The sequence below is a fragment of the Rhodopseudomonas rhenobacensis genome, assembly GCF_014203125.1.
GTDB classification, from domain to species: domain Bacteria; phylum Pseudomonadota; class Alphaproteobacteria; order Rhizobiales; family Xanthobacteraceae; genus Rhodopseudomonas_A; species Rhodopseudomonas_A rhenobacensis.
This window is the reverse complement of the sequence record NZ_JACHIH010000014.1, coordinates 57,672-112,048: the sequence shown is the minus strand read 5'-3', so window position 1 is coordinate 112,048 and position 54,377 is coordinate 57,672. Positions and strand designations below refer to the sequence as shown.

At 66.9% G+C, this 54,377-nt stretch carries 60 protein-coding genes (1 of these 60 only partly in view); 31 read left to right on the top strand and 29 right to left on the bottom strand.

Annotated features, from left to right (window positions below; translation table 11 throughout):
* The 3 genes from HNR60_RS12780 to HNR60_RS12770 all read left to right on the top strand — a co-directional run.
* Positions 1–83: the 3' portion of a S1 family peptidase gene (locus HNR60_RS12780; RefSeq protein ID WP_184258021.1), read on the top strand. The gene continues 676 nt to the left of window position 1, outside the view; the window shows 83 of its 759 coding nt (coding positions 677–759); its start codon lies off the left edge, out of view; it ends in the stop codon at positions 81–83.
* A gap of 179 nt (positions 84–262) precedes the next feature.
* Positions 263–868, top strand: a complete 606-nt coding sequence (locus tag HNR60_RS12775; protein WP_184258019.1) for a hypothetical protein — start codon at positions 263–265, stop codon at positions 866–868.
* 306 nt (positions 869–1,174) lie between these two features.
* A complete protein-coding gene (locus HNR60_RS12770) occupies positions 1,175–1,531 on the top strand; it encodes a hypothetical protein (protein WP_184258017.1) in 357 nt (118 codons plus the stop codon).
* 165 nt (positions 1,532–1,696) lie between these two features.
* On the opposite strand, the gene HNR60_RS12765 is transcribed toward HNR60_RS12770, so the two are convergent.
* The 14 genes from HNR60_RS12765 to HNR60_RS12700 all read right to left on the bottom strand — a co-directional run bounded on the left by HNR60_RS12765 (position 1,697) and on the right by HNR60_RS12700 (position 14,207).
* Entirely contained in the window at positions 1,697–2,005 is a 309-nt protein-coding gene (locus HNR60_RS12765) for a DUF3551 domain-containing protein (RefSeq protein WP_184258015.1), read from the bottom strand.
* A 221-nt stretch (positions 2,006–2,226) separates the two neighbouring features.
* Positions 2,227–3,480 carry a phage major capsid protein gene (locus HNR60_RS12760; protein WP_184258013.1) on the bottom strand — a complete coding sequence of 418 codons (1,254 nt, stop codon included), beginning with the start codon at positions 3,478–3,480 and terminating at the stop codon, positions 2,227–2,229.
* Positions 3,481–3,635: 155 nt separating this feature from the next.
* Entirely contained in the window at positions 3,636–4,277 is a 642-nt protein-coding gene (locus tag HNR60_RS12755) for an HK97 family phage prohead protease (RefSeq protein WP_184258011.1), read from the bottom strand.
* Between the two features lie 271 nt (positions 4,278–4,548).
* Complete coding sequence (locus HNR60_RS12750; RefSeq protein WP_184258009.1) at positions 4,549–4,722, bottom strand: hypothetical protein; 174 nt, start codon at positions 4,720–4,722, stop codon at positions 4,549–4,551.
* A gap of 35 nt (positions 4,723–4,757) precedes the next feature.
* Positions 4,758–4,976: a hypothetical protein gene (locus HNR60_RS12745; RefSeq protein ID WP_184258007.1), complete on the bottom strand. Its 219-nt coding sequence runs from the start codon at positions 4,974–4,976 to the stop codon at positions 4,758–4,760.
* 30 nt (positions 4,977–5,006) lie between these two features.
* Positions 5,007–6,182 carry a phage portal protein gene (locus HNR60_RS12740; protein ID WP_184258044.1) on the bottom strand — a complete coding sequence of 392 codons (1,176 nt, stop codon included), beginning with the start codon at positions 6,180–6,182 and terminating at the stop codon, positions 5,007–5,009.
* Between the two features lie 56 nt (positions 6,183–6,238).
* Complete coding sequence (locus HNR60_RS12735; protein WP_184258042.1) at positions 6,239–7,510, bottom strand: DNA-packaging protein; 1,272 nt, start codon at positions 7,508–7,510, stop codon at positions 6,239–6,241.
* Positions 7,503–8,195, bottom strand: a complete 693-nt coding sequence (locus HNR60_RS12730) for a hypothetical protein (protein WP_184258006.1) — start codon at positions 8,193–8,195, stop codon at positions 7,503–7,505. Before HNR60_RS12730 ends, HNR60_RS12735 begins: the two co-directional genes overlap by 8 nt.
* A 77-nt stretch (positions 8,196–8,272) precedes the next feature.
* Positions 8,273–8,425, bottom strand: a complete 153-nt coding sequence (locus tag HNR60_RS12725; RefSeq protein ID WP_184258004.1) for a hypothetical protein — start codon at positions 8,423–8,425, stop codon at positions 8,273–8,275.
* A gap of 279 nt (positions 8,426–8,704) precedes the next feature.
* Positions 8,705–8,851, bottom strand: a complete 147-nt coding sequence (locus tag HNR60_RS12720; RefSeq protein WP_184258002.1) for a hypothetical protein — start codon at positions 8,849–8,851, stop codon at positions 8,705–8,707.
* A 177-nt stretch (positions 8,852–9,028) separates the two neighbouring features.
* Positions 9,029–9,193 carry a Flp family type IVb pilin gene (locus tag HNR60_RS24150; RefSeq protein ID WP_184258000.1) on the bottom strand — a complete coding sequence of 55 codons (165 nt, stop codon included), beginning with the start codon at positions 9,191–9,193 and terminating at the stop codon, positions 9,029–9,031.
* 232 nt (positions 9,194–9,425) lie between these two features.
* Entirely contained in the window at positions 9,426–11,111 is a 1,686-nt protein-coding gene (locus HNR60_RS12710; RefSeq protein WP_184257998.1) for a methyl-accepting chemotaxis protein, read from the bottom strand.
* 388 nt (positions 11,112–11,499) lie between these two features.
* The gene (locus tag HNR60_RS12705) at positions 11,500–13,071 is read right to left on the bottom strand and encodes an MDR family MFS transporter (RefSeq protein WP_184257996.1); all 1,572 of its coding nucleotides are present in this window, start codon (positions 13,069–13,071) and stop codon (positions 11,500–11,502) included.
* Between the two features lie 623 nt (positions 13,072–13,694).
* The gene (locus HNR60_RS12700) at positions 13,695–14,207 is read right to left on the bottom strand and encodes a YcgN family cysteine cluster protein (protein WP_184257993.1); all 513 of its coding nucleotides are present in this window, start codon (positions 14,205–14,207) and stop codon (positions 13,695–13,697) included.
* A 279-nt stretch (positions 14,208–14,486) separates the two neighbouring features.
* On the opposite strand from HNR60_RS12700, the gene HNR60_RS12695 reads away from it, so the two are divergent.
* From HNR60_RS12695 to HNR60_RS12685, 3 genes are read left to right on the top strand one after another with little or no spacing between them, the layout of a single operon-like run.
* On the top strand, positions 14,487–16,760 hold the full coding sequence (locus HNR60_RS12695; RefSeq protein WP_184257991.1) for a PBP1A family penicillin-binding protein: 2,274 nt from the start codon (positions 14,487–14,489) through the stop codon (positions 16,758–16,760).
* 34 nt (positions 16,761–16,794) lie between these two features.
* A complete protein-coding gene (locus HNR60_RS12690; RefSeq protein WP_184257989.1) occupies positions 16,795–17,373 on the top strand; it encodes a DUF1214 domain-containing protein in 579 nt (192 codons plus the stop codon).
* Positions 17,370–17,948, top strand: a complete 579-nt coding sequence (locus tag HNR60_RS12685; RefSeq protein ID WP_184257987.1) for a DUF1254 domain-containing protein — start codon at positions 17,370–17,372, stop codon at positions 17,946–17,948. Before HNR60_RS12690 ends, HNR60_RS12685 begins: the two co-directional genes overlap by 4 nt.
* Positions 17,949–18,237: 289 nt before the next feature.
* On the opposite strand, the gene HNR60_RS12680 is transcribed toward HNR60_RS12685, so the two are convergent.
* Positions 18,238–19,014: a hypothetical protein gene (locus HNR60_RS12680; RefSeq protein WP_184257985.1), complete on the bottom strand. Its 777-nt coding sequence runs from the start codon at positions 19,012–19,014 to the stop codon at positions 18,238–18,240.
* A gap of 14 nt (positions 19,015–19,028) precedes the next feature.
* Positions 19,029–19,232 carry a hypothetical protein gene (locus HNR60_RS12675; RefSeq protein ID WP_184257983.1) on the bottom strand — a complete coding sequence of 68 codons (204 nt, stop codon included), beginning with the start codon at positions 19,230–19,232 and terminating at the stop codon, positions 19,029–19,031.
* A gap of 214 nt (positions 19,233–19,446) precedes the next feature.
* Here HNR60_RS12675 and HNR60_RS12670 point away from each other — a divergent pair, with 214 nt between their 5' ends.
* Both HNR60_RS12670 and HNR60_RS12665 read left to right on the top strand, forming a co-directional pair.
* The gene (locus HNR60_RS12670) at positions 19,447–19,710 is read left to right on the top strand and encodes a PepSY domain-containing protein (protein WP_184257981.1); all 264 of its coding nucleotides are present in this window, start codon (positions 19,447–19,449) and stop codon (positions 19,708–19,710) included.
* 174 nt (positions 19,711–19,884) lie between these two features.
* Positions 19,885–20,829: a DUF2336 domain-containing protein gene (locus HNR60_RS12665; protein ID WP_184257979.1), complete on the top strand. Its 945-nt coding sequence runs from the start codon at positions 19,885–19,887 to the stop codon at positions 20,827–20,829.
* 277 nt (positions 20,830–21,106) lie between these two features.
* Here the strand turns inward: HNR60_RS12665 and HNR60_RS12660 are convergent, their stop codons facing one another.
* The 3 genes from HNR60_RS12660 to HNR60_RS12650 are packed head-to-tail and all read right to left on the bottom strand — an operon-like array spanning position 21,107 to position 24,040.
* Entirely contained in the window at positions 21,107–21,451 is a 345-nt protein-coding gene (locus HNR60_RS12660) for a DUF1491 family protein (RefSeq protein ID WP_184257977.1), read from the bottom strand.
* Between the two features lie 38 nt (positions 21,452–21,489).
* Positions 21,490–22,209 (bottom strand): peptidoglycan-binding protein, encoded by a 720-nt coding sequence (locus HNR60_RS12655; RefSeq protein WP_184257975.1) that lies wholly within the window; start codon positions 22,207–22,209, stop codon positions 21,490–21,492.
* The gene (locus HNR60_RS12650; RefSeq protein WP_184257973.1) at positions 22,202–24,040 is read right to left on the bottom strand and encodes an ATP-binding protein; all 1,839 of its coding nucleotides are present in this window, start codon (positions 24,038–24,040) and stop codon (positions 22,202–22,204) included. The genes HNR60_RS12655 and HNR60_RS12650 overlap by 8 nt, the downstream gene beginning before the upstream one ends.
* 409 nt (positions 24,041–24,449) lie before the next feature.
* Between HNR60_RS12650 and HNR60_RS12645 the strand changes: the two genes are divergently transcribed.
* Entirely contained in the window at positions 24,450–24,860 is a 411-nt protein-coding gene (locus HNR60_RS12645) for a DUF5330 domain-containing protein (protein WP_184257971.1), read from the top strand.
* A gap of 230 nt (positions 24,861–25,090) precedes the next feature.
* Positions 25,091–25,519, top strand: coding sequence for a SufE family protein (locus HNR60_RS12640; protein ID WP_184257968.1), 429 nt, complete (start codon positions 25,091–25,093; stop codon positions 25,517–25,519).
* A 104-nt stretch (positions 25,520–25,623) separates the two neighbouring features.
* Here HNR60_RS12640 and HNR60_RS12635 read toward each other — a convergent pair whose 3' ends face one another.
* From HNR60_RS12635 to HNR60_RS12620, 4 genes are all read right to left on the bottom strand, one after another.
* The gene (locus HNR60_RS12635) at positions 25,624–26,253 is read right to left on the bottom strand and encodes a DUF6456 domain-containing protein (protein ID WP_210313490.1); all 630 of its coding nucleotides are present in this window, start codon (positions 26,251–26,253) and stop codon (positions 25,624–25,626) included.
* Positions 26,250–26,564 (bottom strand): helix-turn-helix domain-containing protein, encoded by a 315-nt coding sequence (locus tag HNR60_RS12630; protein WP_347339342.1) that lies wholly within the window; start codon positions 26,562–26,564, stop codon positions 26,250–26,252. The genes HNR60_RS12635 and HNR60_RS12630 overlap by 4 nt, the downstream gene beginning before the upstream one ends.
* Before the next feature lie 204 nt (positions 26,565–26,768).
* A complete protein-coding gene (locus HNR60_RS12625; RefSeq protein WP_184257964.1) occupies positions 26,769–27,188 on the bottom strand; it encodes a Ros/MucR family transcriptional regulator in 420 nt (139 codons plus the stop codon).
* A gap of 242 nt (positions 27,189–27,430) precedes the next feature.
* Positions 27,431–28,417, bottom strand: coding sequence for a hypothetical protein (locus HNR60_RS12620; protein WP_184257962.1), 987 nt, complete (start codon positions 28,415–28,417; stop codon positions 27,431–27,433).
* Between the two features lie 314 nt (positions 28,418–28,731).
* On the opposite strand from HNR60_RS12620, the gene HNR60_RS12615 reads away from it, so the two are divergent.
* Both HNR60_RS12615 and bla read left to right on the top strand, forming a co-directional pair.
* Positions 28,732–30,381, top strand: a complete 1,650-nt coding sequence (locus HNR60_RS12615; protein ID WP_184257960.1) for a glycosyltransferase family 39 protein — start codon at positions 28,732–28,734, stop codon at positions 30,379–30,381.
* 43 nt (positions 30,382–30,424) lie between these two features.
* Positions 30,425–31,279, top strand: coding sequence for a class A beta-lactamase (gene bla / locus HNR60_RS12610; protein ID WP_184257958.1), 855 nt, complete (start codon positions 30,425–30,427; stop codon positions 31,277–31,279).
* A gap of 385 nt (positions 31,280–31,664) precedes the next feature.
* Here the strand turns inward: bla and HNR60_RS12605 are convergent, their stop codons facing one another.
* Positions 31,665–33,071 (bottom strand): M20/M25/M40 family metallo-hydrolase, encoded by a 1,407-nt coding sequence (locus tag HNR60_RS12605; RefSeq protein WP_184257956.1) that lies wholly within the window; start codon positions 33,069–33,071, stop codon positions 31,665–31,667.
* A 29-nt stretch (positions 33,072–33,100) separates the two neighbouring features.
* On the bottom strand, positions 33,101–34,669 hold the full coding sequence (locus HNR60_RS12600; protein WP_184257954.1) for a helicase HerA-like domain-containing protein: 1,569 nt from the start codon (positions 34,667–34,669) through the stop codon (positions 33,101–33,103).
* Between the two features lie 342 nt (positions 34,670–35,011).
* On the opposite strand from HNR60_RS12600, the gene HNR60_RS12595 reads away from it, so the two are divergent.
* The 17 genes from HNR60_RS12595 to HNR60_RS12510 all read left to right on the top strand — a co-directional run bounded on the left by HNR60_RS12595 (position 35,012) and on the right by HNR60_RS12510 (position 48,695).
* Positions 35,012–35,377, top strand: coding sequence for a DUF2267 domain-containing protein (locus tag HNR60_RS12595; RefSeq protein ID WP_184257952.1), 366 nt, complete (start codon positions 35,012–35,014; stop codon positions 35,375–35,377).
* 21 nt (positions 35,378–35,398) lie between these two features.
* Positions 35,399–35,806: a DUF4332 domain-containing protein gene (locus HNR60_RS12590; protein ID WP_184257950.1), complete on the top strand. Its 408-nt coding sequence runs from the start codon at positions 35,399–35,401 to the stop codon at positions 35,804–35,806.
* 306 nt (positions 35,807–36,112) lie between these two features.
* Positions 36,113–36,970, top strand: coding sequence for a dihydropteroate synthase (gene folP, locus HNR60_RS12585; RefSeq protein WP_184258038.1), 858 nt, complete (start codon positions 36,113–36,115; stop codon positions 36,968–36,970).
* Positions 36,967–37,347, top strand: coding sequence for a dihydroneopterin aldolase (folB, locus tag HNR60_RS12580; protein WP_184257948.1), 381 nt, complete (start codon positions 36,967–36,969; stop codon positions 37,345–37,347). Before folP ends, folB begins: the two co-directional genes overlap by 4 nt.
* Entirely contained in the window at positions 37,340–37,831 is a 492-nt protein-coding gene (folK, locus tag HNR60_RS12575) for a 2-amino-4-hydroxy-6-hydroxymethyldihydropteridine diphosphokinase (protein WP_184257947.1), read from the top strand. The genes folB and folK overlap by 8 nt, the downstream gene beginning before the upstream one ends.
* A 130-nt stretch (positions 37,832–37,961) precedes the next feature.
* The gene (locus HNR60_RS12570) at positions 37,962–39,983 is read left to right on the top strand and encodes a methylmalonyl-CoA mutase subunit beta (RefSeq protein WP_246432922.1); all 2,022 of its coding nucleotides are present in this window, start codon (positions 37,962–37,964) and stop codon (positions 39,981–39,983) included.
* A 2-nt stretch (positions 39,984–39,985) separates the two neighbouring features.
* Positions 39,986–40,450: a GFA family protein gene (locus tag HNR60_RS12560; protein WP_184257945.1), complete on the top strand. Its 465-nt coding sequence runs from the start codon at positions 39,986–39,988 to the stop codon at positions 40,448–40,450.
* A 60-nt stretch (positions 40,451–40,510) separates the two neighbouring features.
* Positions 40,511–42,667 (top strand): methylmalonyl-CoA mutase, encoded by a 2,157-nt coding sequence (gene scpA / locus HNR60_RS12555; RefSeq protein ID WP_184257943.1) that lies wholly within the window; start codon positions 40,511–40,513, stop codon positions 42,665–42,667.
* A 5-nt stretch (positions 42,668–42,672) separates the two neighbouring features.
* A complete protein-coding gene (locus tag HNR60_RS12550; protein ID WP_184257941.1) occupies positions 42,673–42,945 on the top strand; it encodes a type II toxin-antitoxin system Phd/YefM family antitoxin in 273 nt (90 codons plus the stop codon).
* Positions 42,942–43,358: a type II toxin-antitoxin system VapC family toxin gene (locus HNR60_RS12545; RefSeq protein WP_184257939.1), complete on the top strand. Its 417-nt coding sequence runs from the start codon at positions 42,942–42,944 to the stop codon at positions 43,356–43,358. Before HNR60_RS12550 ends, HNR60_RS12545 begins: the two co-directional genes overlap by 4 nt.
* Before the next feature lie 67 nt (positions 43,359–43,425).
* Complete coding sequence (locus HNR60_RS12540) at positions 43,426–43,740, top strand: nucleotidyltransferase family protein (protein WP_184257937.1); 315 nt, start codon at positions 43,426–43,428, stop codon at positions 43,738–43,740.
* Positions 43,740–44,084, top strand: coding sequence for a HepT-like ribonuclease domain-containing protein (locus HNR60_RS12535; RefSeq protein WP_184257935.1), 345 nt, complete (start codon positions 43,740–43,742; stop codon positions 44,082–44,084). The genes HNR60_RS12540 and HNR60_RS12535 overlap by 1 nt, the downstream gene beginning before the upstream one ends.
* A gap of 46 nt (positions 44,085–44,130) precedes the next feature.
* The gene (locus HNR60_RS12530; RefSeq protein ID WP_184257933.1) at positions 44,131–44,904 is read left to right on the top strand and encodes a polysaccharide deacetylase family protein; all 774 of its coding nucleotides are present in this window, start codon (positions 44,131–44,133) and stop codon (positions 44,902–44,904) included.
* Positions 44,905–44,983: 79 nt separating this feature from the next.
* Positions 44,984–45,979 (top strand): methylmalonyl Co-A mutase-associated GTPase MeaB, encoded by a 996-nt coding sequence (meaB, locus tag HNR60_RS12525; RefSeq protein WP_184257931.1) that lies wholly within the window; start codon positions 44,984–44,986, stop codon positions 45,977–45,979.
* A 274-nt stretch (positions 45,980–46,253) separates the two neighbouring features.
* On the top strand, positions 46,254–46,913 hold the full coding sequence (locus HNR60_RS12520; RefSeq protein ID WP_184257929.1) for a pyroglutamyl-peptidase I: 660 nt from the start codon (positions 46,254–46,256) through the stop codon (positions 46,911–46,913).
* Positions 46,914–46,973: 60 nt separating this feature from the next.
* On the top strand, positions 46,974–47,228 hold the full coding sequence (locus tag HNR60_RS12515) for a hypothetical protein (RefSeq protein ID WP_184257927.1): 255 nt from the start codon (positions 46,974–46,976) through the stop codon (positions 47,226–47,228).
* A gap of 105 nt (positions 47,229–47,333) precedes the next feature.
* Positions 47,334–48,695 carry a TIGR03808 family TAT-translocated repetitive protein gene (locus tag HNR60_RS12510; RefSeq protein WP_184257925.1) on the top strand — a complete coding sequence of 454 codons (1,362 nt, stop codon included), beginning with the start codon at positions 47,334–47,336 and terminating at the stop codon, positions 48,693–48,695.
* Here HNR60_RS12510 and HNR60_RS12505 read toward each other — a convergent pair whose 3' ends face one another.
* Both HNR60_RS12505 and HNR60_RS12500 read right to left on the bottom strand, forming a co-directional pair.
* Entirely contained in the window at positions 48,696–49,178 is a 483-nt protein-coding gene (locus tag HNR60_RS12505; protein ID WP_184257923.1) for a TIGR03809 family protein, read from the bottom strand.
* Positions 49,179–49,535: 357 nt separating this feature from the next.
* Positions 49,536–50,207 (bottom strand): anti-sigma factor, encoded by a 672-nt coding sequence (locus tag HNR60_RS12500; protein WP_184257921.1) that lies wholly within the window; start codon positions 50,205–50,207, stop codon positions 49,536–49,538.
* A 457-nt stretch (positions 50,208–50,664) separates the two neighbouring features.
* Between HNR60_RS12500 and HNR60_RS12495 the strand changes: the two genes are divergently transcribed.
* Both HNR60_RS12495 and HNR60_RS12490 read left to right on the top strand, forming a co-directional pair.
* Positions 50,665–51,870, top strand: a complete 1,206-nt coding sequence (locus HNR60_RS12495) for a GGDEF domain-containing protein (protein WP_184257919.1) — start codon at positions 50,665–50,667, stop codon at positions 51,868–51,870.
* Between the two features lie 2 nt (positions 51,871–51,872).
* The gene (locus HNR60_RS12490; protein ID WP_184257917.1) at positions 51,873–53,009 is read left to right on the top strand and encodes a DUF2336 domain-containing protein; all 1,137 of its coding nucleotides are present in this window, start codon (positions 51,873–51,875) and stop codon (positions 53,007–53,009) included.
* Positions 53,010–53,022: 13 nt separating this feature from the next.
* On the opposite strand, the gene HNR60_RS12485 is transcribed toward HNR60_RS12490, so the two are convergent.
* Both HNR60_RS12485 and HNR60_RS12480 read right to left on the bottom strand, forming a co-directional pair.
* Positions 53,023–53,661 (bottom strand): NrsF family protein, encoded by a 639-nt coding sequence (locus HNR60_RS12485; protein WP_184257915.1) that lies wholly within the window; start codon positions 53,659–53,661, stop codon positions 53,023–53,025.
* A gap of 2 nt (positions 53,662–53,663) precedes the next feature.
* Positions 53,664–54,209, bottom strand: coding sequence for a sigma-70 family RNA polymerase sigma factor (locus HNR60_RS12480; protein WP_184257913.1), 546 nt, complete (start codon positions 54,207–54,209; stop codon positions 53,664–53,666).
* Positions 54,210–54,377 lie beyond the last annotated feature (168 nt).

Genomic DNA, 54,377 nt, shown 5'->3' with positions numbered 1-54,377 from the left:
GCGGCCTCACCGGCGTCACGCCGCTGACCTTGTATCGCGACTGGATGCTGCGGACCGCGAAGAGCTGGGGCGCGGCGTTGTAGTCGGCGCAATGCAGCTGACACGCGGCTGCATCGCGCCGGGCTTTGCGCAGCGGCAAATTCCCGCTGTCGCGGAACCTTTGCCGCAACCGCGACTTCCTCTGCCGTGAACGTCAGGCCGATGCGAGCCGTGCGCTCGCGCCGCACCTCTTCACCATCCATTTCCTCGAAAGGAGAACGCCGTGCGAAAAGCCTTGATCTTGTTGGCGAGCGCCGCCGTGATAACCGGATCCACACTGTCGGCAGAGGCCCGCGATCGCTATCGCGACCGCGACGACCGCCCCGAGCAGACCACCAATCAGCTGGTCAACGAGGCCGCCGTGCACACCGCGCGCATCAAGGTCGATCTGCATCTGACCGCCGACCAGGAGAAGAACTGGCCGGCCTTCGAGAGCGCGTTGGCGGATCTCAACAAGCGGCGGATCGATCGCGTGATGGCGATGCGCGCCGACCGCAAGACCGCCGGAGACGAGCGCCGGGAAGCCAGCGACGACCGCCGCAACCAGAACGACGATCGCCGCGCGACCAATGACGATCGCCGCGCCACCAATGACGACCGCACCACCGGCAGCGCCGCTCGCACCACCGGCGATGAGAACAACGTGCTCGACGCCATCAACCGCGACGCCGACCGCCGCATCGAACGCGCCAACGACTGGAAGAAGCTGACCGAAGCGGCGCGGCCGCTCTATGACAGCCTCGACCAGCAGCAGAAGCGCCGCTTCGCCGAGATCCTGTACCAAGGCGACCGCCAGGAAGATCGCGCCCGCGAACGCTATTCCCGCTAGCCGCGGCCAGTGACCGACGGCGCGGGCGGTGAGTCGCCCGCGCCGTTTGGCTAACACTCGGCTCCGAAGTGATCGATCAACTCACGCATTCAACGCTCATTGCGAGGAGCTTTTGCGACGAAGCAATCCAACTCCGCAACAAGCCCCTGGAATGCCTCGCTCTGCGTTCAGCGCTGCGCGCCACCCTCGGCTCGCAATGGCAACATCTCTGCCCGCCGCTCTTTGCGGCCAGGCTCTCAGGACGACCAATCGTTAAGCTTTGTTAACCATGTTGCGGCACCATGCCCCGATCAACCGGAGGCTTCGATGCCGCGCTTTGCTGTTCCGCGCCACCTGCTGCCGCACCAAGTTCTGTCGCGCCAAGTTCTGTCGCGCCTGCTGCTGCTGCTGGCGCTGGCTGTGCCGCTCGCGCAGCCTTCGCACGCCGCAGACCTCGCCGGCCACAGCCGGCTCGGCGCGGTGTTTGCAGAGCCGGTGGCGCCGCGCCGCTACGCCGAGCCGGTGGTGATCGCCGCACAGCCGCTGCAGGTCGGCCCGCTGTCGCTGCCCGGCTATTACGGCCGGCTGGATTCCTTCCAATACAACAATTACTACGGCACTTCGCTGATCGATATCTACGGCCGGCTGCCCTACAGCTGCGGCCTCGTCGGCTATTGCCGATGACGCTTGGCGACGGGCGCTCGGGTCGGGTCGGGCGCTCGTCGGGCTGCGTTGCCTGTAGGGTGGGTTTTAGCGCGAAGCGCGTAACCCACCGACAACGAGTCGCGAACCTAGATCCTACGGTGGGTTACGGCGCAAGCGCGCCGAACCCACCCTCCGCAATGCTCGCTACCAGCGAAGCCGCCGCTCCACCGGCGCATAGCCGTAGGCGCCGCGGCTGTCCTCGAGCGGCGCATAGGCGTAGGCGCCGTAGCCGCGCTCCGCGCCGAACGCCACCATGGGATTGATGCCGCAATCCGCGTTGGTGCCGGAGGCCGCCGCCTTGCATTGCGCGAAACTGTAGTATTGGCAGTCGCCCGGATAGCCCATGTTCTCGCCCTGCAGGCAATACTGATACTCCAACGCCTGCGCGGGTGACGACGCCGTCACAGCCACGGCCGATGCGGCGGCCAGCGCCGCGATCATGAGTGAACGCATGATGTCTCTCCTTGGTTGGATGGTGAGGACGCTCCATCCCCCATGAGTCTTTCCATCGCCGGCAACGGACGTCGTGCAGGATTCACAATTCCGCGATCCATCCGTCACAATGGCCAAGCGGGTTGCGGACCAGCGACGTCCCCCGCCACCGTTCTGGTGAGGATCGCGAAACGCCGGGTGCCGACGCGACGCGCGCCGCACCCGGCCTTCGAGCTTCGCGCTCAGCTCGCCGCAAACTTCAACAGCTTAATGGCGTCGAAGTCCTGCACGCCGCCGCCGACCCGCTTCGTCGTATAGAACAGCACGTAGGGCTTGGCGGAATACGGATCGCGCAGCACCCGCACCCCGACGCGGTCGACGATCAGATAGCCGCGGCGGAAATCGCCGAACGCCACCGCCAGCGAATTCGCCGCGATGTCCGGCATGTCCTCGGCCTCGACCAGCGGGAAGGTCATCAGCGTGGCGCGACCGCCGGCCTGCGCCGGCGGCTGCCACAGATAGGCGCCGGTGGAGTCCTTGAACTTGCGGATCGCCGCCTGCGTCTTGCGGTTCATCACGAAGGCACCGTTCTGCCGATAGCCGGCCTTCAGCGCGTAGATCAGATCGACCAGCACGTCGGAGGGATTGCTCGCCGCGAAGCCGCCGGCGGCACCCGAGGCGATGGTGCCGAGATTGCCCCAGCTCCACGAGCCGTTGGCGACCGTCGTGTAGCTCAAAAATCCCTTCGGCTGGTTGACGCCGTCGCCGGCGACGAAGGCGGCCCCCTCCTGCACGGCGAACACCAGCTCGACCTCGGAGGCGATCCACTGGTCGAGATCGACCGCGCTGTCGTCGAGCAGCGTCGCGGTCGCCGCCGGCATGGCGTAGAGCTCCATCGCCGGAAACGACAGCGCGTCGAGCGTCGGCGACGCGGTCTGGGCGCGGGCGTCGGTCTCGCCGACCCAGCCGGTGGCCGGGCCCGCGGTCATGAACGGCTTCTTGTAGACGCTGCCGGAGATCTCGCGCACCGCGCTGATGCTGCGGATCGGCGAGATCGCGGCGAGCCGCTCGGAGATGCTGTGTTCCAGCTCAACCGGCACCAGATAGCCGCCGTCGGGATTGGAGCCGATCGACATCGCCTTGCTTTCCAGCGCCCGCAACGGCGCGGCGTCGCCGGCGCGAACGTAGGCCTCGAACGCGCTCTTGTGCTCGCGGCGCGCGGTGTCGTTGCTCGGCCGGACGCGGCCGTCGAGCTGCGGCCGCGCCTGGCGCAGCGCCAACTCGTCGAGCCGCCGCTGCTGGGCGTCGAGCGCGGCGTTGATGCGGTCGACCTTCTCTTCCAGCAGCACGTCGCCGTGGCGGCGCTCCAGCTCCGCCAGCCGCTCGTCATTGGCGGATTTGAAATCCTCGAAGGTGGCGCGCAGCTCGTGCTCGGCTTCGCGCGAGGCGATGCCGGCCTTGTGCTCCGGCGCGGTGTCGGCGATGGCATAGTCCATGGGGTTCTCCTGGTTATGGGCACACGAAAGCCACGCAGCGCGGCGGCGCCGCGGCGTGTGGACGAGACCAATGCGGGGGATGCGACCGAGGCTCCCGTGGCCGCGGCGGTCGGAAGCAGAAGTCCGACGGGCTCCGGGTCTGCCAGCGGCAGCTGCTACACGTGACGCCGGCTCAAACCGCGCAGCGCCTCTTTGCGATCGGCGCGGGTGCGCAGCGACAATGCCGCCACGCGCCCGCGCCGGGACAGCGGCGCCGGTGCGTCCGCGGCGCCGCTGAACTGATCAGCCTGCAGCTGTCGCCATTGCCGCTCCGCGGCAGCGCGCGCCGGCGACGGACGCGCCGCGTCCTTCACGGCATTGACCCGCGCGCCGGCGAGCAGCGGAAAAGTGACGATGGAAATCTCCCAGAGGTCGACCTGGTGCAGCCGTCGCACCCGGGTCTTCGGATCGATCGCGCCACGCACCGTGCGATAGCCGATCGACAGCCCGTCGATCGCGCCGGCACGCAACAGTGCTAACAACTCGCGGCCGCGCGCCACGTCGGGGATCAGCTTGCCCCGCGCCCGCAGCCCGCGAAAATCCTCGATGAGTTCAAGCCACACCCCGACCGGCTCGGCCGGGTCGTGCTGAAACAGCATCGGGATCTTGCGCAGCCCCCTGCTTTTCAGCGTCTGCGCGAAGGCGCCGGGCATCACCATGTCGCGGGCCTGGTCGACCGCGCCGAACAGGCTGGCATAGCCTTCGATGCTGCCGTCCTCCGACAGCGCCAGGCGCGAGGTGAGCAAAGGGGCGTGCATCGGCGGCCTCGCAGAGTGAGGGGAACGGATCGTCGGAATGTTGGCATGGTGATGCCGCGTCGGGCGCTGCAGCGGTCATCACGCTGCTACGCAGATCTCCGATCCAGCCCGCGAACGCGGGTCAGGGGCTGAAGTATTCAAGTCCGTCATTGCGAGGAGCTGTTGCGACGAAGCCATCCAGCGGCTTCACGTGCAGCCGCTGGATTGCTTCGCCTTCAGTCGGCGCTCCGCGCCGACCTCCGCTCGCAATGACAACGCTTGATTATCTCTATTATTTCGCGCGCGGGCGGCGCCGGACCCGCCGTGGCGCCGGCTTGACGTGAGCCATCGGCGCGCGCGGCGGCGGGTTCAGATGCGCGAGGAATTCCCGGAACGCAGTGAGGTGCTGGGTATTGGATTTGGTCTCGCTGCGCAGCGCGCGCAGCACGGTATGCAACGTGTCCATCGCAAAGCCTCCTGTTGCTATCTGATATCGGAGCGTCAGCCGTCGTTGGCAGCCTCGCCGCCACCGCGCGAACTCCGGCCAGCGCGGCGGTTGAACACTTCGAGCTCGCGAACGAAATCGTCGAACCGGCGCGACGCCGCGGCCAATTCGCGCAACACGAACCACAGCGCAAAGCTCGCGGCGCCGGCCCACAATAACAGCGCCAGATGCGCGAGGTCGCCGCGCGCGATGAAAGTATCGATCAGTTCGGACATGGCGCACTCCGTTCGACGGCACCGATGCCGCTATCCCAACCGATCGCCGCCGGCCACCGGCGCGTAGCCGACCGCTTCGCGCTTTTCGTTCAGCGTGAGAAACTCCGCGGCGCTGACCCGCTCCCACAAGGCGGCGCGGTCGGAGGCCAGCGCCTCGATGCGGTCGGTGTCGATGACGACGCGCAGCTGATCGCCGAACTGCGGCGCCAGCCACTGCGCCAGCGAATTGCCGATCCGCGCCGCCAGCGGCAACACGGTCTGCCGCCAGAAATTGCGGTTGGCTTCCTGGTAGTTGGCAAACGTGTTGTCGCCCGGAATGCCGAGCAGCATCGGCGGCACGCCGAACGCCAGCGCGATCTCGCGCGCTGCGGCGTGCTTGGCCTCGAGAAAGTCCATGTCTTTCGGCGACAGCGACATCGCCTTCCAGTCGAGCCCGCCTTCCAGCAGCAGCGGCCGGCCGGCATTGACCGCGCCCTGATAGGTGCCTTCCAGTTCGCGCTTCAGCCGGTCGAATTGCGCGTCGGAGAGCACCGCGCCTTCCGCGGCGGCATAGACCAGCGCGCCGGAGGGCCTGGCTGCGTTGTCGAGCAGCGCCTTGTTCCAGCGCGCCGCGGCGTTGTGGGTGTCGACCGCGATCGCCGCGGCTTCGATCGGCGCGAGGCCATAGTGATCGTCGAGCGGATGGAACAACGTCAGATGCAGGATCGGCGGCACCGGGCTTGCGAGTTGATCGAACCGCAGGCTGCGACCGCCGACCGCGTACTCATAAGCCTCGGCCCAGCCGTCCGGACCGGGGACCACCTTCATGCGGTCGGGCCGCAGCGCGTAGAGTTCGCGCACCGAGTCGTCGAGCGCCACCGCTTCGAGATAGCCGTTGCCGGAAAGCAAGAGATGCGCGACCAGCGTCTCCAGCAGCGCGGCGCCGTCCTGCCGCGGGTTCGGCCGCGCCAACAGCTGCGCCAGCGGATGGCCGTCCTTCTCCTGCGCGCCCTCGAAGATCAGGTAACTACACGACGCGGCGTTCTCGGCGATCAGCCGCACGCAGCGGTGCACGATGGCGTTGCCGAGATAGCCTTCACGCGACAGCCCCGCATAATCCCGCGGCGTCCACCGCGCCCGCCCCTCGCATTGCAACGCGATCAGCTGCGCGGTGCGCGAGGCTTTGGCTTCGGGTGCACGGAGCAGATGTTTCAGGCGATTGAGCATGACTGCGTCTTTCATTTGGCGTCGGCGCGCGCGGCGGGGCTTTACTCACTACGCAATCACAGCCCCCGCACCCGCGGCCCGGCGCGCGGGGCGGCGTGGGTCAGCGAGGCGACCGCCCAGACCAGCGCGTCGAGCCGGTCCGGCGAGCGGCCGGACGACAGCCCGGAGGCGGCGAAGTCACACATCTCGTCTTCCAGCGCCGCAAAGCAGCCGGCGTGTTTCACCCGGCCCTGCTCGTACAGCGCCGCCACCGGCTCGGCGCGCAGCCATTTGCCGCGCGACGCCCGCACCGACGTCACCGGCACGGAGGCATCGACCTCGCCGATCACCGCGCGCACCATCTCGCCGCCCTGATTGACCTCGGCGACCAGCGCGTCGGCCTCGAGCCGGCGCCACGCCGCGATCGCCTTGCTGGCCCAGGCACTCGGCGTCGCCGCCGCCAGCGTGTCGTCGGCCAGCACATAGACGATGCCGGCTGCGCAGATCCCCGCCGCGACGATGCCGCAGGCGTCGGCGCGCTTGCCGGACGACGCCGGCGGATCGACCGCGACCACGATCCGGGTCAGCGCCGGCGCTTGCTCGACCCGGCAACTCTCCAGCAGCGCGCGCGACCACAGCGCGTCGGGGCGGTCCTCGATGATCTCGCCCTCTAACTCCTGGCGCCCGAGCCGCGTGCCCTGGTAGCGCGCCATCACGCCTTGCAGAAAGGTCGGCGCCAGATTGAACGCATTGGCGCGGGTCGGCGCCCGCGTGGTGACGCAGGCCGGATCGCTCATCAATCGTTTCAGCAGCGCGGTCGGCCGCGGCGTCGTGGTGATCAGCTGCCGCGGCTGCGGCCCGAGCCTCAGTCCAAATTGCAGCATGTCGAACGCGGCCTCCGCGTAGCGCCATTTCGCCATCTCGTCGGACCAGGCGCAACAAAACTGCGGGCCGCGCAGGCTCTCCGGATCGTCGGCGGAAAACGCCTGCGCCACCGCGCCGTTGCTCCATTCCAGCCGCTTTCGTGACGGCATCCAGCTCGGCCGCTCGCCGCGCGGATGCACCGCCAAGAGGCCGGAGACGCCCTCGATCATCACCTCGCGAACGTCGTGCTCGGTCTCGCCGACCAGCGCGATCCGCGACACCGGCTGCTCGGCGAACGGCGCCAGGCCCAAAGCCTGCGCGCGGATCCATTCGGCGCCGGCGCGGGTCTTGCCGGCGCCGCGGCCGCCGATCAACAGCCAGCTCAGCCACGGCGCGCCGTTCGGCGCGAGAGCCGGCGGGCGCTGGTGATCATGCGCGAAGATATCCCATTGCGCGTTGAGGAAGCCGATCTCGGCTTCAGTCATGCTCTGCAGCAGGACACTCCGCTGCGACGGCGACCAGTTGCTCCAATCGTCGCGAAAGCGCGCGCCGGAACTCGTCGAGGTCGCGGGGAACGGAGTCGTCATCGGCGGCTCGTGATTGCTCGGCGGCGCGCAACCGGCGCAGCTCGCTCAAGGTCTTGGTCAGGCTGGCCAGCGTGCGGGCGCGGCGCTCCGCTTCGCTGCGTTGTTCCGGTTTGAGATGGCTGCCGCCGACGATCGCCTCGATCTGGGTGATCTCGCGCTCGATCGAGCGCGACACCCGGTCGAGCAGCTTCAGGCCGGACGCAGGCTCCGGATCGTCGACGCGGTCGACCGCGGTGCGGGTGACGCCGCTCGGGCCGCGGGTTTTTTTTGGCGCCGGCGCTGTGGCCGTCGCCTCGGCGCGGGCGAGCGCGCGCTCGGCCAGTGCAGCGCCGACCTCGTCGGCCTCATCGACCACCAGCGAGGCGTCGGCGCGCTTGCAGGTGGCTTTCAGGGTGGCGCGTCGCGCCGCGGTGCTGGCGCGCTGCTTGGCCGAAGCAAGCTTGCTCGCCGGCTTGGCGGCAGACTTGCTGGCCGGCTTCGCAGCCGGCTTGGCAGCCGATTTGGCGGCGGGACGGCGCGGCGCGGACGCGGTTTTGCGCCGCGCCGACGGCTTCGCCGGCGCGGTTTTTTTGATCGATGCCATGTGGTGAGCCTGCGCTACGATCCCGCGCGCCGGACCCGCGCCGCTCCGGCCCGCCGGTGTCCGGCCAAGCCGGTCCGTCAGGTGCGGAAGAACACGAACCAAACCACGCCGAGAATCAGGATCGCCAAGCCGGTCGAGATCGCCATCAGCGCCAACACCGACGGGCCTGGTTCGGCCTGACGAGCCTCGGTCGGGGTTTCAACGATCCGGCCTTTGTGTTCGGTTGCCATTCATGCCCTCATCGTTGGAGTGACCCCGTCGTGCGGAGCTCTGGCCACCAACGCGGCATCAAGACTGATGTTCCGACAAACGCTTAGCGGCGATCGCGCGGTCCAAACCACCGCGCCCGCCGCCGAACCCAATTGTGGAGCATGCGCAAACCCTAGCCCGGCAGCGTCACGCTGTCAAGGTATATTTTCCTAAATCGCCAGATCGGCGGTCAACCGCGCCCGCGCCGCGCCAGCGTCGCCTCTCGCGACGGTGGCGCGTGCTCAGCCGCCGGCCGCGGGTCAATCCACCAGCAGCATCACGAAACCGATCGCCGGCGCCAGCACCATGCCGACCGCGACCAGCGCGGTCAGCGAGGCCAGCCGCAATCGAAAGCCGGTCGCCGGCCGGTCCAGGACATTTTCGCCGTGAAGAGAATTCCGTCGCATTGCGCCCCCGCCTGTTGCCGCGTTGCCCAGGTGATACGGCGCGCGCGCTAAAATCCTTGCTGCGAATTGGCGCGGATTCGTATTCCGCTGTTAGTGATGATTAACGGCGCGGCGCGCGCCGCGCCGACCCTGCCGCGGTGCGCTGCCGCAGCCGCACGGGCGAACCCGCGGATGCGATTACTTAAGCGCCGATTCGACCGAGACATATTTGGCGTTGAGATTGGTGCCGATCAGCTGCACCGCGCTGAGAATGACGATGCTGATGCCGGTCGCGATCAGCGCATATTCGATCGAGGTGGCGCCGGACTGATCCGCCACGAATTTCGAAAGCAAACGACGCACGCCACTCTCCTGTCGATGGTTCGCGGGTCGTCCCGCCGGCGCAAAGCCTAGCCGGCAATGGTTTCCGCAGCCTTGCCCGCGACGGTGCAATTCGGCGTTCAGGCGCCCGCGGGCGGCGGATCGACTCCAGCGTCAACGGATTGTTAACGCCGCCGCCCCCGCCGCGGCGAGCGGCGGGGGCGTTGCTGTGCGATGGCCGGCGCGCCGCGGCCGAACGCGGCGCGCCGCGTGATCAGGCCGCCCGCACGGTGGCGAGGAAGCGGCCGACTTCGAGCTTCAGCCGGTTGCTGTCGCGCGACAGCGATTGCGCCGCGGACAGCACCTGGCTCGACGCCGAGCCGGTCTCGCTGACGCCGTGCTGCACGTCGACGATGTTCGACGACACTTGCTGGGTGCCCTGCGCGGCCTGCTGCACGTTGCGGGAAATCTCCTGCGTCGCGGCGCCCTGCTCTTCGACCGCGGAGGCGATGGTGGAGGAAATCTCCGACATCTTGGCGATGGTCCCGCCGATCTCCCGGATCGCCGAAACCGAGTCGGTGGTGGCGGCCTGGATGCCGGCGATCTGCTGGCTGATCTCGCCGGTGGCCTTCGCGGTCTGCTCGGCCAGCGCCTTGACCTCGGAGGCGACCACCGCAAAGCCGCGTCCGGCTTCGCCCGCGCGCGCCGCCTCGATCGTCGCATTTAGCGCCAACAGGTTGGTCTGCCCCGCGATGGTGTTGATCAGTTCGACGACGTCGCCGATCCGCGCCGCGGCGTTGGTCAGGTCGCTGACGCTGGCGTTGGTCTTGCGCGCCTGCTCGACCGCATCGGCGGCAATTCGCGCCGACTCCTGCACCTGGCGGCTGATCTCGTGCACCGACGAGGCCATCTCCTCGGTCGCCGACGCCACCGATTGCACGTTGGTGGAGGCTTCCTCGGAGGCCGCGGCGACCGCCGTAGTGCGCTCCTGCGATCGCGCCGAGGTGGCGGTCAACGTGCTGGCCGAAGCTTCCAACTCGGTCGAAGCTGAAGAGACGGTGTGAACGATCTCTCCCACCGCGGATTCGAACGCGTCCGCGAGCTGGTGCATCGCCGCCTTGCGCTCGGCCTCGAGCTTGCAATCGGCTTCGGCCTTCTCGGCGGCTTCGCGCTTGGCCTTTTCGTCGAGCATCAGCTTGATGCCGTTCACCGCGTTGGCGGTCTCGCCGACCTCGTCGCCGCGTTCGGTGCCGGAGATATCGATCACTTCGCCGCGGGCCAGCCGATTCAGATCGCCGACCAGCTGCCCGAGCGGCCGGGCGATGCCGAACTGCACGATGCCGAATGCCAGCGCCAGCACCGCCAGGAACGCGCCACCGACGGTCAGCAATGTGGCCCGGATAGTGCTGACGACTTCGGCGGACGCCGCGTTGGATCGGGCACTCAAATCCTTGTCGAGCGCGACGGTGATCTGCGTCATGCGGTCGCGCAGCGCCTGGTTATCCGCAGCCGCCGCCCTGGTCAGCCTGATCGCTTCCTCTTTGTTGTTGGCGAGCGCCGCCTTCTCGGCGGGCGGATATTTCTTTGTCATGATGTCGTCAAACATCCGCGACACCTGGTCGAAATCTGCCGCGTAGGCCGGCAGCGAGGTCTTGGCGGCCGCGATGAAATCGACGAACTCCTTTTGGTTGGCGACGATGTCCTGGCTGGTCTTCTGCATCTCGGCAGGGTCGGTCTCGGCGATGATCCGCCAGGACAGCCGACCAAAATTGTAGGCGCGGGCGTTGGCGCGGAAGTTCGCCTTCATGCCCTGCACGTCTTTTTCCAGCATATTGGAATGCACCTGATCGATCTCGGACATCTTCGACGTCGAGTACCAGAGGCCGGCTCCCACCACGACGCTGAGCAGCAGCAAGCAAGCCAGGATCTTGTAGAGGATCTTCACATTCGAGAGTTTCATAGCGATTCCATTCCCAAGGCCCGCGCTTAACAGCGAACGATGCCCATTTCGAAGTGTTGCTGGGTCACACCGTTGGATCGGTGCGCAGTCTCTTCAAGACGCCTGACGAAGCTGACGCTCTCGTCGCCACCGATTAGGCGGGATCAATCGTTGGAACTTCGTAAAATTATGGGAGTCGTAACGGCAATTGCGCGATGCTGTTGTTAGTTCGGCAAGAATGATGATGAATTTCGGCGTCGAACACTCAATCAGTGCCCCGACTATCATGATCGCGCCCCGACGCGACGACGGCATCGAGCACGCCGCAAAATCTGCGTCGGTGATTCGCGCGCGGCAGACCTATCGACCTAATCGCAACGGATCATCGGGACAATGCGCGGTTGCGGGACTATTCGGCGAGATCCGCGGCGACGTCGGGCCCGGCCAGCGGCCGCTCTTCCATCAGCACCATGCAAAGCGCGGAGACCGACATCAGCGCCGCCGATGCGACAAACACGTGACGAAACGCCGCGATCATCGCGTCCGGCGGAATCGCCGCGATGGCGTCGCCGTGCTCGCGGCCGATCGGCACGCCGCCGCCGAGCGTCGCCAGCAGGATCGCGGTGAACGCCGCCACCGCGAACGACGCCATCAGCTGGCGAAAGAAATTCATCGCGCCGGTCGCGGTGCCGACCTGGCTGCGCGGCACCGCGTTCTGGATCGACACCAGGCTGATCGGAAACACCGTGCCGATGCCGACCGACAACAGCGCCAGCACGGCGAGCAGCAACGGCAACGGCAGCGGCGTCGCGACCGCCAGTCCGAGGCACATCATCGCCGCGAACGAATTGCCGACGACCGCCACCCGCTTGTAGTGCGTCCACCGCGTGGTCGCTCGCCCCGCGAACGCGGCCCCCAGCACCGACACGCCGACGATCGGAATCAACGCCAGCCCCGAGGCGCTGGCGCTCAGCCCGTACACCACCTCGTAATACAGCGGCATGCTCACGGTCAGGCCGATCAGCACGCCGATCGCGCAACCGCCGGCCGCCATCGCATAGGGCACCACGGTGCCGCCCATCAGCGGCAGCGGCAGGAACGGCTCCGGGTTGCGCAGCGCGTGCCAGACGAAGCTCAGCGCCAGCAGCGCCGCGGCGCCCAGCATCGAAAGGATCGTCGGCGACGACCACGCAAACCGCGTGCCGCCCCAGGTCAGCACCAGCATCATCGCCACCGCCGCAGCCATCAGCAGCAGCCCGCCCAGCCAGTCGACCTTGCGTCGGCGATGAAACACCGGGATCTTGCCCATTTTCGGCAGCAGCAGCGCCAGCGCGCCGACCCCGAGCGGCAGGTTGATCCAGAAGATCAGCGACCAGTGCAGATGCTCGGCGAACACGCCGCCGATCACCGGGCCGCCGATCGAAGCGGCGACCCAGACGCCGGAGAAATACGCCTGGTACTGGCCGCGTTCGCGCGGGCTGACGACGTCGGAGATCACCGTCTGCACGATCGGCAGGATGCCGCCGCCGCCCAGTCCCTGCAGGCCGCGCGCCACGATCAGCACGCTGATATTCGGCGCCAGCGCGCACAGCACCGATCCGGCAATGAACAGTCCCATCGCGGTGATGATGGTGGCGCGGCGGCCGAAGATGTCGCTCAGCGTGCCGAACACCGGCGCCACCGCGGTGGAGGCCAGCAGATAGGCGGTGATCACCCAGGACAGATTGCCGACGTCGTGAAACTGCCGGCCGATGGTCGGCAGCGCGGTGGCGACGATGGTCTGATCGAGGGCCGCCAGGAACATCGCCAGCAACAGGCTGAGCAGGATGGCGCGAACTTCGGCGGGGGTGAGCGGCGCGGCCGGCGTCAGCGGCGGCGCGTCGTCGAGCTCGATCACCTCGCCGGTCGGCGACGCGGCGCTCGCCACCGGCGACGGCACATCCTCGGCCGCTTCGCGGCGCTGGCTTTCGAACTCGGTCATGGGGAGAAATCGCACGAATTGGAGGTGAGGAGGCCAAGGCTAGCTTGCCGATCGCTGGCAGGACAGCCTGCACCGCGCATGGGTGCCATCCGGCGGTCGGCGCGTGAAGCGGATCCTTGGCGCGGTCGATCGGATCGCCTGCATCGGGTAGCAAATCGCAGCCTCGGCAACCGGCGGCGCGATGCGCAAAAATCAAGGGCGCGATGCGATGAAAGAAGATGCGCCAAAAGAAAAAGGCCCGAGCGCATATGCAGCTCGGGCCAAGTCTAGGGAGGAAACGCCCCAAAGAGGGGAACCGCGACGCGAGCGCCGCGGACAAGTTGGTTGTCTCATACTCACCGCGGATTTACTACCGCGATAATCCCTATTGGTATTGGTACGGAGGCGCCGCCGGTTCCATGGTCTTTGACGGAGCTGGTACCGCTGCTATCTGCGTAGTTACCGGCCGGCTAACCGATAGTCCGCAATTGCTCATCGCTGTTCGCCCAGCGGCGCGCGCGGCGTGCTGATTTGCTCGGTGCCCGGGTTTAGCGGACCTCGCGGCGGGCGAGGCGCCGAATCATGTCGCGCAACCATGCCTTGAATCTTCAGGAACTAACCGGACGATAATCGAACGGCCCGGCTCAGGCCGGCCGCTTCTTCAGCCGCGCGCGCTTCGGCAACAGCCCCGGCCATTGCACGATGTGCTGTTCGAGGTGTTCGTCGTTGACGTCGAGTTCGGTGCCCTGCACCCGGCCGCGCACCGACACCCCGGCCTCGTGCACCGTGGCGGGATCGCCGGAAATCAGCGGATGCCACCAGTACAGATCGCGGCCCTCAGCCACCAGCTTGTAGGCGCAACTCGGCGGCAGCCAGTTCAGCGTGCGAACATTCTCCGGCGTCAACCGTACGCAATCGGGAACCTGGTCGGAGCGGTTCGTGTAATCCTTGCAGGCGCAAAGTCCTGAATCGAGCAGCCGGCACGAGACGTGGGTGAAATAGATCCTGCCGCTATCCTCGTCTTCGAGCTTTTCCAGGCAGCAGCGCGCGCAGCCGTCGCACAGGCTCTCCCATTCGGGCCCCGACATCTGTTCCAATGTCTTGGTCTTCCAAAACAATCCCTCCTGCGCGGAGGGTTTCTTGGCGGGTGCTGTCATGCCTGAATGGGAGTCCGGAAAGGGTGTGATGGGCCGTTCTAGGGGGGATCGGCGCGCTCATGCAAGCGATTGCCGCAACGCCGCCGCCCCCGGCCCGGCGAATTTCCCCGAACTTTGCGAAAATCCAAGTTGCGCCATTGGTTTATCGCCGCCGCTCGGCTAAAAAGTGATTCAATCTCCCGGGCCGCCACATCGGCCTTGGGTTTGCCGCAACATTCCAGCAAGACCTCTTGCCGGCGCCGTTTTGCGCCCTAAAACGCTGCAACTGTTAGGTTCCCGGTGCGTCAGATCGTGCCACCCGACTGGAAGACCAAAATCCGGCACGTCCTGCTGGACGTCGATGCGCGCATCGATTCCACGCTGTTTTCCTCAGCCGTCGGCCTGCGCGAACTCTATGAGCGGTTCTCCACCTTCATGGACCGCTTCCACGTCGGACGTTGGAAGCGTTGGGTGTTCATCGAGCCGTTGTCGGAAATGGCCACCATCGGGCTGTGCGGACTGATCCTGATGCTGGCGCTCGCGGTGCCGGCGTTCCGCGAGACCGCCGACGACGACTGGCTGAAGAAATCCGACCTCGCAGTGAGCTTCCTCGATCGCTACGGCAATCCGATCGGCAACCGCGGCATCAAGCACAACGACTCGATCCCGCTGGAGGATTTCCCCGACAACCTGATCAAGGCGACGCTGGCCACCGAGGACCGCCGCTTCTACGATCATTTCGGCATCGACATCGCCGGCACCGCGCGCGCGCTGGTTACCAACGCGCAGGCCGGCGGCGTGCGCCAGGGCGGCTCCTCGATCACCCAGCAGCTCGCCAAGAACCTGTTCCTGTCGAACGAGCGCACCATCGAGCGCAAGGTTAACGAGGCGTTCCTGGCGATCTGGCTGGAGACGAGGCTGACCAAGAACGAGATCCTCAAGCTCTATCTCGACCGCGCCTATATGGGCGGCGGCACTTTCGGCGTCGATGGCGCGGCGCATTTCTACTTCAACAAGTCGGCACGCGACGTCAATCTGGCCGAGTCCGCGATGCTCGCCGGGCTGTTCAAGGCGCCGACCAAATACGCCCCGCACATCAACCTGCCCGCGGCGCGCGCCCGCGCCAACGTCGTGCTCGACAATATGGTCGAGGCCGGCTTCATGACCGAAGGCCAGGTGTTCGGCGCCCGGCGCAACCCCGCCACCGCGGTCGACCGCCGCGACGAGAATTCGCCGAACTGGTATCTCGACTGGGCGTTCGACGAGATGCGCAAGCTGGTCGACACCTTCCCGAAGTCCTACGTCGAGCGCGTATTCGTGGTGCGCACCGCGATCGACATGAACGTGCAGCGCGCCGCCGAAGCCGCGATCGAAGATCAGCTGCGGCAGTTCGGCCGCGATTATCACGCGACGCAGGCAGCGACCGTGGTGTCCGATCTCGACGGCGGCGTCCGTGCCATGGTCGGCGGCCGCGACTACGGCGCCAGCCAGTTCAACCGCGCGGTCGACGCCTATCGGCAGCCGGGATCGTCGTTCAAGCCTTATGTCTACACCACGGCCTTGCTGAACGGCTTCAAGCCGACCTCGATCGTGGTCGACGGCCCGGTCTGCATCGGCAACTGGTGCCCGCAGAATTACGGCCACTCTTATTCCGGCGCGGTGACGCTGACCCAGGCGATCACCCATTCGATCAACGTGGTGCCGGTGAAACTGTCGATCGCGCTCGGCGGCAAGTCGCCGAACCCGGCCAAGGCCGGCCGCGCCAAGATCGTCGAAGTCGCGCGGCGCTTCGGCATCAAGGCGCCGCTGCCGGATACGCCGTCGCTGCCGATCGGCGCCGACGAAGTCACCGTGCTGGAGCACGCCGTGGCCTACGCCACCTTCCCCAACAAGGGCCGCTCGGTGACGCCGCATGCGGTGCTGGAAGTCCGCACCGGCGCCGGCGATCTGGTGTGGCGGTTCGACCGCGACGGCAAGAAGCCGCTGCAGGCGATCCCCGCCTCGGTCGCCGCCGATATGGCCGGCATGATGAGCCACGTCGTCTCCGAGGGCACCGCGCGGCGCGCCGCGCTCGACGGCATTCCGACCGCCGGCAAGACCGGCACCACCAACGCCTATCGCGACGCCTGGTTCGTCGGCTACACCGGCAACTTCAGCTGCGCGGTGTGGTACGGCAACGACGACTACTCGCCGACCAACCGGCTGACCGGCGGCTCGCTGCCGGCGCAGACCTGGCACGACATCATGCTGGCGGCGCATCAGGGCGTCGAGATCCGCGAAATTCCCGGCATCGGCGCCGGCACCAAGCTGCCGCCGACGGCGGCCAACGCCGCGGCCAACGTCGCCTCGAAGGCCCCCGATACGCGGCAAGGCCCGCCGCCGATCCTGACACGTCGCGGCGCCGACATTTTGGTGCGGGTCGAAAAGATGTTCGACGACATCAGCAAGACGCTGAGCAAGACCCCGCCGGGCGAACCGGGCAAGCCGGTGTCCTCCACCTCGGTCGCGTTCCCGGACAGCTTCGCGTCGGCGACGCGCAGCGATCCCGCGGGTTCTCCGCCGCGCAAGAATTGAGTGTTGCGGTGAAGCGGCAAGAAACGGTCCGAACGTGCGGCTGACATTTTCCATCCTGATTGCGCTGATCATCGCGGCCGTCGTCGGCGTCGGCACGACGTGGATGACCGCGACCCGCGGCACCGATCTCAACACGCTGACGATCGGCGCCTGGACCGCGCGGCCGCGCACCGGCACCGCCGACGTCGACCCCTATGCCCGCGCCTCGATCGCGCGCAGCGGCGAATTGCCGATCGGCACCGGCGACGGCATCGCTTTCACCGCCACCGCCGACGACGACAAACGGCCGCTGGACGGCCGCTGCGACGTGGTGGTCAGCGGCGTGACGCCGGCGGCGCGGTTCTGGACGCTGACGCTGTACGACCCCAAAGGGCAATTGGTGGCGAATTCGCTGCAGCGCTACGGCTTCACCAGCCAGGAGATCGTTCGTAGCTCCGACGGCGCCTTCGAATTGCGGATCGCCGCCCGCGCCCGCGCCGGCAATTGGCTGCCGACCGGCGCGATCGAGCGCTACAGCCTGATGCTGCGGCTGTACGACACTCCGGTCGGCGTCGCGACGCGGACCCAGCGCGACGCGCCGATGCCTACCCTCAAGACGGTGGGCTGCCCATGATCAGGATTCTGTTCACCCTGGTCGGCGGCGTGGTGCTCGGCGCGATCGTGCATCTGGTCAGCGTGTTGGGGTTGCCGAGGATCGCCACCCAGGACGCCTATTCGCGGCTGACGCCGATGACCAAGCTCAACGCGGTGACGCCGCTGCCACAGCCGGAGCCGAACAACGCGCCGATGCCGTATCTCGACCCGGCGTTCGCCACCGCGATCTGCCGCTACGACCTGTCGGGCGGCCCGATCAAGCTCGCGGTGCCGGTCAGCCAGGCCTACACCTCGGTGTCGTTCTACACCCGCGGCGAGGTCGCCTACTACGCGATCAACGACCGTTCCGCCGGTCGCCGCGTCATCGAGCTCGACCTGATGACCGAAGCGCAGCATGCGGAATTGCCGGAAGAAGAAGACGTCACCTCGGCCGACCGGCTGATCATCGATTCGCCGAGCGCTACCGGGCTGATCGTGCTGAAGGCACTGGCGCCGGAGCCCGGCTTGATGCCGCAGGCGCAGGCCTCGCTCGCCGCGGCAAGCTGCAAGGTGCAGACCGAGCCGGTCGCGACCGCGGAACGGCCGAAGAAATAGCCCATGATCCGGGGCAGCGGGCCCCGGTTCTCCGACACAAACGTGTTCGCTATAGCGCTTAGAGTCTTTTCGAGTTGGATTGATGCGCTTCACTATTCCCAGACTGTCATTCCGGGGCGCGAGCCAGAAGCGCGTTCACGCGCGTCTTCGACGCGCTATGGCTGCGAGCGAGCCCGGAATCCATAACCCCTGCTGGGGATATGGATTCCGGACTTGCTCGTTCTTCGAACTCGCAATCCGGAATGACGGCCGCGTTTGGTTTGGATGCTTCAATCTCAACCGAAACGCTCTAGCCGCGCACGCTGAGCGCGACGCCGCGCTGCTGCGGCCCCCAGGCCGACGGCGCGTTGGCGTTGGCCTCGAGTTCGTTGATCAGCCGATCGGCGTCGGCGGCGAGACCGTCCGGCGCCTGCAGCACGAGACGCTCCAGCGCCCAGCGATACGACGCCACCCGGCGGTGCAGGCTTTGCTGCACCCACTGCACGATCAGCGCATTTTCCTCCATCCGCGCGACCGCGTCGGCGCGCTCGCGCGGCGACAGGTCGGGGATGAATCGCAGGCTGGCGTTGCGTTTCCTGTCGAGCTCGACGACCTTGGCGCCGCTCGACTGGAACGGATCGAGCCGCAGCAGATCGTTACGCACGTCGTCCATCAGCTGCGCGTAGCGCGAGGTGTGCGAGCGATGCGGCTCGTCGATCAGCATCCGGCCATAGGCGGTGCGGTCGAACACCGGGGTCTGCCGCCAGGGCGAAGCAATCGCGGTGTAGTCGCCGAACACGCTTTTCCAGGCCGGGCGCGAATGCGGCGGCTCGATCAGCGGATAGGCGAAGTCGCGCAGCGCGCGTTCGTTGTCGGTGAGCTGGAATTCGGAGGCGCGCATCCCGACGCTGCCGGTGGCCTCGGCGCCGAGCCAGCGGTGCATGTCGTCGCTCCGCATGTCGTCGCGGGTGCGGCCGAAATCGCCGCCGCTGCAGCCGACCAGGGTCGCCGTCAGCACGGCCCCGACCAGCAGGCGCAGTGCGACGCGGCTTGAAGTCACGCAGTGAGAGGATCGTCGGCCCGACATCGCATGCGCTCGAATCACGAGCGCGCGCGGCGCCGCCGGCGCCGTCCCGGCGCCGCTCCCTCTTCCGGTCCGCCGCCGTCGGTGGTCTCGACGTGACGCTCGATCCGGACCACCGGAAGTATCAGCACCGTCGCTTCTCGATCGCGCGGAGCCACGGCCATGGTTGAGCCCAGCCGACCCGAGGTCGCTTCCGCTGGAAATGCAATGATCGTGCCCATGTCAGTTCTTTCCGCGCCCTTCCCTGCTGATTTGGTCGGCGCACGGTCATTAAGAACAGGCATGGTTAATGGCCTGTTAACAGCGGGGGCCCCCTGGGAACTGGTGGTTGCGGGGATTCGCCGCGCCCCGCCGCGAGGAGTTCCCGGAACGTCGGCGGACGCCGTCGGTTCTTGCTGAAGGCCAATGAGCCACAGACACCGACAGGGAGCCCCCATGAACAGGATCGTCGCGACAATGGTCGCAGGACTGATTGCAGCCGGAGCGGCCACCGCGGCGCGGGCCGATCAGCCCGGCGCCGACTGGATGCCGGCCGAACAGGTCAGGCAGAAACTGATGCAGGCCGGCTATTCGCAGATCACCCAGTTGAAGGCCGACGACGGCCACTGGGAAGGCGAAGGTGTCAAGAACGGCCAGAAGATGGACTTCCACGCCGATCCGAAGACCGGCGCGATCACCAAGGAAAAACCCGACGACTGACGAGATAGTTAGCTCGGCCGAGTGATCGCCGGACGCGCCGCGTGGCGCGGTCGGCGATGCGGCGTGGGCGGCCTCGCGGGCCTCGCAGGAGTTAACGAAGCGTTGCCCTTAACGCGCTGTTAAAGCAACCGCGATAGGTTGAATCAAATTCTTCCCATCACGCGTAGCGTTGCCATGACCGCACCTCCGATGTTTCCCGGTTTCGACGGGCTGATGACGTTGTCGCGCCGCGAAGGCGTCGACATTCGTCCGACGTTGCTGCGGGTGCTGACCGATCTTTACGTGCAGACCAGCGTGCACAGCGAGGACGAACAACGCCAGTTCGTCGAGCTGACCTCGCGGCTGATCGACCAGGTCGACGACACCACGCGCGCCGCGGTGCGCGCCCGGCTGTCGATCTATCCGTACACCCCAAAGCCGATCGCGCAGCGGCTCGGGCTGTTACCAGTCGACCAGGAGCAGTTGCCGCTGGCCCGGGCCATCGCGCCGGCTGCCGCGCCGTCGCTGGTGCCGGACGCCGCGCCGGTGACTTCGCAACTGACCATGCAGCCCGGCGACGCCGCGCAGATCAACGACATGTTCTTCGCCGCCAACGCCAGCGAGCGCGCGCAGATCCTGCACAATCTCGCCGACACGCCGTTGAAGCCGGCGGCACGGATCTACAGCGTGCGCGCCGCGCGCGCCATCGCCGCGCTGGAGAAGGCGGCCTACGCCGCCGACACCGAAAGCTTCACCCGCGAACTCGGCGACGCGCTGATCCTGCCGTTCCGCGTCGCTGCCCAAGTGGTCGGCGATCCCGGCGGCGAGCCGATGGCGTGCGCCGCCAAGGCGCTCGGCATGCCGGGCGAAGTGTTCGAGCGCGTGCTGATGTTTCTCGATCCGACGCTCGGCGCCTCGGTCAACCGGGTGTACCGGCTGTCGCGGCTGTACGATCATCTCAGCGAACGCGCCGCACTGATCATGCTGGCGGCGTGGCGCGGCACCGCGGTCGCGGTGACCCGCGCGAAATATCGCCCCACGCTTTACGAGGACGAGCGCCAGCGCGCCCGCGCGACCCAGCCGCAATCGCGGCCCGCGCTACAGCCCGGCGTCGCGGCGGCACGGAGTTCGTCGAAGTAATTATGCGGCTTGTGGTGGTTCGGACTTCTGCGTTGACCCTATGGTCCAACCGACGACGAAGCCGTCATTCCGGGGCGTGCGCAGCGAAGCTGCGCGCGAACCCGGAATCTTGCTACCCGTTGAGAGGCCGCCGCGTCCGTTGCAAGATTCCGGGTTCGCTCGAGCTATCGCTCTCGCGCCCCGGAATGACGGCGGGATATGGAACGCGCAGCAGCCCGGTTTGAATATCGGCCGCCGCCGGTTGGCAAGTCGTGCTAACTCTGCCTTTGGCAGATCGCTAGCGCTTCGCCAGATCGAGGAAGTGCCGCCCCTTCTTGTCCTCGATCTCGACGATCCAGACGTCGGGGTCGAAGCGGATCTCGCGGGTCAGCCGCTCTTCGACAATTTGCTCGGCCACCGGCGCCGGCGTCGCCGCGGCAAACACCCGCTCGATCGGCCGGCTGTCGTCGTAAGCGGTCTGCGGCGCCGGCGTGTACAGCATGGCGTTGCCGTCGAGCAGCGCCAGCTTGACGAACACCGCCCCCGCCTCCTCCGCGCCACGGCGACGCACCGCGCCGAACACGCCCTCGGTCTGGCAGCGACGCAGATACGCCGCCACCCAAATGCTGCTCTTCAATCTCATGGAATGAGGTTACCGCGCCGCGCCCGGTGGCGGCAATGCTACTCGATCGGCCGGCCGGTCATCGCTGACAATTCGCGCACCAGGCGATCCGAGATCTGCCCGGTCACCGGGATCTTGCGGTCGCGCTCGAATTTCTGAATTGCCGCCTGGGTGTCGGAGCCGGCGGTGCCGGTCGGCTTCAACTGGCCGTAGCCGTATTCGGTCAGCGCGCGCTGCACCTGCGCGACGCGGCGCGACGAGGTGATCAGATCGCCGAGCGGATCGCTGCGCGTGGCGACCGGCACCGGCGCCGGCGGACGCGGCGCGGTCGAGCTTGCGGCGGCTGCGGGCGCCGCGGTCGACACCGGCGCGGTGGTCTTGGTCGGGCTGGCGAACAGATCGACGCCGCGGGCGTCGGCGGGCTTGGTATCCTGGGTGCGGCTGTCGACCGGCTTCAATTCGCCGGGACGCGGTTCGGCCAAGCGCCCGGCGGCTTCGGCGGGACGCGGCCGCGGCAACACATTGGCGATCGGCGGCGTCGCCGCGGGCGCGGTGAGGCTGCTGCCGAACATCGGCGACGGATGCCGTCCGGCCTGCATGAACAACGCGTTGGTGATGATGGCGATCACCGCCGCCGAGGCGAACATCCCGGCGATCAGATCTTTCGGGCTGTGCAGCAACAACCGCATCGCCAGGCCGCGCTCCTCGTCGGCGTCGATCGCCACCGCGCGGCCACGTCGGGAAAGCTGGTTGTCGTTTCTGTCGGCTTTCTTAGGCACTCTTCTTCACCTGATCATCCTGTCGCTGACTGTCGTTCTGCGCCGCCGCCGCGGGCTGCGCCGGATTGAGCACGGCGATGTTGCTGGTCTCGCTCGGCCGGGTGAAGGCCAGGGGCAGCTTCACCGTCACCGTGGTTCCTTCCTCGAGCTTGCTTTCGACGCTCATCTCCCCGCCGTGCAGCGCCACCAGGCTTTTCACGATCGAGAGCCCAAGGCCAGTGCCCTCGTGGCGCCGCTGATAAGTCTTGCCGGCCTGGAAAAACGCTTCGCCGATCCGCTTCAGATCGTCGGCGCCGATGCCGACGCCGGTGTCGCTGACCCGCAGCACCAGCCGCGCGCCCTCGATCGCGGCCGACACCGTCACGGTGCCGCCGCGCTCGGTGAACTTGATGGCGTTGGACACCAGATTGAGCACGATCTGCTTGAACGCGCGCGGATCGCCGGTGAGCTGCGGCAGGTTCTCCGGCGCGCGGGTCACCAGATCGACCTCGTTCTCGCGCGCCTTCAGCGCCAGCAGATTGCAGCAATTCACCAGCGCCGGGCGCGGCGCGAACGGCTCCGGCAGGATTTCGAAATTGCCGGCTTCCATCTTCGACATGTCGAGGATGCCGTTGACCACCGACAACAGATGCTGCCCGGAATCGTTGATCAGCTGCGCGTATTCCTTGCGGCGCGCGGCGCTGATCATCAACGTGTCTTCCTGCACGATCATCTCGGAGAAGCCGATGATGGCGTTGAGCGGCGTGCGCAGCTCGTGACTCATGGTGGCGAGGAAATGGCTGCGCGAGGCATCGGCGCGCTCGGCCGCGGCGCGCGCCAGGTCCAGCGCCTGTTCCTGTTCCTTGCGGTCGGTGACGTCGCGCATCACCGCGACCACCTCGGCGTCCGAAGTGGACGTGGCCGATTGATGCAGCGGCCGGCAGCGCATCTCCAGCCAGAGAAAATCCGCGGCATGACCGCGGCCGCGCTCGCTGCGCGGCACGTCACGCTTGATCCGGAACTCGACGCTACGCGCTTCGCCGCCACGGCCGGCATCCGACAACGCGGTGAGAAACGCCGGGCGATCGGCAACGTGGACGCGATCGAACAGGCCGTGGCCGAGCAGCCGCGCCACCGGCACGCCGAGCAGCGCCTCCGCCGCCGGCGACACGAACAGCACGGCGCCGTTGCGGGCGTGACGCGAGATCACGTCGCTCATGTTGCGCGCCAACAGCCGATAGCGATCCTCTTCGTCGTACAGCAATGCGACGCTGGTGCGGGCCAGCGATTCCGCGCCATAGGCAAGGCCGCAGGCATAGAGCAGCGCCGAGGCGATGCCCATCGCCATCAGCGCGCCGTGACTGGCGGTCAGCTGCGAAACCGGCAGCAGGTCGAAATGATTGAGCGCGATCAGCGACAGCGCGCAGCCGAGTGCCAGCGCCGACGCGAACGCCACCACGCGGCGCGACGCCGACAGCGCCGCTTCCAGCGGGATCACCACCAGCCAGATCGCCGCGAAGGATTCGATGCCGCCGGTGTTGATCGCCACCGCCATGATCAGGCCGGCGAGCGCCAGCGCCGATAGGATATTGGCGCTTTCGTAGCGGCCGGTGCGCGACAGGAAATACGACAGCAGGATCGGCGCGATCAGCCAGGCGAAGGCCGCGACCTCGAGCCCGGCGGGCGCGCCGTGGATCGCGAGATAGACCGGGAACGCCGCCAGCGCCGCGAGGCTGCCGAACAGCCGCGGCGCAATGAACGCGCGATGCCGCGCACTCATCAACGCGTCGTAGCGCGCGGATGGGTGCAGCAGCGTATCAAGACAATCGCGGATGATGGTCGACACGGTCACGTTGCTTGCGCCTCGGCTTGGTCGTCACGACTGACGCGCCGGAACGCCCCCTTATCGTTTGCGCCAAACTGTCAGACGTAAATTAAGCGAACGCTAAGGCAATCGCCGCGCATGCGGGACAACACGAGTTGTGCGCGGATTGATAAGCATTCCACCGCGCATTTGACGCGGATGGTGAACGACAGGTTTAGAGCGCGGCGCCAACATGGTTTCGAATTCGTGCACGGCGGCGGCGCGCGATGGCGCGACGGCAATGGAAAATTTACGCCAATCTTGAATCGAAGGCGCAACGACTGGATTTTCCGACAATTTGAAGCATCCGACTCACCAGCTATTCAGCGACCGCTGCTAGTTTCGCGGCGATTGCGAGGACAATCGCAACGGGGTGATTTGTCGACGGGGTCGCGTGATGTTTTTCCTGCTTCGCATGGCGTTTTGGCTTGGGCTGGTGCTCGTGCTGCTGCCAAGAGAGAAGACACCTGAATCCGACAAGCTGCCGCAGCTCGGCGCCTCCGAGGCGGTGACCGCCGCGACCGCCGCGGTGTCGGACATGAGTCAGTTCTGCAAGCGGCAGCCGGCCGCCTGCGAGATCGGCGACAAGGCCGCGACCGTGATCGGCCAGCGCGCCACCGACGGCGCGCGCAAGATCTATCAGATCATCATCGAGAAGCGCGGCACCGACGAGAAGCGCGGCAACGACCACACCGGCTCGATCGACGGCGTCGCTGACGCCGACGCAACGCATCAGGACACGCTGACGCCGGACGATCTGGTGACCGAATGGCGGTTGTCACCGCCGGAAACCACTGCCGCCAATTAGAGCATTCTGCGCCCAGCGCCGCCGCAACATGCCCGCGGCGCGGGCCGCCGGCCTTGCGATCGTGCAGCCCCGCGTGAGCGCGGTTCCCACGACCGCGCAAATTCGCAACTCGGCGTCGATATCGCTTTCGAGGTCGCGCGATCCCATATATCTGTCGGGTTCCATGCTCGCTTATCCGCGGCTCGTGCTGCCGCGACGGCGAGCCCGCGCAGCTGAATGGACACGACGCGATGACGATCGACGACATCAGAGAGAATTTCGCACTGCTCGATGAGTGGGACGACCGCTATCGCTACGTCATCGAACTCGGCCGCACGCTCGAGCCGATGCCGGAGTCCGAGCACAACGCCGCCAACAAGGTCTCCGGCTGCGCCAGCCAGGTCTGGCTGTCGCGCAAGCTCGAGCGCGACGACAACGGCGAGCCGCGTCTCAGCTACCTCGGCGACAGCGACGCGCATATCGTGCGCGGCTTGATCGCGATCCTGCTGACACTGGTGTCCGGCCGTTCGCCGAAGCAGATCCTCGAAGCCGAGCCGCTCGCGGTGTTCGACGAACTCGGCTTCCGCGAACATCTGACGCCGCAGCGCTCCAACGGGCTGCGCTCGATGGTCGAGCGGATCCGCCACGACGCCCGCGACACCCTCGCTGCCTCCACCTGATCAGCCGAGGCTAAAGCAGGATGACGTTGCTTCGAACCGTTATCCTGCTTTAGCTTTTTGATTGAGCATGATCTGTTCCGAAAATCGGTACCTACTTTTCGGGATCATGCGCTGAAGCCGGCGTCGTCGGCGAGCCAAGTGCGCAGCCGCGCCGCGGCGGCGCCGGTCGCCTTATCGTCGAGGCCGTAGTGCCGCGCCAGCCGATCCAGCGCCAGTTGCAGCACCACCTTGGCGGAGCGCGACGGCCAGCCGCGTCGGCTCTCGACCTCTTCGAGGCCGTGCAAAAAGCAGCACACGTCCATCAACAGCCCGGCGAATTCCGGACCGCAGGCCTCCAGCGCGGCGCGCAGCCGCTGCCGCGACGCGATCACCAGATCGGTCATTTCGCCGGCGCCGCCGCCGGGACCGCGCCGTCCGGTTGGCGCCTCCCAGCTCGAGGTGACCCGCGGCGTCAATTGTCCGCGGGTGAAGTCGCCACGCAGCTTCTCGCCGGCGATGAATTGCGTCGGCGTGATCATGGCGCGGCCGTCGCGGCCCTTGCGACGGGCGAGCCAGGCCAGCGGGCTCTCGCCGTCGTTCACCGTGACGCGCGCGAGACCCGCCGCGGTCATCACCTCGCGGCGCGACAGATCGAGATGTTGGGCGCGGAAGCCGTCGATGGCCTCGGCGATGTCGTCGGCAGGCTGCGCGAGCTTGGCGCTTGCGGGTCGGCGGGCGCTGCGGGTGCGAGTCATCGCCGGCCCTCCGTCGCGCGCTGAGCCGGCGCGGCGCCGAGGCCGCAGGCCCGTTCCAGCGTCGCCAGCCGGCAATCCATCCAGACGTCGTCGCGGCTGTCCTCGACCACGCGGCAGGCGTGCGCCACCGTGGTGCGATCGCGGCCGAACAGCCGGCCGACGGTTTCGAAGCTCAGCGCGAAGCCGACGTGGCTGAGATACATCGCGACCTGGCGGGCCAGCGCCACCCGCGGCGAGCCGCGCCGCGCCGCGGTCAAGAGGCCGGCGTCGAGCCCGAAATCGGCGGCGACGCAGCCCACCACGCGCTGCACGATTCGGTCGGGTGACGAAGCTTGGCTGGGCGGTGCGAGTGGAGCGGAAGAACGATCGGAGACGGCAGCGGCGTCGAGCATGGGCGGGCCTTTCTAGGAATATTTTCATACATCCTAGTCGGCCTGGCAAGCCCCGGGGATAGCGATCCTCGTGAATTTATTCAGGTGGCCGGCTCGCCGCTGCGGGCGAGCCCTGCCCGCGGTCTATTTGCCGCCGCGGCGCCGGCGTTGCTGGCCGAGCCCCATCTTCTTGGCGAGCTGCGAGCGCGCCACCGCGTAGTTCGGCGCCACCATCGGATAATCCGGCGCCAGGCCCCATTTGTCGCGGTATTGCTCCGGGGTCATGTTGTACTGCGTGCGCAGATGCCGCTTCAGCGATTTGAAGCGCTTGCCGTCCTCCAGACAGACCAGATAATCCGCCGTCATCGACTTCTTCAGCGACACCGCGGGCTTCGCCGGCTCCGGCGGCGGCTCGACCTTGCCGGCCGACACCCGCACCAGCGCCGCATGAATCTGCCCGATCAGGCCCGGCAAATCCGCGGCCGGGGTCGGGTTGTTGCTCACATAGGCGGAGACGATGGTCGCCGTGAGATCGATGAAGCTTTTACCCGTGCTGTCGGTCATGACCTTGAACTTTGCTGACGCCTGAAACTTTGCCGACGCCTGATCTGTGGATACGGTGGCGAGAAGTCGCAACGGCTCGGCGCCCCGAGGCATGCCCGGAACGGACCAAGATACCACGACCGGCGCTTGCGGATCGCTGCCTTTACTCGCCGATTATTGGCGATTGCTTTGCGCAAGACAAGAACAACGCTGCCATGCGGCGGCTTTATTTCGCTTTGCAAGTGTTGCGCAATAAACCCCGGTCAACTGCGTTGGTCGAGGTGCGACCGCAGTTCGTCGATCGAGGCGAAGTGCATCTTGCCCTCGGGCATCTCGGCTTCGATCGATCCGTCTGAATATAACGAATAGGCCATGCCATCAACCACGCCGGACTTCAGCACCGTGACCTGCGGCGCCGCTTCGGGCCCGTCGGAGGCCGGCACGGCCGGCTCGTTGGCCGCGGTCGGGTCATGCGCCTCGGCCCCGGGGAAAAGCCGGGCGCGCAGCGGCTCGGGGCGGGCGCGCTCGGTTTCCGGCCAGGCTTCTTCGAAGGTGGTGCGGCGCGGCTCGTTCGCCAACAGCGGCAGCTCCGGAAGCCCTGCGGCCGCCGCCTCGCCGGCCTGTGCGGCGCGTGCTGCGCGTTCGCGCTCGCGGCGGCTGGAGGCGAACAACAGGTTGCGCCGCTGCTTCTGCGTCGATTCGCTCGGCGCTGACGCTTCGGACTCAGCCGTGGGCTCGGGCTCAGGCTCCGGCTCCGCGGATCGCGGCGGCGGCGCGCTGCGGGTCCGGCCGCGGTCCCGCGCGATCTCGTCGCGCCACGGCGGCGGCGAGCCGGACTCGGCCGACGCCGCGGATCTGTCCGTCTCCGCACGCTCGGTGGTCCGCGCGGGCGAACTCGCGCTCGCCGAACTGTCCGGGCGCTCGGTCGAGGGCCGGTCGCGGCTGAACAGGAAGGTCTCGCCCTCGCCCGGCGCACGGTCCGGCACCGGCGGATCCAGCGGCGGCAGTCGTCGCGCCGGGATATTGGATTGCGGTGCAGTAGCGGTGGCGGCGGGCGCTCCCAAGACGGTTGCGCGCAGCGCACTCGCCGCCGCACGCATTCCGAGCATCAATGCGCCGGTGGACGCCACGATGGTGCCGCACAGGATCAGCGTGTTGCCGAAGCTGAATTCCTTTACCGGGATACCGAACGCGATCGCCGTCAGCCCGGTGACGAGCAGGCCAAATCCGGCCACCAACAGCAAAATCATTCTCTACTCCACGCCGCCGCCGCGTCCGCGCGTCAGCCATTGCCAAGATAACGTCATAGGGCGCGGGTCGCCAACCTGCAATTGGCGGTGTGGTTTTCAAACAACTTGTTGTCTTCAGCTGCCGTTCATCAGATGCCGGCTATGAAAAACGCCAGGTTCACCGGCGTCACACGCTTTTGCATGGCAGCATGCGAAGGATAAATTGCGCCGTAATTACAAATTACTTGGTGACGGAAATGGGCTATAGACGCCCCGGGAATGGGCCCGACGCGCCAAACTGTTGGGTCACTGGGACGCTGGGTTAATCAACGGTCATGTCAGCCATAACGACTTCTTCCTTCGATACGCCCGTGCGGCGCTCGGCGGAACGAACTTGCGACGACCTTTCGATCGCGGTGCTCGCCGTGGTCAGCCTGATCGCAGGGCTGACATTTCGCGACTACGGCCTCGGCTGGGACGACTACACCCACGCCGAATATGCCGATCTGCTGCTGCGGATGTACGGCTCCGGCTTCCGCGACACCGCAGCGCTGTCGTTCGCCAATCTCTACATGTATGGCGGCGGCTTTGATATCGCGGCGGCGCTGCTGCACAAGATCATTCCGCTGGAATTGTTCGAAACCAGACGGCTGCTCGGCGCCGTGGTCGGCGTCATCGGTCTGGCGGTGACCTGGCGGCTGGCGCGCCGCGTCGGCGGCCCGTTCGCCGGGCTCTCGGCGCTGTTGCTGCTGGCGCTGTGCCCGACCTTCTACGGCCACATGTTCATGAATCCGAAGGATGCGCCGTTCGCCGTCGCGATGGTGATCCTGATGCTCGGCCTGGTCCGCCTCGCCGAAGAATATCCCCGGCCCTCGCCGCAAACGGTGCTGATCGTAGGCCTCGGCGCCGGGCTGTCGATCGGCTCTCGGATCCTCGGCGGCCTGGCGCTGGTCTATGCGCTGATCGGCTTTATCCCGCTGCTGATCGAGGAAGTCCGCAGCAACGGCCTGCGCGAAGCCGGCCGCCGCTTCGCCTCGATGAGCTTCGCGCTGATTCCCGGCCTGATCTTCGGCTATCTGGTGATGGGGCTGATCTGGCCGTGGTCGATCATGGAGCCGGCCAACCCGCTGCGCGCCCTGACCTACTTCTCGCACTTCTTCGAAAAGCCCTGGAAGGAGATGTTCGACGGCGCGCTGGTGTCGGTGCCCGACATGCCGTGGTCCTATCTGCCGACGCTGTTCGCGCTGCAATTGCCCGAAGTGCTGCTCGCCCTCGCCGCCGGCGGCGTGGTGATGACCATCGTGGCGCTGTCGCGGAACAACGAGACGCCGCGGCGCAAGACCATCCTGTTGATGCTGACGGTGGCGGCGACGCTGCCCTTGATCATCGCCATGGTGAAACGCCCGGCGCTGTACAACGGCATCCGCCACTTCATCTTCGTGATCCCGCCGATGGCGGTGCTGGCCGGCGTCGCGCTGGCGCGGCTGATGGACTGGATCGGCGCCCGCCACCTCGGCTCGCAGGCCGCGGCGGTGGCGATCTTCGGCTTCGGGCTGATGCTGCCGCTGGCCGAGATGATCCGGCTGCATCCCTATCAGTACACCCACTTCAACCACGTCGCCGGCACCGTGCGCAGCGCCGAATCGCTGTTCATGCTGGACTATTGGGGCTTGGCGCTGAAGCAGGCCTCCGACGCGCTGCGCGACGAAATCGCCGAGCGCCAGGAAGTGCCGCCGCGCGGCCGCAAATGGAAGGTCGCGGTGTGCGGCCCGCAGCGTCCGGCACAGGTGGCGCTGGGTCCGGACTTCACCATCGGCTGGGACAGCCAGGCCGCCGACTTCGCCATGACGCTCGGCGAATTCTACTGCAAGGGCCTGAACGCGCCGATCATCGCCGAGATCAAGCGCGACGACGTGGTGTTCGCGCGGGTCTACGACATCCGCAGACAGAGCATCTCCAGCCTGTTGTCGATCCCGGCGCCGTAGCCCCCGGCGCGGCGCCGCCCCCTCTTTGCGTAGAGGCCCGCCCATGCTGACGCGACGACTGTTATTGGCCACCGTTCCAGGCTTCGCCGCATGGTCGGCCGTGGCCGACGACGCGCCGCCGGCGCTGCAAAGCTACGAGCGCGACAGCGGCGGCCGGATCGGCCTTTACGCCGAAAACCTGACGACGGGCACGACGATCGCATGGCGCGCGGACGAGCGTCGGGTGATGTGCAGCACGTTCAAGGCCTCGCTCGCGGCTTTCGTTCTGGCTCGCATCGACCGCGGCGAAGACAGCCTCGACGCCAGGATCGCGTATTCCGCCGCGGACCTGCTCGACTACGCGCCGGTGGCCAAGGAGAACCTTGCCAAGGGCGGACTGACCGTCGACGAGATGTGCAAGGCGATGGTCGAACTCAGCGACAACACTTTCGCCAACCTGTTGCTGGCCCGTGTCGGTGGACCGGCGGCGCTCACCGGCTTCTGGCGCGCGACCGGCGACGGCATCTCCCGGCTCGACCATAACGAACCCGAACTGAACTTCTCGCCGCCCGGCGATCCGCGCAACACCACGACGCCGGTCGCGATGGCGGGCACCCTGCGTCGTGTGGTGTTGGGCGACGTGCTGACGCCGGCGTCCCGCGACCGGCTCACCGGCTGGATGGTGGATTGCAAGACCGGCGCCAACCGGCTTCGCGGCGGCCTGCCGAAGCATTGGACGATCGGCGACAAGACCGGCAACAATGGCATCGACGCCGCCGGCGACATTGCCATCGCCTGGCCGCGCCGCAATGTCCCGGTGGTCATTTGCGCCTATACTCAGGGCGGCACACCCACCAAAGCCCAGCTCGAAGCCGTATTCGCCGCGATCGGGCAGCTCGTCGGCGAGCGGCTGGGCTGACCTCTTCATCGGGCGCGGTGCCTGCACGCCGGTTCCGGGCTCAGCCTCGACGCCAGCTGTCAGAATTGAAACGCCGCCGGTTTTGTTGTAGCTTGGCGTCACATACCTCTGCACGTTCTATCCAAAACGCCGCCCAATCCCGGGCGGCGTTTTTATTTGGCCGTGTCGTGTCCCGGACGCGTTGCAGCGCTTGCGCTGCGACGCGAGCCGGGACACCAGCGGTCATTCCGGGGCGGGCGCAGCGAAGCTGCGCGCGAACCCGGAATCTCGCGACCGAGACGACGCTGAAGGGCTGTTGCAAGATTCCGGGTTCGCTCGCGCTATCGCTCTCGCGCCCCGGAATGACTCGGAGGATGGCGCTCGACGCCCTGCTCCAAGGCCAGTGCTACTTCGGCGCCGCAGCCAGCGCTGCCAGGATCCGCACCCAGGAGCGGATGCCCTTGTGGAAGCTTTTGACGTCGTACTTCTCGTTCGGCGAATGGATGTTGTCGTCGTCGAGCCCGAAGCCGACCAACAGCGTATCGACGTCGAGGATGCGCTTGAAATCCGCGACGATCGGAATCGAAGCGCCGGAGCCGACCAAGAGCGCCTCCTTGCCCCACTCGTCGGTCAGCGCGCGCTTCGCCGCGGCGAGCGGCTTCATGCCCCAGTCGAGCGCGATCGCCGGCGCGTTGGAGTGATCGAGAAACTCCGCCTTGCAATCCTTCGGCAGCCGCGCGGTGACGTAGGCGCGGAACGCGTCGCGGATCTTTTTCGGGTCCTGGCCGTCGACCAGGCGGAACGACACCTTGGCGGAGGCATGCGCCGGGATCACCGTCTTCGAGCCCTCGCCGGTGTAGCCGCCGACGATGCCGTTGATGTCGCAGGTCGGCCGCGACGAGATCTGCTCGATCAACAGCCGATCGGTTTCGCCGGCCGGGATCGACAGTCCGATCGGCTTCAGGAACGACTCCGCGGTGAGGTTGAGCTTCTTCCACTGCTCCAGCACCTCCGGCGGCACGTCCTTGACGCCGTCGTAGAAGCCCGGAATCGTGATGTGACCGTTGTCGTCGTGCAGGCCGCCGAGGATCCGCGTCAGCACCCGGATCGGATTCTGCGCGCCGCCGCCATAGATGCCGGAATGCAGATCGCGATCCGCCGCCTTGATGATCACTTCTTCATAGACCAGCCCGCGCAGCGAGGTAGTGATCGCCGGCGTATCGCGGTCCCACATCCCGGTGTCGCACACCAACGCGTAGTCCGCGGCGAGGTCCCTCTTGTGCTGTTCGAGGAACGCCACGAAATTCTTCGAGCCGACCTCTTCCTCGCCTTCGATCACGATGGTGAGATCGATCGGCAAAGCGCCGGCGACCGATTTCCACGCCCGGCAGGCTTCGATGAAGGTCGAGAGCTGACCCTTGTCGTCCTGTGCGCCGCGCGCCACGATGATCTTGCGGCCGTCGGCATGGTCGGCGATCGCGGGCTCGAACGGCGGCCGATGCCACAGGTTCAACGGATCGACCGGCTGCACGTCGTAATGGCCATAAAACAAGGCGTGCGGGCGATCGCCCGTATTGCCGTTGCCGCGCGCCACGACCGCCGGATGCCCGCCGGTCGGCCGCACCTCGGTGGTGAAGCCGAGCGTCGCGATGTCGGCGGCGAGATGCGCCGCCGCGGCCTTGCAATCCTCGGCGAACGCGGCGTCGGCCGAGATCGATTTGATCCGCAGCAGCGCGAACAAGCGCTGCACGCTGGCGTCGAAATCGGCATCGACACGGTCGAGCACGGACTGCAGTTGCGACGTTTCGGTCATCACGAGTCTTCCTTCTGTAGAATATACAATTAGCGCCGCAGCAGGCCGCCGAGCGCGCCGCGGACGATGGCGCGGCCGACCGAGCCGCCGAGCGAGCCACCGAGCGATTTGCCGAGATCGGCGACCACGCCGCCGACCACCTTGTTGGTGACGGTGCGAGTGACGTCGCGCGCGATCACCTGGCCGGTGGAGAGCTTGCCGCGCTTAACGTTGGTGCCGAAGATCGTGCCGACGATGGCGCCGAGCTGCCCCAGCACGCTGCCGTCGCCGCCGTTCTGCGCGGTCGCGGAGGTGCCGGCGACGCGCTTCTGCAGCATCTCATAGGCCGAATCGGAGTCGATCGCGGTGTCGTATTTGCCCTTCAGCGGGCTCGCATCCATGATCGCCTTGCGTTCCTGCGCGGTGATCGGCCCGATCCGCGCCGACGGCGGCCGCACCATGATGCGCTCCACCATCGCCGGCGTGCCGTTGCCCTCGAGGAACGACACCAGCGCCTCGCCCTTGCCGAGTTCGGTGATCACTTGCGCAGTGTCGAGCTTCGGATTGGGCCGGAAGGTCTGCGCCGCGGCGTTGACCGCCTTCTGATCGCGCGGCGTGAACGCGCGCAGCGCGTGCTGCACGCGGTTGCCGAGCTGCGCCAGAACCTTGTCCGGCACGTCGATCGGATTCTGCGTGACGAAGTAGACGCCGACGCCTTTAGAACGGATCAAACGCACCACCTGCTCGATCTTGTCCATCAGCGCCTTCGGCGCGTCGTTGAACAACAGATGCGCCTCGTCGAAAAAGAACACCAGCTTCGGCTTCGCCAGATCGCCGGCCTCCGGCAATTCTTCGAACAGTTCCGACAGCATCCACAACAGGAAGGTGGCGTAGAGCTGCGGCGACTGCATCAAGCGGTCGGCGACCAGGATGTTGATGTTGCCGCGGCCGTCGCGATCGCTGCGCATGAAATCCTTCAGCGCCAGCGCCGGCTCGCCGAAGAATTGCGCGCCGCCCTGGTTTTCCAACACCAGCAGTTGCCGCTGGATGGCGCCGACGCTTTGCTTGGAGACGTTGCCGTATTGCGTGGTCAGTTCGGCGGCGTGCTCGGCGATGAACGACAGCATCGCGCGCAGATCCTTCATGTCGAGCAGCAGCAGCCCCTGCTCGTCGGCGACCCGGAACGCGATGTTGAGCACGCCCTCCTGCACGTCGTTGAGATCCATCATCCGCGACAGCAGCAGCGGACCCATCTCCGAGACGGTGGCGCGCACCGGGTGGCCCTGCTCGCCGAACACGTCCCAGAACACCGTGCTGAATTGATCGGGTTGAAACGCCAGCCCCATCGCCTGGGCGCGCTGCAAAATAAGGTCTTTGGCCTCGCCGACCTCGGAGATTCCCGAGAGGTCGCCCTTGATGTCGGCGGCGAACACCGGAACCCCGGCGCGGGCGAAGCCTTCGGCCATCACCTGCAGCGAAACCGTCTTGCCGGTTCCGGTGGCGCCGGTGACGAGGCCGTGACGATTGGCGAGCGCCAGCGTGAGCCAGGCTATTTCGGTTTCCTTGCCGATGAAAATCTTTTCGTCGGTATCGTCGATACCCTTGTCGGTCGTCGCCATGGTCTCGCATCTCCGCACGTCTTCAGCAGGTCGCCGAACACCATCATCCTAACGTAGGACGCATGAGCTGTGAAACCGTTCTGATCGGTGTCGCTTATCGACCGACGCTTCAGCGCGATGCAACGAATCGGTTTCTCTCATTCGCATATGCACGGAGCTGGGCGCAAAGCTGCGGATAATTTGAGTGAATCCCGCATTCGCTCTTGCAATGTTGCAACACTCGCGGCGCGATGCAGTGGGAATCATCGCGCGCCGTCGCGGATCGCTTGTATTTCACGGCACGCCGGACCAAGATCGTTTCAACAGAAGGATCCGGCAAACAACCGGGTGAGGCGGGGCGCGATGGACGAACTGATTGACAGGCTGACCTCCAAGGTCGGCCTCGAACGCGATGTGGCCGGCAGAACGGTCGGCATCATTCTCGGATTCTTACGTAGCGAAGGCCCTCCCGAAAAAGTCCAAGCCCTGATCGACACCATTCCGGGCGTCGAAGCGTTGATCGAGCCGATGGGCCCCGGCAAGGGGTTCGGCAAGCTGCTCGGCGGCGGCGTGATGGCGCTCGGCGCCAAGCTGATGGGGCTCGGCCTCGGCATGACCGAGATCCAGAACGTCGCACGTGAATTGTTTAGATTTGGCCGCGATAAGATCGGCGCCGAGCAGATGGGCGAGATCATCGCAGGGACACCCGGTCTCAATAAATTCGCTTGAACCTTTGTAACTCCGAGTGTCATGACATATTCGATCAACAAGATTGACGGTCTCACCGTCTATGCAGCCACGAAACTGAAATCGGTCGGGATTCGCACCACGGAAGCGCTGCTCGAGGCCGCGCACACCGTGAAGGGCCGCAAGGCGCTGGCCGCCAAGACCGGCATCTCCGAACAGCAATTGCTGGAATGGGCCAACATCGCCGACTGCATGCGGATTCCCGGCATGGGCAAGGCCAAGGCGCAACTGCTGCGCGCCTCCGGTGTGTCGACGCTGCGCGAATTCACCCTGCGCAACCCCTCGCGGCTGGCGCAAAACATGAAAGAGGCCAACACCAAGCGCAAGCTGGTGCGGGTGCTGCCGTCGGAAAAATCCGTCGGGCAATTGATCGAACAGGCCCGCAAGCTGCCGCTGAAGATTTCGTATTAGTCGCTGCTGGCCGACCACGACCGCCGCGCGCGCAGCACCGTCTCCGACATTCCAGTTGCCACATCCGTGTCCCGGACGCGGTGCCGCGCTTTGGCGCGGCGTCGCGAGCCGGGACCGTTCCAAGCACCGCGTTCCGTAACGACCCCGGATCTGCAGCGCACCACGCCGCTGCGCGGCGCGCTGCACTGCGTCCGGGGCACGCTCCTCGTTCTAACGCGCCTCTTTCTTTTGAATCTTGCTGATGGGTTGCGGCGCCGCCCATCGCTGCAACTTGACTCCGCGATGCGGACCGCGCAAAGCCTGCGCATGATCGCGACGACGACGAGGCCCGCCGCAGCGGCCGCACCGCCAGGTCATCCGCTGTTACAGACTTTGCTCGCGCGGCCGACCCCGGCCGTGATGGGCGTGCTCAACGTCACCCCGGATTCGTTCTCCGATGGCGGGCGGTTTCTTGCGCCCGAGCAGGCGCTGGCGCAGGCCGCCAAACTGATCGCGGACGGCGCCGACATCATCGACATCGGCGCGGAATCCACCCGCCCCTATGGCTCGCAGCCGGTCTCCGCGGCGGAGGAGATCGCGCGGCTGCGCCCGGTGCTGGCCGACCTGGTGGCGCTCGGGACTCCGGTGTCGATCGACAGCATGAAAGCCGAGGTGGTGGCGTTCGCCTTCGCGCAAGGGGTTGCGATCGCCAACGACGTCTGGGGGCTGCAGCGCGATCCCGACATGGCGGACGTTGTGGCCAAGCGCGGTGCGCCGGTGGTCGTGATGCACAACCGCGACGCGGTCGACGGCTCGCTCGACATTCTCAAAGACATCGCCGAGTTTTTCGCGCGCTCACTCGAGATCGCCGCGAAAGCCGGGATTCCGCAAAGCCACATCGTGCTCGACCCCGGCATCGGCTTCGGCAAGACGCCGGAGCAGAGCATGGCGGCGCTGGCGCGGCTCGACGAACTCGCCTGCTTCGGCCTGCCGCTGTTGGTCGGCGCCTCGCGCAAGCGCTTCATCAGCACGGTGTCGCCCTCGGAGCCGCAACAGCGGCTCGGCGGTTCGATCGCCGCGCATCTCATCTCCGTGCAGCGCGGCGCAAAGATCATCCGCACCCATGACGTCGCCGAAACGCTGCAGGCGCTGCGCGTGGCGCAGGCAATCGAGGATCAGCGATGAACGACACCATCTTTATCAAGGGTCTGGTGATCCACGCCCGCCACGGCGTGATGGAGCACGAGACCGAAGTCGGGCAGCGCTTCGTCATCGACCTCGACCTCACCGCCGATCTGCGCGAATCGTCGCGCACCGACCGGCTGTCCGACACCGTGTCGTATTCCAACGTGGTGGCGAGCGCGACCGCGGCGTTCAAGACCACCAACTACCGGCTGTTGGAGCGCGCCGCCGGCGCCGTCGCCGATGCCATTCTCGACGCCTTCCCGCGCATCACCGCGGTGAAGGTCACGGTGCACAAGCCGCACGCGCCGATCGCGGCGATCTTCGACGACGTCGGCGTGATCCTGACCCGCAGCCGCGAGACACGCTCCGGTGCCTGAGGCGCTGATCGCCCTCGGCGGCAATGTCGGCGACGTCCGCGCCACCTTTCGCCGCGCCATTTCGATGATCTGCGGCATGACGCAGGCGGCATTGCTGGCGCGTTCGTCCGACTACGCCACTCCGCCCTGGGGCGAAGAGCAGCAGGACCGCTTCGTCAATGCCTGCATCGCCATCGACACCAGCCTCGATCCGCATGCGCTATTGTTCAGCCTGCACAAGATCGAAAAGCGATTGGGTCGCGATCGCGCCAATGAGCGGCGCTGGGGCCCGCGCACGCTCGATCTCGATCTGCTGGCCTATGACGATGCCTCGATCGTGCAGCACGGGCTGACGCTGCCGCATCCGCGGATGTTCGAGCGCGCCTTCGTGCTGGTGCCCTTGATGGACATCGCGCCCGACCAGTCGATCGGCGGCCGCACCCCGCGCGAGGCGCTGGCCACGCTGTCGACCGAGGGCATCGAGCGGCTGCCGGAGTTGCACTGAGAAAAGCGTGCCCCGGACGCAGCGCAGCGCCCCCTAGCCTTTTGGCCCAAAACAACCGTTTGGCTTGGCGGCCGTCACGTGGCATTTTCCGCGCGCAACAACCATGACGCGCCCGGAGTTTGCTTTCACGATGCCTACCACAACCGACGAGCTGCAGCTGGCGGCCGATTTCCCCCCGGCGACCTATGATGACTGGCGCAAGCTGGTCGATGGCGTTCTCAAGGGCGCGCCGTTCGAGAAGCTGGTCGGCAAGACCTATGACGGGCTGAAAATCGATCCGCTCTATCCGCGCGCGCAAAATGCAGCGCCGATCGCCGCCCGCGCCGCCGCGGCGCCCTGGCAGGTGATGCAGCGGATCGATCATCCGGATGCCGCCAAGGCCAACAAGCAGGCGCTCGATGATCTCGCCAATGGCGCGACGGGCCTTACGCTGGTGTTCGAAGCCGCCAATGGCGCGCGCGGCTTCGGCCTGCCGGCGACCCAGGACGGCATCGCCGCGCTGCTCAAGGACGTCTATCTCGACGCCGGCATCGGCATCGAATTGCAGGTCGGCCCGCAGGCGCGGATGGCGGCGATCTATCTCGCCGAGCACATCAAGGCCGCCGGCATCGACCCGGCAAAATGCGAGATCCGCTTCGGGCTCGATCCGATCGGCGCCTGCGCGGTGTGGGGCACCAGCGCCTATAATTGGTGGGAGATCGCTCCGGCCTTCACCGACGCCATCAAGAAGCTCACCGACGCCGGCTTCAAGGGCCCGTTCGCGGTCGCCGACGGCCGCGTGATCCACGACGCCGGCGGCTCCGAGGTGCAGGAACTGGCCTATGTGCTTTCGGTCGCGGTCAGCTATCTGCGCGCGCTGGACGGCGCCAACGTGCCGCTCGACGCCGCGCGCTCGATGATTTACGCGCGCCTGTCTGCCGACGCCGACCAGTTCCTGACGCTGGCGAAATTCCGCGCGCTGCGGCTGTTGTGGGCGCGCGTTGAGGAGAGCTGCGGCCTTCAGCCAAAGCCCTTGTTCGTCGCCGCCGAAACCGCGTGGCGGATGCTGACGCAGCGCGATCCTTACGTGAACATGCTGCGCAATACGGTCGCGACCTTCGCGGCCGGTCTTGGCGGCGCCAATTCGGTTGCCGTGCTGCCGCACACCGCAGCACTCGGCCTGCCCGACGCCTTCGCGCGCCGCGCCGCGCGTAATACCCAGCTGGTGCTGCTTGAGGAATCCAACCTCGACAAGGTGTCCGATCCGGCCGCCGGCTCCGGCGGCATCGAGGCGTTGACGAAACAACTCTGCGACGCCGCCTGGACGCTGTTCCAGGAGATCGAAAAGACCGGCGGCGCGTTCTTCGCGCTCGGCGAAAACCTGCTGCAGCCCAAGGTGGCGGCGACCCGCGCCGCGCGGCAGGCGGCGATCGCCAAGCGCCGCGACGTACTCACCGGCGCCAGCGAATTCCCCAACCTGCACGAGCCGCGCGCCGCGGTGCTGAAGGTCAAGCCGGTCGAAGCCCAGCCCTACGGCAAGGACAAGATCAAGTTCAACCCGCTCGCCCCGATCCGGCTGGCGACGCCGTTCGAAGCGTTGCGCGACAAGTCCGATCACCTGCTGGCCCGCAAGGGAGCGCGGCCGAAAGTGTTTCTGGCGAGCCTCGGCACCCCGGCGGATTTCACCGCCCGCGCCGGCTTCGCCAAGAGCTTTTTCGAGACCGGCGGCATCGAAGCGGTCGACACCGAGGGCTTTCTTGCTTCACCTCTCCCCTCCGGGGAGAGGTCGACCGGCGAAGCGCAGCGTAGCCGGTCGGGTGAGGGGGCGATTGCTTCCATCGCCGACCGTAACCCCTCACCCGCTCCTTCGCCTTCGGCTCAGGAGCGACCTCTCCCTATGGGAGAGGTGAAGGCGGCGTTCGCGTCGCTCGCAAGCGCCTTCACCGCCTCGGGTGCCGCGCTGGTCTGCCTGTGCTCGTCCGACAAGGTCTATGCGACGGCGGCGATCGACGCCGCCAAAGCCCTTCACGCCGCCGGCGCCAAGCATATCTATCTGGCAGGCCGCCCCGGCGACCAGGAAGCCGCCTATCGCGAGGCCGGGGTGACCGATTTCATTTTCGCCGGTGCCGACGCGCTGGCGATGCTGATCGACGCTTACCGGCGGCTGGAGTGACCATGACTTCGGCGACCGCGCCCCGGCTGACCGGCGGCTGCCAATGCGGCGCGATCCGCTTCGCGCTGCGGGCACCGCCAGAGATCGTCAGCATCTGCCATTGCCGGATGTGCCAGAAGGCCAGCGGCGCGCCGTTCGCCGCATTCGCCGAGATCGCACGCGAGGATTTCGCCTGGACCCGCGGTCAGCCGGCCGCGTTCCGCTCCTCCTCGATCGCCGAGCGCGGTTTCTGCGCCGCCTGCGGCACGCCGCTGAGCTACCGTCGGCTCGCGGGCGCTTCGATCGAGATCATGACCGGGACCTTCGACCGGCCCGAATTGCTGGTGCCGACGCTGCAATTCGGCACCGAATCCCGGCTCGGCTGGGTCGGCAGCATCGCCGGTCTGCCGAGCAAGACCACGCTGCAGAACTACGGGGCGGAGCGGCTCGCGAGCGTCGTGAGCTACCAGCACCCCGACCACGATTAGGACCACTGACGCGCCGCCCCACCAGTGATAGGCTCGGTGGCGCATAACAGGCAGGATGAGATGAGCCAGATTCCGAATTTCGCCGACGTCGCATTCCAGACCGCGGCGACCGCGCCGATGGCCGGCAGCGCCGAACCCTGGCTGACGCCGGAAGGCATTCTGGTCAAGCCGGGCTATTCCGAGGCCGACCTCAAAGGCATAGACTTCCTCGACACCTATCCGGGCATCGCGCCGTTTTTGCGCGGCCCCTACCCGACGATGTACGTCAACCAGCCCTGGACCATCCGGCAATATGCCGGCTTCTCCACCGCGGAAGATTCCAACGCGTTCTATCGCCGCAATCTCGCCGCCGGGCAAAAGGGCCTGTCGGTGGCGTTCGACCTCGCCACCCACCGCGGCTACGATAGCGATCATCCGCGGGTGTCCGGCGACGTCGGCATGGCGGGCGTGGCGATCGATAGTATCTACGACATGCGCACGCTGTTCGCCGGCATCCCGCTCGACCAGATGAGCGTGTCGATGACCATGAACGGCGCGGTGCTGCCGATCCTGGCGCTGTTCGTCGCCGCCGCCGAGGAACAGGGCGTGCCGCCGGAGAAACTCTCCGGAACCATTCAGAACGACATTCTGAAAGAGTTCATGGTGCGCAACACCTACATCTACCCGCCGGCGCCCTCGATGCGGATCATCTCCGACATCTTCGCCTACACCTCGGCGAAGATGCCGAAGTACAATTCGATTTCGATTTCCGGCTATCACATGCAGGAAGCCGGCGCGACGCAGGACCTCGAGCTCGCCTATACGCTGGCCGACGGCGTCGAATATCTGCGTGCCGGCATTGCGGCGGGCCTCGACGTCGATCGCTTCGCACCCAGACTGTCGTTCTTCTGGGCGGTCGGCATGAACTTCTTCATGGAGGTCGCGAAGTTGCGCGCGGCGCGGCTGTTGTGGGCCAAGCTGTTGACGCAGTTCAACCCGCAGAATCCGAAGTCGCTGAGCCTGCGCACGCATTGCCAGACCTCGGGCTGGTCCTTGACCGCGCAGGACGTCTACAACAACGTGATGCGCACCACCATCGAGGCGATGGCGGCAACCCAGGGCCACACCCAGTCGCTGCACACCAACGCGCTCGACGAAGCGCTGGCGCTGCCGACCGACTTCTCGGCGCGGATCGCCCGCAATACGCAATTGTTCCTGCAGCAGGAGAGCGGCACCAACCGGATCATCGATCCGTGGGGCGGCTCCTACTACGTCGAGCGGCTGACCCGCGACCTCGCGGCGAAAGCCTGGGGCCATATCCAGGAGGTCGAGAGCCTCGGCGGCATGGCGAAAGCCATCGAAGCCGGGGTGCCGAAGCTGCGGATCGAGGAAGCTTCCGCCAAGACCCAGGCGCGGATCGACGCCGGCCGTCAGGCGGTGATCGGCGTCAACAAGTACAAGCCGGTGGACGAAGCGCCGATCGACGTGCTGAAGGTGGAGAACTCCACCGTGCGCCGGCTGCAGATCGACAAATTGAAGCGGCTGCGCGGCGAACGCAGCCAGGCCGACGTCGATGCTGCGCTGAATGCGCTGACGCGCTCGGCCTCGGAAGGCAACGGCAATCTGTTGGCGCTCGCCATCGACGCCGCGCGGGTCAAGGCCACCGTCGGCGAAATTTCCGACGCGATGGAAAAGGTGTTCGGCCGGCATCGCGCCGAGATCCGCTCGATCACCGGCGTCTACAAGCGGGAGGCCGCCACCATGTCGAACCGGGTTGAGAAACTGAAGGCGCTGATCGATGCGTTCGAGGACGCCGAGGGCCGCCGCCCGCGCATCCTGGTCGCCAAGATCGGCCAGGACGGCCACGACCGCGGCCAGAAGGTGATCGCCTCGGCGTTCGCCGACATCGGCTTCGACGTCGACATCGGGCCGCTGTTCGCCACCGCCGAGGAAGCCGCCAAGCAGGCGGTGGAGAACGACGTCCACATCCTCGGCGTCTCCTCGCTCGCAGCCGCCCATCTCACCGCGGTGCCGGAACTGAAGGCGGCGCTGAAGAAGCAGGGCCGCGACGATATCATGATCATTATCGGCGGCGTGATGCCGCCGCAGGACTACGACACGCTGTACAAGGCCGGCGCCGAGGCGATCTTCCCGCCCGGCACGGTGATCGCCGACGCCGCCGAGGAGCTGATCCACAAGCTCAACGCGCGGCTCGGGCACGCCGAGGCGGCGGAGTAGCACGCATGAGGCATGTCGGCATCACCGACGCGAAATCCCAGCTGGATGATCTGCTGGCAGAGGTCGAGTCGACCGGGGATGACGTGATCATCACCCGCGATGGCGTCGCGGTGGCGCGGCTGATCCGAGAGGGATCGCCGGAGCGGCATGAACTGCCGCCGGCTGCGATTGAACGGCGCCGCGAGGTGATCGATAGGATCAGGCGGCGCGCTGCGACAATCAATCTCGGTGCGACGCAGCAGGAGATCAAGCAATGGATCAATGAGGGGCGCCATTGATCGTTCTCGACGCGTCGATGGCGATTGCGTGGCTGCTCAACGAGTCCAGTTTCTCGGACGAGGGGTTCAATGAACTAATTGCGACCGAGTCAATCGTCGTCCCTGCTCATTGGTCAGCCGAGGTCGCCAATGCGCTGCTCGTCAATCTGCGAAGGAAACGTATCTCGGAGGAAACGCTGGCGGCCGTGGTCGGCGATCTCGGAGCGCTCGATATTTCCGTTCAGTCCGCGGTTTCGACCGGCCGACTCTCGGACCTCATAGGCTTTGCCCACCGTCACGGGCTAACGTCTTATGACGCCGCTTATGTCGAGCTGGCGCTCGAGCGCAGCGCTCGGCTCGCAACCCTCGATCAGCAAATGCGGCGAGCGGCCGCCACCCTTGAAATCCCATTGATTCCGAAGGCTGGTATCTAGCAGCCCCGGTGCCGCGGACGGCTTCACGACAGCTGCCGGATCGCGCGCAACGTGCTAGAATATCGCCATGACCGACGTCGCCGACATCACGCTGGATGCCATTCTCGCCAAGCTGCGCGAACTGACCCCCGCGCTGCAGGCGCTGGGCATCGTCCGACTCAAGGTATTCGGCTCGCGCGTCCGCGGCGACCATCGGCCGGACAGCGACCTCGATCTCCTGGTCGAGACCACCGGCTATGACGGAACGCCGAATTTCGATCTATTCAAGGTGATGAACCTGATCGAGGACGAGATCGGGATTTGGCCCCACGTCATGACGCCAAACTCTCTGACACCGCGGATCCGCGAACGCATGGCCGACGACCTGATCGAGGTGTTTTGATGCCGCCCTCGGTGGAAGACCGGCTGCAGGATATTCTTCGAACGACCGCGAAGATCGAGGCGCTCTTGGCAGGTCTGACCCTCGATCAATTCGCCGATGACGAATTGCTGCGCATGGCCATCGAGCGCTATCTGGAGATCATTTGCGAGGCTTCCCGGCGGCTTCCGGAGGCCATCAAGCTGGACGCGCCGGACATCAACTGGCAGGGCATGATCGACTTTGGAAATATCTTGCGGCACGCTTATCGCTCCACCGAGGCCGAAGCGGTTTGGAATATCATCCACAATCACCTGCCGCCTTTGAAGTCGTTCGTCGAACGGCGCATGGCGACGTCTGGCGGATAGCATCATGCATATCTCCCCCACTTCCTTCCATCGAAGGCCGACTGACATGATCTCCTTCCTCCGCGGCTCGCTGGTCGCTTTCGCCGCCCTGGCTTTGCTCACCCCCGCATTCGCCGAGGACGCCAAGCCGGATTTCGCGATCGCCAACAAATCGATCGAGGCCACCGTGCTGCTCGATGGGCCGATCAAGGCCGATCCGGCGCTGGCCGCCGATTGTCTCGCCGAGGGCAAGCGATGGGCGGAGAAGTACCGCGCCGACGCCGACCGCGAGCGCAAGCAGACGCCGGACATGTTCCGCGACGGCGCCTGGACGGTGGAGCGCAAATACGACGTCCGCTCGCTGGTGCACGACCGCTACATCAGCATCGTCCGCACCGATTACACCAACACCGGCGGTGTGCATCCGAACGCCGATGTCGATACCATCCTGTGGGACAAGACCGCGGCGAAGCGGATCAGCATCCGGCCGTTCTTCACCGAGACCGCCGACGGCGGCCCGACCATGACGGCGCTGCGCCAGGCGGTGGTCGCGGCGCTGAAAACCGAGAAACTGAAGCGCGACATTCCCGCCGACGCCGATGCCCACTGGGCCAAGCCGATCGAGCCGAAACTGACCAAGATCGGCGCGGTGACGCTGGCGCCCTCCACCGAGCCCGGCAAGAGTTCCGGCCTGACCTTCCACTATCCGCCGGACGCGATCGGCCCGCACGCCGAGGGCGACTATGTCGGCTTCGTCGCGTGGGATAAGCTGAAGCCGTATCTCACCCCGGAAGGCGTCGCGATCTTCGGCGGCGCCCGGCCGCGCAGCGACGAGGATTGATGCCGCGCGGCCATCGTCCGACACTCACTCCGATGCTCGCGCATTGATTCTCCCGCTAGCCCCCCCGAAGGCGATGATGATGGCTGCAAAGACGACCGCGCGGTCGCTCGACACCGCGACGCTGGCGAGCGAAGTCCGCGCCGGCAATCGCGCGGCGCTGGCGCGCGCCATCACGCTGATCGAAAGCCGCCGCGCCGATCACCAGGCCGAAGCCCGCAAGCTGGTGCAGGCGCTGTTGCCGTTCACCGGCCGGGCGCTGCGGGTCGGCATCACCGGCTCGCCCGGGGTCGGCAAATCGACCACCATCGAGGCGCTCGGCATGGCGCTGGTCGGGCGCGGCCACAAGGTCGCGGTGCTGGCGGTCGATCCGACCTCGGCGCGCTCCGGCGGCTCGATCCTCGGCGACAAGACCAGGATGGCGCAGCTGTCGGCGACCGATCGCGCCTTCATCCGGCCCTCGCCGGCCGCCGGCACGCTCGGCGGCGTCGCCGCCAAGACCCGCGAGGCGATGCTGTTGTGCGAGGCGGCGGGCTTCGACGTGGTGCTGGTGGAGACCGTCGGCATCGGCCAGTCCGAGACCGCGGTGTGCGACATGACCGATTTCTTTCTGGCCCTGATGCTGCCCGGCGCCGGCGACGAGTTGCAGGGCATCAAGAAGGGTCTCGTCGAGCTCGCCGACATGATCGCGATCAACAAGGCCGACGGCGATAACCTCAAGCGCGCCAATCTCGCCGCCGCGGAATATCGCGGCGCGCTGCATATCCTCACGCCGCGCTCGGCGCATTGGCAGGTGCCGGTGGTGACCTATTCGGCGATCGCCGGCCTCGGCATCGAAGAGCTGTGGCAGAAGGTGGTCGATCATCGCGATGCGATGCAGGCGTCCGGCGAATTCGCCGCGCGCCGCCGCGAGCAGCAGGTGAAGTGGATGTGGACCATGCTGGAGGATCGCTGGCAGGCGCGGCTGCGCGCCGATCCGGCGATCCGCGCCAAGGTTCGCAGCACCGAGGCCGCGGTCGCCGAGGGCCAGATCACGCCTGCGCTCGGCGCCGATCAGATCGCGGAGCTACTGACGTGACCATGTGCGGCAGCGTAAAAAGCGCCCTTCAAAAAGCGCCCTCATGGTGAGGAGCCGCGCGGCTTCGCGCGGCGTCTCGAACCATGAGGCCGCGAGGGTTGCGCTTCAACGAGTCGTCCCTGCGCACGCAGGGACCCATACGGCGCGGAGTTGCGTTGTTGCATTGTGGCGAGAAACTTTTCTTCACCTTCGACCCCAGGGGTGATGGGTCCCTGCGTGCGCAGGGACGACCCGCGGAGAGGCCCGCACCCGACTAACACATGAGCGAACCCCGATGACCGCTCCGCTGCGCATCCTGATCACCGGCTTTGGCCCGTTCCCGGGCGCGCCGTATAATCCGACGCCTTCGCTGGTGGCGCGGCTCACCAGGCTGCGCCGCCCCGCGCTCGCCGAGGTCGAACTGATCGGCCACGTCTTCCCGGTGAGCTACGCCGCGGTCGACCGCGAGCTGCCGCAACTGATCGCCAGCCACCGCCCGGACACGCTGCTGATGTTCGGGCTCGCCGCCCGCACGCCGTATCTGCGGATCGAGAGCCGCGCCCGCAATGCCGTCACCATGCTGTGGCCGGACGCCGCGCATGCCCGGGTCCGCAGCGCCGCGATCGTGCCCGGCGCCGATGCGCGCCGGTTCGGGCCGCATACCGGAAAACTGCTGCACGCCGCGCGCGGCACCGGCCTCGACGCGCGGGGGTCGCGCGACGCCGGGCGCTACCTCTGCAACTATCTGTGTTGGCGCGCGCTGGAGGCTACCGACCGCACTCATGGCCCGCGGCTCGCCGCTTTCGTGCATGTGCCGCTGGTGGCGCGTCCCGGCGCGGCCCATGAGCAAGGCGCAGGCCACATCTCCGCCGAGCAGTTGGTTGACGCCGGCGAAGCCGTGCTAATGGAACTGCTGGCGCAGGCCCGCCGCGCCCGGCTGTCCCTCCCCCGCTGACTTTCGGCACGCCGAGGAAACCTGCCGCGGCTTGCGGCGTTGGCCTGTCCGGAGGTTGCCATGCCATACGCGCTGTTCTGCGACGACGCCAAGGTGAGCAAGACCTACCCGACCGAGGCCAATGTGTGGAAACACGCCAAGGAGAGCGGGCTGGTGGTTGACGTCGAACCCAAGGACAACACGCCGACGCCGCGGCGGGTGCTGGATGTCGGCTACGAGATCCGCGAATGCGAGCCGGACCCCGGCGAAAATCCCGAAAAGAACGAATGCGAAGCGCGCGAGCAGCGCGACTTCCAGCTGGCGAGCGGCTCCTAAGCCGTCGCCGTCATTAACCCTGGCGGCAAACATCCCGCCGCGCCCTCTCGCGTAACCGCGCGCGGCCCGGCAAGCTCGGCGACTTCATCGACGTGGAGTGTCGCCATGGCCGTCGATCGCCGCCAGCTGCTCACCGGCGCCGCCGCCTGCTGCGTTGCGGGCGCGCTGCCGCGCCCGGCCGGCGCGGCGCCGCTCACCGCGACCCTCGGGCGCGACGCCAGCCAATACGGCGTTCGGCCGAACAGCCCCGACGATCAGACCAAAGCGCTGCAGCGCGCGATCGACGATGCGGCGCGGGCGCAGACTCCGCTGGCGCTGCCGCCGGGGGTCTATCGCAGCGGCCCGTTGAGCCTGCCGAACGGCGCGCAACTGATCGGCGTGCGCGGCGCCACCCGGCTGTTGTTCAACGGCGGGCGATCGCTGTTCGAAAGCCAGGGCGGCAACGCCATCGAACTGAGCGGCCTCACCCTCGACGGCGCGCAGATCAAGCTGCCGCAGCGCCGCGGCCTGGTGCATTGCCAGCAGGGCCGCGAACTCCGCATCGCGCAATGCACCATCGCCAATTCCGGCGGCAACGGCATCTGGCTGGACAACATCGCCGGCGACGTCAGCGACAACAGCTTCGGCAACATCGCCACCACCGGCATCGTCTCGTTCGACGCCCAGGGCCTGATCGTGGCGCGCAACAGCATTCTGGGCACCAACGACAACGGCATCGAAATCCTGCGCAGCGCGATCGGCGACGACGGCACCCAAGTGCTCGACAATCGCATCGAAGACATCAAGGCCGGGCCCGGCGGCTCCGGACAATACGGCAACGCCATCAACGCGTTTCGCGCCGGCAACGTCATCGTGCGCGGCAACCGGATCCGGAATTGCGATTACTCCGCGGTGCGCGGCAATTCCGCCTCCAACATCCAGATCACCGGCAACAGCGTCAGCAGCGTTCGCGAGGTGGCGCTGTATTCGGAGTTCGCCTTCGAGGGCGCGGTGATCGCGGGCAACACCGTGGACGGCGCCGCGGTCGGCGTCTCGGTGTGCAATTTCAACGAAGGCGGCCGGCTCAGCGTGGTGCAGGGCAATCTGATCCGCAACCTCAAGCCGAAGCGGCCGATCGGCACCGCACCGGACGACGACGCCGGCATCGGCATCTATGTCGAGGCCGATACCGCGGTGACCGGCAACGTGATCGAGAACGCGCCGTCGTTCGGCATCGTCGCCGGCTGGGGCCAATATCTGCGCGACGTCGCCATCACCGGCAATGTGATCCGCAACGCCTTCGTCGGCATCGGGGTGTCGGTGGCGTCAGGCGCCGGCACGGCGCTGGTCGGCAACAATGTGATCTCGGACACCCCGCGCGGCGCGGTGGTCGGGCTCGATCATGCGCGGCCGGTGACGCCGGATCTGGCGTTGCCCGGCGCCGCCAAGTTCAGCCAGGTGGTGCTCGGCAGCAATGCGGCGCGATAATTAAAGCGACGGCCGCAACAAGGGGTAGCGCTGCTGCATCACCACGAGGTCGAGCTGCCGCTCCCAGGAGACCGGCTCCGCCGCGTCGTCGTCCTGCGGCGCCGCCGCCACCGGCTCGGCCGGCTCGACGGGCACCACCGGCGGGGCATGTTGCACCGTGACGGGGCGCGTCGGCGCGGTCCAGGCGGCGGGCGCCTCGCGCGGCAGCGCGGTCAGGCGCGGCTGCAGTTTCGGATTGACGCCGAGCCAGGACAGGTCGACCGGCTGATTGTTCGGGGTGGCTTCGCGGGTCAACAGCCCGCGCCAGGTCTGCACCGCCGATTTGGCCTCCTGGATGTTGTCCAGGAAATCCAGTTCGGTGTGATAGCGCCGCCAGCGCCCGGTCTCGAACAGTTCCGTGAGGTATTCCAGCCGCTGTTCGGCCAAAATGCACCAGCGCTCCACCACAGCGCGGCCGCGGATAACGTCCGATTGCTCGTTCATGAAAGGCGAGTCCAATGGATTTGAAGCTGGACGCTGACGCAACCGGACGAATCGACTCACATTATCGGTAGTATTGTTAACAAAAGTTTACCGTGTCGATCTTGTTGGTATTCCGAGGCCGTCGAAGCCACAGCTTCGACCCGGTTCCGGGCAGCTCCGGGGGGCGGCTTGGCGGCTTTGCAGTTGCGGGAGGTCGGAAAACGAAAGACCCGCCCGGGGGGACAACCGGGCGGGTCAAGCCATATTGGCGCTGGGTGGATGGGCGCTCGCACCAGATATGGCTGGTTGGGAGGGATGGCCGCTCCCACCTCTTTTGGTCGCGGCGGCGGAGGCAAACGTTCAAAGCCTCGGCGTTTTTTACCGCGTCGGGCTCCGGATTTCCGGCGCCGCAACCGCCAGGCTGACGGTGGGCTCGGCCTGCATCCGGGTCATGAGATCGTCGAGCTCGGACGGCGGCATCGCCCGGTCGAACTGCAGCCGAAACACCCCGCCTCGGCTGCCGTCCACGATCCTTGCCCGATAGCTCTCGAGCAATGCGCCGATCTCGTCGACCCGCGCCGCCGGCGTGAACCGCACCAGCGCCTGCGCGGCGGCGTCACGGTCGAGCGCGGCGGCCTGATCGGCACGGACCGGCTGCGGGCGGAGCGCCAAAGCGCCGATGATGCCGGCCTGCACCAACAGCGCCAAGGCGGCCGCCAACGCGGCGCCGGCAATCAAGCGCGGCGACCGGGTGAGTAGTTCGCTCCACGTCGCGCGTGGCGCGGCCTGCGGCGACGGCTCGGCATCGATCGCCGCGAATAGCTTGTCCATGGCCCGCCGCGACGGCGCGCCGAGACTTTCATCGAGGTGGATGATCGCGGCGGATTCGTCGCGGATCGCGGCGAATTGTTTCGCCAGTTCGGGATCGCTCGCCAAGGCCGCCTCGACGGCCCTGGCATCCGACGCATCAAGCGTGCCGGCGGCATGCCAGGGCAACAAGTCCGCGATCGCGCCTGGCTGATGCTGGATCTTCTTGTTCGTCGCTACCATGACCAGCCTCGCTGCACCGGCTGCCTGAAGCAGGTCGCCGACGTCGTACGTCGTGAGAAACGCGCCGAGCGGCGCGTTTCGATCGTGTCGCCACGACCGCCAGACCGTTGCGACACGCGATGAGACATTCATCGGTGCTCCGATAGCGAGGTTGCGCAGGCCGCAGCGCTTCGCACAGCAGGCGCAGCGCGGACATGCGGCACCGTCGCATCGGTACTCAATGGGGGTCCCATAGATTTGTCGCCGGTCCGCAAAAAAGGTTCGATCGCGAACGGTAAAATGCTCCCGCGCGACGCCTGCCGCGAGCGCCGTTTCGCGGCTCGGCGCAAGAGAATATACCTACACGATCAGACGCTTAGTCGTGACCTAGGATTTTTACGAGGTCGCCGCAAGGATACCAAACCTAAAGGCTTTGTGTTTAGCGTCTTAGGCCTCCTCTCATCTGCCGGCCGGACCCATGGGCGCCACCACTTCACCCTTCTCAGATTCCCTGGGCGTATCCAGCGCAGGCCATGTGCGCCCCGCGGCGATTCTGGCCAAACGCGCCCGGCATCGGCGCCGAATGCTCGATCTCGCCGGGCTGAGCTACGTCATCGATGCCGGCATTCTGCTGATCTATGCCGCGGCCGGCACGGTGCCGACGATCGTCGGCCCGGCGCTCGCGGGCTGCGGATTGGCGACGGTGGCGATCTTCCTGGCGCTGTCGGAATTCGGCATCAGCGATCGGTTGCGCGATCATTATTGCGTGGTTCCGCAAGCCACCATCAACCTCGTCATCATGCTGAGCTTCGCCGAGCTGTTTCCGCAGGTCGGCGTGCTGTTTCTGTGCTCGCTGTTCGTCGTCTACGGCTTCAGCTCGCTGCGCTCGACGCCGCGCCAGGCGGCGATCGCCTGGACCTTGCTGGCGATCGGACTGACGGCGCTGTTTGTGTTGAGCGCCCCGCCGATCACGCTGCCGATGGGCAGCACGATGGAGCGCTTCGCCACCATGCTGGTGTTCCTGCTGGCGCTCGGGCGCTGCATGTATATCGGCGTGCTGGCCGCCACGCTGCGCGACAAGCTCTACAAGCGCGGCGTCGAATTGAAGGCCACCTACCGGCGGATCGAAGAGCTTGCCGAGCTCGACGAACTCACCGGCGCTTATAACCGCCGCTGCATCATGCGGATGCTGGACGACGCGCTTCTGCGCGCCCGCGACGACGCGATGCCGCTGACCATCGCGCTGATCGACCTCGACTGGTTCAAGCGGATCAACGACCTTTACGGCCATCCGACCGGCGACGAGGTGCTGCGGACCTTCGCGATCACCATCTTCGCCAACATCCGCGAGGTCGATCGGTTCGGCCGCTACGGCGGCGAGGAATTTCTGCTGGTGCTGCCCGGCACCACCCAGGACGGCGGCTATCCGATCCTGGAGCGGCTGCGCGAGATCGTGGCGGCGCTCGATTGGAGCGCGTTCTCCGAGGGCATGGCGGTGACGATGTCGGTCGGGATCGCCACGCTGGATGACGATGAAACCCCGGAGGCGCTGCTCGCCCGCGCCGACGACGCGCTCTACGAAGCCAAGGCGCACGGCCGCAACCGCGTCGTGCAGGCGCGCCCGGCTTGCGGCGACGCGCTGTCGGTCCGTGCCATGTCGCGGGCCCGCGACCTTCGAGTTTGACCATGATGTTGAAAGCCAAGGCCGCGTCCGAGAACCTGCTCGACGAATTGCAGGACACCCTTACCCACGGCCCGGTGGCGCGCCGGGTGGAGACGTTGCGCCGCGTCACCGATCTGTTCATCAACGGTGCGGTGGACTATTCCGACGACCAGGTGGCGTTGTTCGACGACGTGTTCGCGTGCCTGGTGCGGCATATCGAGGCCAAGGCCAGAGCGCTGCTGGCGCAGCGGCTGGCGCCGATCGTCAAGGCGCCGCCGCGCATCATCCGTCACCTCGCGTCCGACGATTTGATCGAGGTCGCGGCCCCGGTGCTGACGCAGTCGACCCAACTCGACGACCGCGCCCTGATCGCGACCGCCCGCAGCAAGAGCCAGGGCCACATGCTGGCGATCTCCAAGCGGCAGGTGTTGAGCGGCGCGGTGACCGAAGTGCTGGTCGAACTCGGCAACACCGAGGTGGTGCACTCGACCGTCAACAATCCCGGCGCCGAGTTCTCCGAGCAGGGTTATTCGACCCTGGCGTGGCGGGTCGAGAGCGACGACAATCTGTCGGCGCTGGTCGGCATGGTGTCGTCGATCCCGCGGCACCACTACCTGAAACTGATCGCCAAGGCCTCGGTGTCGGTGCGCTCGCGGCTGCAGGCCGCGCATCCGCAGGAGGCCGGCGAAGTCGCCAGCGCGGTGCGCGAGGCGTCGCGGCGCGCCCGGCTGGCGCCCGCCGCGATGAGCCGGGAAACCGTGATCGCGCACGGCCTGGTGCGCGCGCTGCACGAGGACGGCCGGCTCAACGAGCACCTGCTCGGCGGCTTTGCCGAAGAGGGCAAGTTCGACGAGACCAACGCGGCGCTCGCCTGCATGGCCAATGTCACGGTGTCGGTCGCCGAATCGATGATGATCGAGTCGCGCGCCGAGGGCGTGCTGATCCTCGCCAAGGTCGCCGGGCTGTCGTGGACCACGGTGTGCGCGATCATCAATCTGCGCAACGAGCTCGCCGGAATGAAGCGCAGCGATCTCGACGCGTTCCGGCTGACCTACGAGCAGTTGCGGCCGACCACGGCGCAGCAGGTGCTGCGCTTCCACCGGATGCAGCAGGAGACCGCGCAGGCCGCCGCGCGCGACGACAGCAGCAGCACCGGCTGATCGCCGACTGCGATCAGTAGCGCAGCGCCCGCGATCCGATCGCGGCGCCGAGCAGCGTCACCAGCGCCACCGCCAGCGTGTACCAGGTCGCCACGAACAGCGGCGAATCGTCGATGCAATGCGCGGCGTAAAGCGCGGCCGCCAATCCCGAGGCCAACAGGCCGGCGATCGCTCCGGCCAGCGCCGGACGTTGCGGCGCGCCGGCGCGCAGTCCGATCAGCGCCGCGGCTAAGAGTGGCAGCGCCAGCGCCGGGATCGAGGCCATGCACAGCAGCGCGTTGTGGCCCATCAGCCGCGTCATCGCCGGCACCGGCGGCGGCGCCGCCGCCTCGGCGACGATGCCGAGCGCCAGCAGGCTGACCGGAATCAGCAACAGCCACAGCCAGCGCCGCGGCAGCCGCTGCGGCTGCGACGCCTGCAGGGCGATCGGCAGCGCGGCGAGCGCCAGCGCCAGCGTCACCACGAATTTCAGATCGAAGAACGGATTGTGCGTTGCCTGCATGAAATCCGGGCGCAGTCCGAGCGTCGCCAACAGCAGCGCCAGCGAGATCGCGAAGCCGACCGGCACCGCGATTGCCAGCACCCGTGCGGGCGGCCGGGTCGGATAGCCGTTGTCGGCGGCCAGCGTGGCGATCAGGCGCTCGGTGTCCATCATCATTCCGTCCGTAATTTGCCGGCGAGCCGCGCCAAGCCGCGATGCAGCGCCACCCGCACCGCGCCCTCGCTGATCGCGAGTTTCGCCGCGGTGGATTTGATCGAGGCGCTGTCGACCGCGATCGATTGCAGCACGTCGCGCTGCCGCGCCGGCAGGCTTTCCAGATGGCCGGCGATCTCGGTGGTCGGCAGCGTCTCCGCCGCCGGCGCGCTGGGAATGGTCTCGGCGAAATCGTCGATGTTGACGAACACCCGGCGGCCGCGGCGGCGCAGCGCGTCGATCAGCTTGTTGCGCGCGATCGCGAACAGCCACGGCGCGAACGGCGCGCCGTCGTCCCAGGTGTGCTTCTTCAGGTGCACGGCCAACAGAATATCCTGCACGATGTCCTCGGATTGATCGATCGGCTGACCGCTGCGCGCCAGACCGCGCCGCGCAGCCGCGCGCAGCACCGGCGTCACCGCCTTCAAGAGACGATGATAGGCCGCGCTGTCGCCGGCATTGGCCGACCGCATCAACGCGGTCCATTCCTCGTCACGTCCCTGCACGCAGGCTCCTGAACATCACTTCGTTCGTATCATCGAATTGTTACGCCGCCATTCCGCGATCACAGCCTCGTGATCCACCGGCCGTCGTTTCCGCCCCCTGGCTGCCCTCGCCTCGCCGCTCGGACCAGCCCCGGGCATCGTCTTACCATCGTTGGCAAATTGCCGCGT

Excerpts from the sequence above, each read along its gene's own strand:
- HNR60_RS12770 (WP_184258017.1), top strand. The coding sequence starts at position 1,175 with ATGCCGCGCTTTGCTGTTCCGCGCCACCTGCTGCCGCACCAAGTTCTG.
- HNR60_RS12765 (WP_184258015.1), bottom strand. The coding sequence starts at position 2,005 with ATGCGTTCACTCATGATCGCGGCGCTGGCCGCCGCATCGGCCGTGGCT.
- HNR60_RS12760 (WP_184258013.1), bottom strand. The coding sequence starts at position 3,480 with ATGGACTATGCCATCGCCGACACCGCGCCGGAGCACAAGGCCGGCATC.
- HNR60_RS12755 (WP_184258011.1), bottom strand. The coding sequence starts at position 4,277 with ATGCACGCCCCTTTGCTCACCTCGCGCCTGGCGCTGTCGGAGGACGGC.
- HNR60_RS12750 (WP_184258009.1), bottom strand. The coding sequence starts at position 4,722 with ATGGACACGTTGCATACCGTGCTGCGCGCGCTGCGCAGCGAGACCAAA.
- HNR60_RS12745 (WP_184258007.1), bottom strand. The coding sequence starts at position 4,976 with ATGTCCGAACTGATCGATACTTTCATCGCGCGCGGCGACCTCGCGCAT.
- HNR60_RS12740 (WP_184258044.1), bottom strand. The coding sequence starts at position 6,182 with ATGCTCAATCGCCTGAAACATCTGCTCCGTGCACCCGAAGCCAAAGCC.
- HNR60_RS12735 (WP_184258042.1), bottom strand. The coding sequence starts at position 7,510 with ATGACTGAAGCCGAGATCGGCTTCCTCAACGCGCAATGGGATATCTTC.
- HNR60_RS12730 (WP_184258006.1), bottom strand. The coding sequence starts at position 8,195 with ATGGCATCGATCAAAAAAACCGCGCCGGCGAAGCCGTCGGCGCGGCGC.
- HNR60_RS12725 (WP_184258004.1), bottom strand. The coding sequence starts at position 8,425 with ATGGCAACCGAACACAAAGGCCGGATCGTTGAAACCCCGACCGAGGCT.
- HNR60_RS12720 (WP_184258002.1), bottom strand. The coding sequence starts at position 8,851 with ATGCGACGGAATTCTCTTCACGGCGAAAATGTCCTGGACCGGCCGGCG.
- HNR60_RS12710 (WP_184257998.1), bottom strand. The coding sequence starts at position 11,111 with ATGAAACTCTCGAATGTGAAGATCCTCTACAAGATCCTGGCTTGCTTG.
- HNR60_RS12705 (WP_184257996.1), bottom strand. The coding sequence starts at position 13,071 with ATGACCGAGTTCGAAAGCCAGCGCCGCGAAGCGGCCGAGGATGTGCCG.
- HNR60_RS12700 (WP_184257993.1), bottom strand. The coding sequence starts at position 14,207 with ATGACAGCACCCGCCAAGAAACCCTCCGCGCAGGAGGGATTGTTTTGG.
- HNR60_RS12685 (WP_184257987.1), top strand. The coding sequence starts at position 17,370 with ATGATCAGGATTCTGTTCACCCTGGTCGGCGGCGTGGTGCTCGGCGCG.
- HNR60_RS12680 (WP_184257985.1), bottom strand. The coding sequence starts at position 19,014 with ATGTCGGGCCGACGATCCTCTCACTGCGTGACTTCAAGCCGCGTCGCA.
- HNR60_RS12675 (WP_184257983.1), bottom strand. The coding sequence starts at position 19,232 with ATGGGCACGATCATTGCATTTCCAGCGGAAGCGACCTCGGGTCGGCTG.
- HNR60_RS12670 (WP_184257981.1), top strand. The coding sequence starts at position 19,447 with ATGAACAGGATCGTCGCGACAATGGTCGCAGGACTGATTGCAGCCGGA.
- HNR60_RS12665 (WP_184257979.1), top strand. The coding sequence starts at position 19,885 with ATGACCGCACCTCCGATGTTTCCCGGTTTCGACGGGCTGATGACGTTG.
- HNR60_RS12660 (WP_184257977.1), bottom strand. The coding sequence starts at position 21,451 with ATGAGATTGAAGAGCAGCATTTGGGTGGCGGCGTATCTGCGTCGCTGC.
- HNR60_RS12645 (WP_184257971.1), top strand. The coding sequence starts at position 24,450 with ATGTTTTTCCTGCTTCGCATGGCGTTTTGGCTTGGGCTGGTGCTCGTG.
- HNR60_RS12640 (WP_184257968.1), top strand. The coding sequence starts at position 25,091 with ATGACGATCGACGACATCAGAGAGAATTTCGCACTGCTCGATGAGTGG.
- HNR60_RS12635 (WP_210313490.1), bottom strand. The coding sequence starts at position 26,253 with ATGACTCGCACCCGCAGCGCCCGCCGACCCGCAAGCGCCAAGCTCGCG.
- HNR60_RS12625 (WP_184257964.1), bottom strand. The coding sequence starts at position 27,188 with ATGACCGACAGCACGGGTAAAAGCTTCATCGATCTCACGGCGACCATC.
- HNR60_RS12620 (WP_184257962.1), bottom strand. The coding sequence starts at position 28,417 with ATGATTTTGCTGTTGGTGGCCGGATTTGGCCTGCTCGTCACCGGGCTG.
- HNR60_RS12615 (WP_184257960.1), top strand. The coding sequence starts at position 28,732 with ATGTCAGCCATAACGACTTCTTCCTTCGATACGCCCGTGCGGCGCTCG.
- bla (WP_184257958.1), top strand. The coding sequence starts at position 30,425 with ATGCTGACGCGACGACTGTTATTGGCCACCGTTCCAGGCTTCGCCGCA.
- HNR60_RS12605 (WP_184257956.1), bottom strand. The coding sequence starts at position 33,071 with ATGACCGAAACGTCGCAACTGCAGTCCGTGCTCGACCGTGTCGATGCC.
- HNR60_RS12600 (WP_184257954.1), bottom strand. The coding sequence starts at position 34,669 with ATGGCGACGACCGACAAGGGTATCGACGATACCGACGAAAAGATTTTC.
- HNR60_RS12595 (WP_184257952.1), top strand. The coding sequence starts at position 35,012 with ATGGACGAACTGATTGACAGGCTGACCTCCAAGGTCGGCCTCGAACGC.
- HNR60_RS12590 (WP_184257950.1), top strand. The coding sequence starts at position 35,399 with ATGACATATTCGATCAACAAGATTGACGGTCTCACCGTCTATGCAGCC.
- folP (WP_184258038.1), top strand. The coding sequence starts at position 36,113 with ATGATCGCGACGACGACGAGGCCCGCCGCAGCGGCCGCACCGCCAGGT.
- folB (WP_184257948.1), top strand. The coding sequence starts at position 36,967 with ATGAACGACACCATCTTTATCAAGGGTCTGGTGATCCACGCCCGCCAC.
- HNR60_RS12570 (WP_246432922.1), top strand. The coding sequence starts at position 37,962 with ATGCCTACCACAACCGACGAGCTGCAGCTGGCGGCCGATTTCCCCCCG.
- HNR60_RS12560 (WP_184257945.1), top strand. The coding sequence starts at position 39,986 with ATGACTTCGGCGACCGCGCCCCGGCTGACCGGCGGCTGCCAATGCGGC.
- scpA (WP_184257943.1), top strand. The coding sequence starts at position 40,511 with ATGAGCCAGATTCCGAATTTCGCCGACGTCGCATTCCAGACCGCGGCG.
- HNR60_RS12550 (WP_184257941.1), top strand. The coding sequence starts at position 42,673 with ATGAGGCATGTCGGCATCACCGACGCGAAATCCCAGCTGGATGATCTG.
- HNR60_RS12540 (WP_184257937.1), top strand. The coding sequence starts at position 43,426 with ATGACCGACGTCGCCGACATCACGCTGGATGCCATTCTCGCCAAGCTG.
- HNR60_RS12535 (WP_184257935.1), top strand. The coding sequence starts at position 43,740 with ATGCCGCCCTCGGTGGAAGACCGGCTGCAGGATATTCTTCGAACGACC.
- HNR60_RS12530 (WP_184257933.1), top strand. The coding sequence starts at position 44,131 with ATGATCTCCTTCCTCCGCGGCTCGCTGGTCGCTTTCGCCGCCCTGGCT.
- meaB (WP_184257931.1), top strand. The coding sequence starts at position 44,984 with ATGGCTGCAAAGACGACCGCGCGGTCGCTCGACACCGCGACGCTGGCG.
- HNR60_RS12520 (WP_184257929.1), top strand. The coding sequence starts at position 46,254 with ATGACCGCTCCGCTGCGCATCCTGATCACCGGCTTTGGCCCGTTCCCG.
- HNR60_RS12515 (WP_184257927.1), top strand. The coding sequence starts at position 46,974 with ATGCCATACGCGCTGTTCTGCGACGACGCCAAGGTGAGCAAGACCTAC.
- HNR60_RS12510 (WP_184257925.1), top strand. The coding sequence starts at position 47,334 with ATGGCCGTCGATCGCCGCCAGCTGCTCACCGGCGCCGCCGCCTGCTGC.
- HNR60_RS12505 (WP_184257923.1), bottom strand. The coding sequence starts at position 49,178 with ATGAACGAGCAATCGGACGTTATCCGCGGCCGCGCTGTGGTGGAGCGC.
- HNR60_RS12500 (WP_184257921.1), bottom strand. The coding sequence starts at position 50,207 with ATGGTAGCGACGAACAAGAAGATCCAGCATCAGCCAGGCGCGATCGCG.
- HNR60_RS12495 (WP_184257919.1), top strand. The coding sequence starts at position 50,665 with ATGGGCGCCACCACTTCACCCTTCTCAGATTCCCTGGGCGTATCCAGC.
- HNR60_RS12490 (WP_184257917.1), top strand. The coding sequence starts at position 51,873 with ATGATGTTGAAAGCCAAGGCCGCGTCCGAGAACCTGCTCGACGAATTG.
- HNR60_RS12485 (WP_184257915.1), bottom strand. The coding sequence starts at position 53,661 with ATGGACACCGAGCGCCTGATCGCCACGCTGGCCGCCGACAACGGCTAT.